The organism is Nonomuraea sp. NPDC050547 (assembly GCF_044457345.1).
In the GTDB taxonomy this organism is placed as follows: domain Bacteria; phylum Actinomycetota; class Actinomycetes; order Streptosporangiales; family Streptosporangiaceae; genus Nonomuraea.
In genome coordinates this window covers 57,032-112,376 of the sequence record NZ_JBITGW010000009.1, presented here as the reverse complement: position 1 = coordinate 112,376, position 55,345 = coordinate 57,032, and the positions used below count along the sequence as shown (strand labels likewise).

General features: G+C 70.0%; 54 protein-coding genes and 1 tRNA gene (2 of these 55 cut by a window edge). 28 read left to right on the top strand and 27 right to left on the bottom strand.

Annotation, left to right across the window (positions count from 1 at the left end; translation table 11 throughout):
- The 6 genes from ACIBHY_RS23135 to ACIBHY_RS23110 all read right to left on the bottom strand — a co-directional run.
- A protein-coding gene (locus ACIBHY_RS23135) for a DUF4244 domain-containing protein (protein WP_397247484.1) crosses the window boundary here: on the bottom strand, positions 1 to 322 show its 5' portion. 11 nt of this gene lie to the left of the window's left edge; only the first 322 of its 333 coding nucleotides appear in the window; its start codon is at positions 320 to 322; its stop codon lies off the left edge, out of view.
- A gap of 147 nt (positions 323 to 469) precedes the next feature.
- On the bottom strand, positions 470 to 1,234 hold the full coding sequence (locus tag ACIBHY_RS23130; protein ID WP_397307679.1) for a type II secretion system F family protein: 765 nt from the start codon (positions 1,232 to 1,234) through the stop codon (positions 470 to 472).
- 11 nt (positions 1,235 to 1,245) lie between these two features.
- The gene (locus ACIBHY_RS23125) at positions 1,246 to 1,953 is read right to left on the bottom strand and encodes a type II secretion system F family protein (protein WP_397307678.1); all 708 of its coding nucleotides are present in this window, start codon (positions 1,951 to 1,953) and stop codon (positions 1,246 to 1,248) included.
- Complete coding sequence (locus tag ACIBHY_RS23120; protein WP_397247478.1) at positions 1,950 to 3,101, bottom strand: TadA family conjugal transfer-associated ATPase; 1,152 nt, start codon at positions 3,099 to 3,101, stop codon at positions 1,950 to 1,952. The genes ACIBHY_RS23125 and ACIBHY_RS23120 overlap by 4 nt, the downstream gene beginning before the upstream one ends.
- Positions 3,101 to 4,144: a septum site-determining protein Ssd gene (gene ssd / locus ACIBHY_RS23115; protein WP_397247476.1), complete on the bottom strand. Its 1,044-nt coding sequence runs from the start codon at positions 4,142 to 4,144 to the stop codon at positions 3,101 to 3,103. Before ssd ends, ACIBHY_RS23120 begins: the two co-directional genes overlap by 1 nt.
- A gap of 674 nt (positions 4,145 to 4,818) precedes the next feature.
- Complete coding sequence (locus tag ACIBHY_RS23110; RefSeq protein ID WP_397307677.1) at positions 4,819 to 5,535, bottom strand: oxidoreductase; 717 nt, start codon at positions 5,533 to 5,535, stop codon at positions 4,819 to 4,821.
- Positions 5,536 to 5,774: 239 nt separating this feature from the next.
- On the opposite strand from ACIBHY_RS23110, the gene acs reads away from it, so the two are divergent.
- The 6 genes from acs to ACIBHY_RS23080 all read left to right on the top strand — a co-directional run bounded on the left by acs (position 5,775) and on the right by ACIBHY_RS23080 (position 11,582).
- A complete protein-coding gene (acs, locus tag ACIBHY_RS23105) occupies positions 5,775 to 7,748 on the top strand; it encodes an acetate--CoA ligase (RefSeq protein WP_397247472.1) in 1,974 nt (657 codons plus the stop codon).
- A gap of 144 nt (positions 7,749 to 7,892) precedes the next feature.
- A complete protein-coding gene (nhaA, locus tag ACIBHY_RS23100) occupies positions 7,893 to 9,119 on the top strand; it encodes a Na+/H+ antiporter NhaA (protein WP_397247470.1) in 1,227 nt (408 codons plus the stop codon).
- 31 nt (positions 9,120 to 9,150) lie between these two features.
- Complete coding sequence (locus tag ACIBHY_RS23095; RefSeq protein ID WP_397247468.1) at positions 9,151 to 9,600, top strand: phage holin family protein; 450 nt, start codon at positions 9,151 to 9,153, stop codon at positions 9,598 to 9,600.
- Complete coding sequence (locus ACIBHY_RS23090; RefSeq protein WP_397307676.1) at positions 9,590 to 10,504, top strand: alpha/beta fold hydrolase; 915 nt, start codon at positions 9,590 to 9,592, stop codon at positions 10,502 to 10,504. Before ACIBHY_RS23095 ends, ACIBHY_RS23090 begins: the two co-directional genes overlap by 11 nt.
- Positions 10,501 to 10,947, top strand: a complete 447-nt coding sequence (locus ACIBHY_RS23085) for a DUF309 domain-containing protein (RefSeq protein WP_397247464.1) — start codon at positions 10,501 to 10,503, stop codon at positions 10,945 to 10,947. The genes ACIBHY_RS23090 and ACIBHY_RS23085 overlap by 4 nt, the downstream gene beginning before the upstream one ends.
- Before the next feature lie 20 nt (positions 10,948 to 10,967).
- Positions 10,968 to 11,582, top strand: coding sequence for a pentapeptide repeat-containing protein (locus ACIBHY_RS23080; RefSeq protein ID WP_397247462.1), 615 nt, complete (start codon positions 10,968 to 10,970; stop codon positions 11,580 to 11,582).
- A gap of 18 nt (positions 11,583 to 11,600) precedes the next feature.
- Here the strand turns inward: ACIBHY_RS23080 and ACIBHY_RS23075 are convergent, their stop codons facing one another.
- Complete coding sequence (locus tag ACIBHY_RS23075) at positions 11,601 to 12,791, bottom strand: MarP family serine protease (RefSeq protein ID WP_397247460.1); 1,191 nt, start codon at positions 12,789 to 12,791, stop codon at positions 11,601 to 11,603.
- A gap of 81 nt (positions 12,792 to 12,872) precedes the next feature.
- Here ACIBHY_RS23075 and ACIBHY_RS23070 point away from each other — a divergent pair, with 81 nt between their 5' ends.
- On the top strand, positions 12,873 to 13,193 hold the full coding sequence (locus ACIBHY_RS23070; protein WP_397307675.1) for a hypothetical protein: 321 nt from the start codon (positions 12,873 to 12,875) through the stop codon (positions 13,191 to 13,193).
- On the opposite strand, the gene ACIBHY_RS23065 is transcribed toward ACIBHY_RS23070, so the two are convergent.
- Positions 13,140 to 13,790, bottom strand: coding sequence for an NUDIX hydrolase (locus tag ACIBHY_RS23065; RefSeq protein WP_397307674.1), 651 nt, complete (start codon positions 13,788 to 13,790; stop codon positions 13,140 to 13,142). The two genes, ACIBHY_RS23070 and ACIBHY_RS23065, sit on opposite strands and share 54 nt — an antisense overlap.
- Before the next feature lie 54 nt (positions 13,791 to 13,844).
- Positions 13,845 to 14,501, bottom strand: coding sequence for an endonuclease III (gene nth, locus ACIBHY_RS23060; RefSeq protein WP_397247454.1), 657 nt, complete (start codon positions 14,499 to 14,501; stop codon positions 13,845 to 13,847).
- Between the two features lie 107 nt (positions 14,502 to 14,608).
- Between nth and ACIBHY_RS23055 the strand changes: the two genes are divergently transcribed.
- The 3 genes from ACIBHY_RS23055 to ACIBHY_RS23045 all read left to right on the top strand — a co-directional run bounded on the left by ACIBHY_RS23055 (position 14,609) and on the right by ACIBHY_RS23045 (position 16,587).
- Positions 14,609 to 15,289 carry a Crp/Fnr family transcriptional regulator gene (locus ACIBHY_RS23055; protein ID WP_184958766.1) on the top strand — a complete coding sequence of 227 codons (681 nt, stop codon included), beginning with the start codon at positions 14,609 to 14,611 and terminating at the stop codon, positions 15,287 to 15,289.
- 100 nt (positions 15,290 to 15,389) lie between these two features.
- On the top strand, positions 15,390 to 15,962 hold the full coding sequence (locus ACIBHY_RS23050) for an MFS transporter (protein WP_397247452.1): 573 nt from the start codon (positions 15,390 to 15,392) through the stop codon (positions 15,960 to 15,962).
- Positions 15,963 to 16,062: 100 nt separating this feature from the next.
- Positions 16,063 to 16,587: a hypothetical protein gene (locus tag ACIBHY_RS23045; RefSeq protein WP_397307673.1), complete on the top strand. Its 525-nt coding sequence runs from the start codon at positions 16,063 to 16,065 to the stop codon at positions 16,585 to 16,587.
- A gap of 4 nt (positions 16,588 to 16,591) precedes the next feature.
- Here the strand turns inward: ACIBHY_RS23045 and ACIBHY_RS23040 are convergent, their stop codons facing one another.
- The 4 genes from ACIBHY_RS23040 to ACIBHY_RS23025 are packed head-to-tail and all read right to left on the bottom strand — an operon-like array spanning position 16,592 to position 18,853.
- On the bottom strand, positions 16,592 to 17,380 hold the full coding sequence (locus ACIBHY_RS23040; RefSeq protein WP_397247448.1) for an MBL fold metallo-hydrolase: 789 nt from the start codon (positions 17,378 to 17,380) through the stop codon (positions 16,592 to 16,594).
- The gene (locus ACIBHY_RS23035) at positions 17,377 to 18,183 is read right to left on the bottom strand and encodes an NUDIX hydrolase (protein WP_397248028.1); all 807 of its coding nucleotides are present in this window, start codon (positions 18,181 to 18,183) and stop codon (positions 17,377 to 17,379) included. The genes ACIBHY_RS23040 and ACIBHY_RS23035 overlap by 4 nt, the downstream gene beginning before the upstream one ends.
- A 59-nt stretch (positions 18,184 to 18,242) precedes the next feature.
- Complete coding sequence (locus ACIBHY_RS23030; RefSeq protein ID WP_397247446.1) at positions 18,243 to 18,701, bottom strand: RidA family protein; 459 nt, start codon at positions 18,699 to 18,701, stop codon at positions 18,243 to 18,245.
- The gene (locus tag ACIBHY_RS23025) at positions 18,698 to 18,853 is read right to left on the bottom strand and encodes a DUF4177 domain-containing protein (RefSeq protein WP_181019660.1); all 156 of its coding nucleotides are present in this window, start codon (positions 18,851 to 18,853) and stop codon (positions 18,698 to 18,700) included. Before ACIBHY_RS23025 ends, ACIBHY_RS23030 begins: the two co-directional genes overlap by 4 nt.
- Before the next feature lie 77 nt (positions 18,854 to 18,930).
- On the opposite strand from ACIBHY_RS23025, the gene ACIBHY_RS23020 reads away from it, so the two are divergent.
- Both ACIBHY_RS23020 and ACIBHY_RS23015 read left to right on the top strand, forming a co-directional pair.
- Complete coding sequence (locus ACIBHY_RS23020) at positions 18,931 to 19,932, top strand: ArsA-related P-loop ATPase (protein ID WP_397247444.1); 1,002 nt, start codon at positions 18,931 to 18,933, stop codon at positions 19,930 to 19,932.
- The gene (locus ACIBHY_RS23015) at positions 19,929 to 21,062 is read left to right on the top strand and encodes an ArsA family ATPase (RefSeq protein WP_397103762.1); all 1,134 of its coding nucleotides are present in this window, start codon (positions 19,929 to 19,931) and stop codon (positions 21,060 to 21,062) included. Before ACIBHY_RS23020 ends, ACIBHY_RS23015 begins: the two co-directional genes overlap by 4 nt.
- Positions 21,063 to 21,103: 41 nt before the next feature.
- Here ACIBHY_RS23015 and ACIBHY_RS23010 read toward each other — a convergent pair whose 3' ends face one another.
- A complete protein-coding gene (locus tag ACIBHY_RS23010) occupies positions 21,104 to 21,400 on the bottom strand; it encodes a WhiB family transcriptional regulator (RefSeq protein ID WP_148036282.1) in 297 nt (98 codons plus the stop codon).
- A 241-nt stretch (positions 21,401 to 21,641) separates the two neighbouring features.
- Between ACIBHY_RS23010 and ACIBHY_RS23005 the strand changes: the two genes are divergently transcribed.
- Complete coding sequence (locus ACIBHY_RS23005; protein WP_397247442.1) at positions 21,642 to 23,858, top strand: transglycosylase domain-containing protein; 2,217 nt, start codon at positions 21,642 to 21,644, stop codon at positions 23,856 to 23,858.
- Between the two features lie 271 nt (positions 23,859 to 24,129).
- Here ACIBHY_RS23005 and ACIBHY_RS23000 read toward each other — a convergent pair whose 3' ends face one another.
- Entirely contained in the window at positions 24,130 to 24,585 is a 456-nt protein-coding gene (locus tag ACIBHY_RS23000; RefSeq protein ID WP_397247440.1) for a GatB/YqeY domain-containing protein, read from the bottom strand.
- Positions 24,586 to 24,645: 60 nt separating this feature from the next.
- Between ACIBHY_RS23000 and ACIBHY_RS22995 the strand changes: the two genes are divergently transcribed.
- Together ACIBHY_RS22995 and ACIBHY_RS22990 are read left to right on the top strand one after the other, a co-directional pair.
- Complete coding sequence (locus tag ACIBHY_RS22995; protein WP_379611303.1) at positions 24,646 to 25,539, top strand: metallophosphoesterase; 894 nt, start codon at positions 24,646 to 24,648, stop codon at positions 25,537 to 25,539.
- A gap of 73 nt (positions 25,540 to 25,612) precedes the next feature.
- Positions 25,613 to 25,686: transfer RNA gene (locus tag ACIBHY_RS22990), tRNA-Pro, on the top strand.
- Between the two features lie 334 nt (positions 25,687 to 26,020).
- On the opposite strand, the gene ACIBHY_RS22985 is transcribed toward ACIBHY_RS22990, so the two are convergent.
- Both ACIBHY_RS22985 and ACIBHY_RS22980 read right to left on the bottom strand, forming a co-directional pair.
- Complete coding sequence (locus tag ACIBHY_RS22985; protein ID WP_397247436.1) at positions 26,021 to 26,938, bottom strand: HNH endonuclease; 918 nt, start codon at positions 26,936 to 26,938, stop codon at positions 26,021 to 26,023.
- Positions 26,939 to 27,318: 380 nt separating this feature from the next.
- Positions 27,319 to 27,594, bottom strand: a complete 276-nt coding sequence (locus ACIBHY_RS22980) for a hypothetical protein (RefSeq protein ID WP_397247434.1) — start codon at positions 27,592 to 27,594, stop codon at positions 27,319 to 27,321.
- Between the two features lie 549 nt (positions 27,595 to 28,143).
- Here ACIBHY_RS22980 and ACIBHY_RS22975 point away from each other — a divergent pair.
- Positions 28,144 to 28,530, top strand: a complete 387-nt coding sequence (locus ACIBHY_RS22975) for a RidA family protein (protein WP_397307672.1) — start codon at positions 28,144 to 28,146, stop codon at positions 28,528 to 28,530.
- Positions 28,531 to 28,668: 138 nt separating this feature from the next.
- Here the strand turns inward: ACIBHY_RS22975 and ACIBHY_RS22970 are convergent, their stop codons facing one another.
- Positions 28,669 to 31,632 carry a BTAD domain-containing putative transcriptional regulator gene (locus ACIBHY_RS22970; RefSeq protein WP_397307671.1) on the bottom strand — a complete coding sequence of 988 codons (2,964 nt, stop codon included), beginning with the start codon at positions 31,630 to 31,632 and terminating at the stop codon, positions 28,669 to 28,671.
- Between the two features lie 128 nt (positions 31,633 to 31,760).
- On the opposite strand from ACIBHY_RS22970, the gene ACIBHY_RS22965 reads away from it, so the two are divergent.
- Together ACIBHY_RS22965 and ACIBHY_RS22960 are read left to right on the top strand one after the other, a co-directional pair.
- Positions 31,761 to 32,135 (top strand): NADPH-dependent FMN reductase, encoded by a 375-nt coding sequence (locus tag ACIBHY_RS22965; RefSeq protein ID WP_397307670.1) that lies wholly within the window; start codon positions 31,761 to 31,763, stop codon positions 32,133 to 32,135.
- Complete coding sequence (locus ACIBHY_RS22960) at positions 32,132 to 33,658, top strand: MFS transporter (RefSeq protein ID WP_397307669.1); 1,527 nt, start codon at positions 32,132 to 32,134, stop codon at positions 33,656 to 33,658. Before ACIBHY_RS22965 ends, ACIBHY_RS22960 begins: the two co-directional genes overlap by 4 nt.
- 22 nt (positions 33,659 to 33,680) lie before the next feature.
- Here the strand turns inward: ACIBHY_RS22960 and ACIBHY_RS22955 are convergent, their stop codons facing one another.
- The 4 genes from ACIBHY_RS22955 to ACIBHY_RS22940 are packed head-to-tail and all read right to left on the bottom strand — an operon-like array spanning position 33,681 to position 37,563.
- Positions 33,681 to 34,211, bottom strand: a complete 531-nt coding sequence (locus ACIBHY_RS22955; protein ID WP_397247424.1) for an AAA family ATPase — start codon at positions 34,209 to 34,211, stop codon at positions 33,681 to 33,683.
- Positions 34,208 to 35,800, bottom strand: a complete 1,593-nt coding sequence (gene lysS, locus ACIBHY_RS22950) for a lysine--tRNA ligase (RefSeq protein WP_397247422.1) — start codon at positions 35,798 to 35,800, stop codon at positions 34,208 to 34,210. The genes ACIBHY_RS22955 and lysS overlap by 4 nt, the downstream gene beginning before the upstream one ends.
- The gene (locus tag ACIBHY_RS22945; RefSeq protein ID WP_397307668.1) at positions 35,797 to 37,203 is read right to left on the bottom strand and encodes a purine-cytosine permease family protein; all 1,407 of its coding nucleotides are present in this window, start codon (positions 37,201 to 37,203) and stop codon (positions 35,797 to 35,799) included. The genes lysS and ACIBHY_RS22945 overlap by 4 nt, the downstream gene beginning before the upstream one ends.
- Positions 37,204 to 37,212: 9 nt before the next feature.
- Entirely contained in the window at positions 37,213 to 37,563 is a 351-nt protein-coding gene (locus tag ACIBHY_RS22940) for a YybH family protein (protein ID WP_397247418.1), read from the bottom strand.
- A gap of 77 nt (positions 37,564 to 37,640) precedes the next feature.
- Between ACIBHY_RS22940 and ACIBHY_RS22935 the strand changes: the two genes are divergently transcribed.
- Positions 37,641 to 38,369, top strand: coding sequence for a glycosyltransferase family 2 protein (locus ACIBHY_RS22935; RefSeq protein ID WP_397247416.1), 729 nt, complete (start codon positions 37,641 to 37,643; stop codon positions 38,367 to 38,369).
- A complete protein-coding gene (locus tag ACIBHY_RS22930) occupies positions 38,354 to 39,322 on the top strand; it encodes a ketopantoate reductase family protein (RefSeq protein WP_397307667.1) in 969 nt (322 codons plus the stop codon). Before ACIBHY_RS22935 ends, ACIBHY_RS22930 begins: the two co-directional genes overlap by 16 nt.
- On the opposite strand, the gene ACIBHY_RS22925 is transcribed toward ACIBHY_RS22930, so the two are convergent.
- Positions 39,288 to 39,815 (bottom strand): DUF6886 family protein, encoded by a 528-nt coding sequence (locus ACIBHY_RS22925; RefSeq protein WP_397247412.1) that lies wholly within the window; start codon positions 39,813 to 39,815, stop codon positions 39,288 to 39,290. The genes ACIBHY_RS22930 and ACIBHY_RS22925 overlap by 35 nt on opposite strands.
- 103 nt (positions 39,816 to 39,918) lie before the next feature.
- Here ACIBHY_RS22925 and ACIBHY_RS22920 point away from each other — a divergent pair, with 103 nt between their 5' ends.
- Positions 39,919 to 40,293 (top strand): hypothetical protein, encoded by a 375-nt coding sequence (locus tag ACIBHY_RS22920; RefSeq protein WP_397247410.1) that lies wholly within the window; start codon positions 39,919 to 39,921, stop codon positions 40,291 to 40,293.
- 63 nt (positions 40,294 to 40,356) lie between these two features.
- On the top strand, positions 40,357 to 42,261 hold the full coding sequence (locus ACIBHY_RS22915; RefSeq protein ID WP_397247408.1) for a nitrate- and nitrite sensing domain-containing protein: 1,905 nt from the start codon (positions 40,357 to 40,359) through the stop codon (positions 42,259 to 42,261).
- Positions 42,262 to 42,279: 18 nt separating this feature from the next.
- On the opposite strand, the gene ACIBHY_RS22910 is transcribed toward ACIBHY_RS22915, so the two are convergent.
- From ACIBHY_RS22910 to ACIBHY_RS22900, 3 genes are read right to left on the bottom strand one after another with little or no spacing between them, the layout of a single operon-like run.
- Positions 42,280 to 43,128 (bottom strand): TolB family protein, encoded by an 849-nt coding sequence (locus ACIBHY_RS22910; protein ID WP_397307666.1) that lies wholly within the window; start codon positions 43,126 to 43,128, stop codon positions 42,280 to 42,282.
- A gap of 39 nt (positions 43,129 to 43,167) precedes the next feature.
- Positions 43,168 to 43,908: an MBL fold metallo-hydrolase gene (locus ACIBHY_RS22905; RefSeq protein ID WP_397307665.1), complete on the bottom strand. Its 741-nt coding sequence runs from the start codon at positions 43,906 to 43,908 to the stop codon at positions 43,168 to 43,170.
- Between the two features lie 15 nt (positions 43,909 to 43,923).
- Positions 43,924 to 44,064 (bottom strand): hypothetical protein, encoded by a 141-nt coding sequence (locus ACIBHY_RS22900; protein WP_379611272.1) that lies wholly within the window; start codon positions 44,062 to 44,064, stop codon positions 43,924 to 43,926.
- Positions 44,065 to 44,379: 315 nt separating this feature from the next.
- Here ACIBHY_RS22900 and rho point away from each other — a divergent pair, with 315 nt between their 5' ends.
- The 3 genes from rho to ACIBHY_RS22885 all read left to right on the top strand — a co-directional run bounded on the left by rho (position 44,380) and on the right by ACIBHY_RS22885 (position 48,238).
- On the top strand, positions 44,380 to 45,462 hold the full coding sequence (gene rho / locus ACIBHY_RS22895; protein WP_397247402.1) for a transcription termination factor Rho: 1,083 nt from the start codon (positions 44,380 to 44,382) through the stop codon (positions 45,460 to 45,462).
- A 16-nt stretch (positions 45,463 to 45,478) separates the two neighbouring features.
- Positions 45,479 to 46,330 carry a putative RNA methyltransferase gene (locus ACIBHY_RS22890; protein WP_397247400.1) on the top strand — a complete coding sequence of 284 codons (852 nt, stop codon included), beginning with the start codon at positions 45,479 to 45,481 and terminating at the stop codon, positions 46,328 to 46,330.
- A 144-nt stretch (positions 46,331 to 46,474) separates the two neighbouring features.
- Positions 46,475 to 48,238, top strand: a complete 1,764-nt coding sequence (locus ACIBHY_RS22885; protein WP_397247398.1) for a prolyl oligopeptidase family serine peptidase — start codon at positions 46,475 to 46,477, stop codon at positions 48,236 to 48,238.
- A 17-nt stretch (positions 48,239 to 48,255) separates the two neighbouring features.
- On the opposite strand, the gene ACIBHY_RS22880 is transcribed toward ACIBHY_RS22885, so the two are convergent.
- Positions 48,256 to 49,797, bottom strand: coding sequence for a PP2C family protein-serine/threonine phosphatase (locus ACIBHY_RS22880; protein WP_397247396.1), 1,542 nt, complete (start codon positions 49,795 to 49,797; stop codon positions 48,256 to 48,258).
- A gap of 120 nt (positions 49,798 to 49,917) precedes the next feature.
- On the opposite strand from ACIBHY_RS22880, the gene ACIBHY_RS22875 reads away from it, so the two are divergent.
- The 3 genes from ACIBHY_RS22875 to ACIBHY_RS22865 all read left to right on the top strand — a co-directional run.
- Complete coding sequence (locus tag ACIBHY_RS22875; RefSeq protein ID WP_397247394.1) at positions 49,918 to 54,084, top strand: HAMP domain-containing protein; 4,167 nt, start codon at positions 49,918 to 49,920, stop codon at positions 54,082 to 54,084.
- Positions 54,085 to 54,088: 4 nt separating this feature from the next.
- Positions 54,089 to 54,718, top strand: a complete 630-nt coding sequence (locus tag ACIBHY_RS22870) for a two-component system response regulator (RefSeq protein ID WP_397247392.1) — start codon at positions 54,089 to 54,091, stop codon at positions 54,716 to 54,718.
- Between the two features lie 343 nt (positions 54,719 to 55,061).
- On the top strand, positions 55,062 to 55,345 hold the start of the coding sequence (locus ACIBHY_RS22865) for a VLRF1 family aeRF1-type release factor (protein ID WP_397307664.1). Its footprint extends 865 nt past the window's final position; 284 of the gene's 1,149 nt are visible here — the first part of the coding sequence; the start codon lies at positions 55,062 to 55,064; its stop codon lies off the right edge, out of view.

The window sequence follows — 55,345 nt, the reverse complement described above, 5'->3', positions numbered from 1 at the left end:
AGTTGAGCGCCCGGTCGACCAGGGCGGTGAGGGCGTCGAGGATCTCGGGGCTGTTGATGACCTTGATGAGCAGCAGTGCGAAGGCCACGGCGGCGAGGGTGCCCACCGCGTACTCGGCGGTGGACATACCGGCGTCGGACCTGACGGCCGTGCGGTGGGACGTGAGCTCTGCGGGGGGTGACTGCTCGGGGATCGCCCGTGTGGTGGGGTCGGCATCGGGTTCTGGAGTGTCGGGAGCGCTGCGATCTGGATCCGGGGGTTCGGGGTGGGGTGGGGCGGGGGGCTTGGCTGCGATGTCTCGCTGGATGGTCGTGGTGCTCATCGGGCCTCCTGGTGTTGGGCGCTGGGGCTTGACCGGCGCGGGAGTCCAAGAGTCGCCGAGAGGGGGTGGGTGGCGATCGGCTGAACGAGGTTCTGTGGATTGACGCCCGCGGGATGTGCGCAGCTGTGGATAGCGCCTGCGGCACGATCAGGGCAGGACGATCGTGGACGCCAGGCCCGCGATGATCGGGATGACGCCCAGCAGCACGAACGCGGGCAGGAAGCACAGCCCCAGCGGCGCCACCGCCTTCACCGCCACCCTGCGCGCGGCGGCCAGCGACGTTGCACGAGCCGCCTCCCGGGCATCGTCAGCCAGACGGGTGAGTACGTCGGCCACCGGCGCCCCGCTGAGAGCGGCCCGGGTCATGGCACGGGCCAGGTGAGCGGTGGCAGGATCGCGGGCCAGGTGGGCCCAGGTGGGCTCCGCGTCCGCCCCCAGGCGCAGCTGAGTGCTCACCCACAGCAGGCGATCCGCCAACGGCCCGGGCACGGCCCCGGCCGCGGTCTCCGTGGCGGTGCTGACCGGCCGGCCCGCCAGCAGGCAGGCGACCATCAGATCCACGGCGAAGGGAAGGTCGGCCGCGATCCGCCGGCGTTCCAGGCGGACAGCCGGAGGCTCCTGCCGATGCAGCGCCCAGCCGGCCCCCGAAGCCGCGAGAACCCCGGCGACGACACCCACCACACCCCCGACCGCCAGCCCGGTCATAAGCCCGGCGCAGGCGGCGGACACGAGCGTGCGCCGGTCGGGAGGCCACGTGGGCGTGGATCCGAGCCAGCGAGGCACCTCCTCAGCGGGGTCGCGCGCCGCGCCGTCGCCGGGAGGGCGCAGGCGCGACAACCGGCGAGCGGCCGTGTCCGGAGGCAGCCAGACCCAGACGGCCACGGCAGCGCACAGAGCAGCCAGAAGGTACATGGATCAGCTCCTCACGAGTCGAGCGCGGCCTTGGCCATGCGGCCGGTCCACCACAGGCCGCCGATGTCGAGCAGGACGCCCGCCCCCAGGCAGGCGAGCCCAGGCACCCCGCCGAACAGGAAGTCGAGCGGACGCATCCCCATCGCGGCCGCCATCCCCACCCCCAGCAAGGGCAGCCCGGCCAGCAACCGGGCGGTGGTACGCGGCCCGGCCAGCTGGGCGGCCACATCCTGCCGATGCGCCTGAGCGGCGCGTAGCGCGTGAGCCACCCGCTCCACCAGCGCCGCCATCCCGGCGCCCACGCCGACCCCGACGCTCCAGCAGGCCGCCAGCCGCCGCAGCCCCTCACCACCCTGTTCGGGGGCGGCGGCGACCAGGGCCGCGGCGACGTCACCTCCGTCCCGTGCCGCTGCCGTCACCTCGCGCAGGTCGCCGGGGACGTCCACCGAGGCGATGGCCCGCGCCAGCGCCTCCCCCGCCGTACGGCCCGCCACCAACTCGGCCGACAAGGCGTGGCAAAGCTCGATGGAGGCCCGATGCCACTCGTCGGCCACCGGCCGCCGCCGCCGGACCAGCCGGGTGATCCACGCCCACCGGAGCCCGGCCGCGGGCCCCCGCCCCAGGACCCGCGCCAGCCGGACCTCGGCGGCGTGCCGGAACCCGCTCCACAGCCAGACGAACCCGCCGACCGCCATGGCGGCCACGACAAGGGTGTTCACAACGCCTCCTCAAGACGCCCGTAAGCGGGCCCGAGCCGCACGGCCCCGGCCTCGTGGAACGTCATGGCCGTCCGTGCCTCCACCAGCCCTGACGGCGTCCGGTCCAGCAGGCAGATCTCCGCGACCCGCCGCCGCCCGTCGGCGCGGCTCCTGGCCAGGTGCACGACCACGTCGAGCGCGGCCGCGAGCTGGCTGTGGACGGCCTCCCTGCTGAGTCCGGCCGCGCACCCCAGCGCCTCCAGCCGCGCGGGCACGTCGGCCGCCGCGTTCGCGTGGAGCGTGCCGCAGCCGCCCTCGTGCCCCGTGTTGAGCGCCGCCAGCAGATCGACGACCTCGGCGCCCCTGACCTCGCCCACCACCACGCGATCCGGCCGCATGCGCAGCGCCTGCCGTACGAGATCGCGCAGGCCTATGCCGCCCGCGCCCTCCAGGTTGGCCGGGCGCGACTCCAGCCGCACCACGTGCGGGTGTTCCGGACGTAGTTCGGCGGAGTCTTCGACCAGCAGCAGGCGTTCGCCGGGATCGGCGAGGGACAGCAGCGCGGACAGGAGCGTGGTCTTGCCGGTGCCGGTGCCGCCGGTGACCAGGAAGGCCAGCCGGGACGCGACCGTGCGGCGCAGGATCGCGGCCGCCTCCGGGGCCAGCGTGCCCGCGCGGACCAGGGCGTCCATCGTGTACGTCTGCCGCGGCGGCAGGCGCAGTGAGACACACGTGCCGCCGGAGGCGATGGGCGGCAGCACGGCATGCAGGCGTACGCCGCCCGCCAGCCGGGCGTCCACGTAAGGGCAGGCGTCGTCCAGCCGGCGGCCCGCGGCGGCGGCCAGGCGCTGGGCCAGCCTGCGCACGGCGGCGTCGTCGGCGAAGGCCACCCGGGTACGGCGCAGCCCCCGGCCGTCGTCGACCCAGACCTCGCGGGGCCCGTTGACCAGGACGTCGGTGACGTCGGGCGCGGCCAGCAGGGGCTCCAGCGGCCCCGCGCCGATCAGGTCGGCGCACAGGGCGCGGGCGACGGCCAGGATCTCGGCGTCGCCGTACACGGACTTCTCGGCGCGCAGCGCGAGCGCGACCTGGGCGGCGCTCGGCTCGACACCCGTGCGCGCCAGCCTGGCGCGCACGGCCTCGACGAGGTCGGCGGGCGGGGACTCCATCAGCGGTCCTGGGCGAGCGTTTGGACGAGCGTGGCGCACAGACCGCCCAGGGCGGTGCGCGGGCCCAGGCGCGGGAGTTCGCCGCGGTTGAGTGTGGCCGAGAGCCTCGGATGGTCGGGGAGGGTGCCGGCGAGCGGGAGGTCGAGGCTGTGGGCCACGGCCCGCTCGTCGAGGGCGCCCGGCCGGACCACGGCCCTGATGTCGGCGGTGTGCTCGGCCACGTCGTGCACGACCTGGGCGGTGGCCAGGACGCCGCGCACGTCGGCCGTGGCGACGGCGAACGTGGTGTCGGCCCTGGCCAGGGCTTCCGCGGCGGCGGGGTCGAGGTGGCGTGGCAGGTCGACCACGACGAGGTCGAAGCCGCGCCGCCCCGCTTCGAGCACCGCGCGCATGGCGGCCGGCGGGACCGGGGCGGCCCGTCCTCTGCCGAAGCTCAGCAGGGCCAGGTCGCCGAAGGCGGGCAGGGCGGCGGACAGGGCGCCCGCGTTGATGCGGCCCTCTCTGGCCAGCAGGTCGCTCCAGCGGGCGCCCGGGGCCTCCTCGCGGCCCAGCAGCGCGTCGATGCCGCCGCCGAGCCGGTCGGCGTCGACGAGGAGGGTGGCGAGGCGGTCGGCGGAGGCCTTCAGGGCCAGGCAGGCGGCCAGGACGCTGGCGCCCGCGCCACCGCGGCCGCCGACCACGCAGGCCACCACGCCCGCGCGGGAGGCGGGCTCCAGGGCCTCGGCGAACTCCTCCACCAGGCGGCGTTCGTCGCCCGGAAGGTCCATGACGGCTTGGGCGCCCACTTCCACGCAGCGCCGCCAGGCTCCGGGGTCGGCGGGTTCGCGGGCGGCCAGGAAGACGCGTTCGCGCGCGGGCGGGGCGGTTTCCGCCACCTTCCCCGCCAGGTCGTCGCCGACCACGACCACCGGGGCGATGCCCCAGTACGGCCGGGCGACGGCGGGGTTGTGGGCGACGTCGAGCTGTGTTCCGGCCGCGGCGGCCACGCGGACGAGGTCGTCGAGGAGGTCTTGGTCCTCGGTGATGACCAGGGGACGGTGCATCGGATGCCTCCCGGGGCGGGTTGGGAGGACAACCATGCGGGGAGGCGCGGGCGGCGCGAGGAGCCGAGCGGGGTTCTGTGGATGGAGCCGCCGACTGTGGAAAAGGGGCGACCCCCGCCGGGGGGGAGAGCGGGGGTCGCCTGATCGGTCCGGCTCCGGGGGGGTAGAGCCGGTCCCGTTTCAGAAGAAAGCTTTCAACACTTAACCAGAGCATGGCAAGGGACTTGCAATGCAAACCCATGCACAGTCGCTCCAGTTTCGGGAGATACCACCGTATGCTGCCCGATCGACTCGAGTTTCGTCGAGGAGCAATCTCGCATTTTCGCTAAGTTTTTTCCTCGGAAGCTAACGATCACATAAAGGAGATCACTCAGCGTGATCATCACGGGAAGGTCACCCCGCGACCCCGCCCGTACGGCCGGCAAAGATCGGACCGGTGCCCCACGCCGCAGTAAAGGTCTTGGTCCCAGGGGTTCCCATCAGGGCGAATCCGACGTAGAAAGGGGACACGGACCACTTGTCCGGGTGCGTCAGCCGGGTACCCACGCGCGACCAGCCGCGGGAGGCGCGTCGAGACGGGCTTGACCCGATCCGACGAATTGAGGTGCACGCTTGGTAACCCGGTGTGATGCACGGCAGACGGCGTCTCACAAGCGAGGCGCCGTCAGCTATGTTCAGCCGCGTTGCATGGCCTCGCAGATGGCCGTCGTCTCCCGGACACCAAGGCTTACCGCGGCGGCACACTGGCGTACCCATTCGGCCACCCCGCCGTCCACGTACGCCTTCAGGCCGGCCTCGTAGTCCTGCTCAAGGTGCCCCACCTCGACCGCGACGATCGACTTCGGGTCCAGGCCGAACTCCACCAGCGTGAGCCGTTCCGCGGCGCGCGCCACGACCCCGTCCGCGCTGCCGAAGGGACGCAGGACCGCCAGTTCCGCGTGCACGATCGCGGCCAGGACCAGGGCCGGAGCCTTGGTGGGCGTCTCCAGCAGGCTGAAGAGGGCGTCCAGCCGCGGTCCTCCCGCCGACGGCCGCCCGAGCGCGTCCTGGCCGACGAGACCGGCCGCCGCCACCGAGTGGAGGCGGGCCATGACCTGCCGGGGAGCCTTGCGCCAGGTCGGGCCCAGCCTGCCGACCTCCGCCGAGGCCCGCAGCGCGCCCTGCACGACCGGATCGGACACCTCGTCGCGGCGCAGCGCGTCCAGTGTGACGTCCGCGCCCTCCAGCGCCGCCGAAGCCCGCGCGCCACGCAGGGACGACTCGGTGGACACCGCGGGACGGGCCCGGCGCAGCACTCGATGCCGGTAAAGCCGGTCGACGGCTTCACGGGCCTCGTCGACGGCCTCGGGAACGCCGGGAAGCTTCGCGACTGCGGCCAGAGGGTCACTCACGCGTCCGACCTTACCTGTGGGTAACTCGTGGGGCCGCTGAGGGGGCCCATAAACCCCGACAAATTGGCTCGTTCCATCATTCTCTGCTTTCGCGATGACATCGGGTCAATAGCGAAGGTAATGACGAGGGATAAGCGCCACGGCCGGTACGGACCTGTCTAGACCTCTTGCTTGAGCCGCCCGCCACCTGGTGAAGTGGGACACGACCTAACCAATCTGGCCATAGAAGGAGCACTCAGGTGGCCCCGGAAACCCCTGGCACCGAGCCCCAGGCGCTGTCGAACCTGCTGCAGGAGAACCGCAGGTTCGCACCACCCGCCGACCTGGCCGCGGCCGCGAACGTGACCGCCGACGCATACGACGAGGCGGCGGCCGACCGTCTCGGGTTTTGGGAGCGCGCCGCAGACCGCCTGACCTGGGCCAAGCGCTGGGACACCACGTTGGAGTGGAACCCGCCGTTCGCGAAGTGGTTCACCGGCGGCAGGCTGAACATCGCCTACAACTGCGTCGACCGCCACGTGGAGGCCGGGCGGGGTGACAAGGTCGCCTACCACTGGGAGGGCGAGCCTGAGGGCGACAGCCGTACCCTCACCTATGCGGACCTGCAGCGGGAGGTCAACAAGACCGCCAACGCGCTCCAGGAGCTGGGTGTCGCCAAGGGCGACCGCGTGGCGATCTACATGCCGATGATCCCCGAGCTGCCGATCGCGATGCTGGCCTGCGCCCGCATCGGCGCGATCCACTCGGTGGTCTTCGGCGGCTTCTCGGCCAGCGCGCTCAAGAGCCGCATCGACGACGCCGACGCCAAGCTCGTGATCACCGCCGACGGCGGCTACCGCAGGGGCGCGCCGTCCGCGCTCAAGCCGACCGTGGACGAGGCCGTGGCCCAGTGTCCGCAGATCGAGCACGTGCTCGTCGTCCGCCGGACAAATCAGGAAATTTCCACGTACGACCGGGATGTCTTCTGGGCCGACATCGTCGAGCGCCAGAGCGACCAGCACACCCCCGAGCCGCACGACGCCGAGGACCCGCTGTTCATCCTCTACACCAGCGGCACCACCGGGAAGCCGAAGGGCATCCTGCACACCACCGGCGGCTACCTCACCCAGACGTCCTGGACCCACAACGCGGTCTTCGACCTCAAGCCCGAGACCGACATCTACTGGTGCACCGCCGACATCGGCTGGGTGACCGGGCACTCCTACATCGTGTACGGCCCGCTGGCCAACGGCGCCACCAGCGTCATCTACGAGGGCACCCCAGACACCCCGCACCGCGGCAGGTTCTGGGAGATCGTACAGAAGTACAAGATCACGATCCTCTACACCGCGCCCACCGCGATCCGGACGTTCATGAAGTGGGGCGACGACATCCCCGCGAAGTTCGACATGTCGTCCTTGCGCGTCCTCGGCTCCGTGGGCGAGCCCATCAACCCCGAGGCCTACGTCTGGTACCGCGAGCACATCGGTGCCGGCCGTACCCCCGTCGTGGACACGTGGTGGCAGACGGAGACCGGCGCGATCATGATCAGCCCGCTCCCCGGCGTGACCAGCGCGAAGCCGGGCGCGGCGATGCGCCCGCTGCCGGGAATCGTCGCCGACGTGGTCGACGACCAGGGCCAGAGCGTGCCCAACGGAGGCGGCGGCTACCTGGCCGTCCGCGAGCCGTGGCCGTCGATGCTGCGCACCATCTGGGGCGACGACGAGCGCTACATCGACACCTACTGGTCGCGCTTCCCCGGCATGTACTTCGCCGGCGACGGCGCCAAGCGCGACGAGGACGGCGACATCTGGCTGCTCGGCCGGGTCGACGACGTCATGCTCGTGTCCGGCCACAACATCTCCACCACGGAGGTGGAGTCGGCCCTGGTCAGCCACCCGAAGGTCGCCGAGGCGGCGGTCGTGGGCGCCACCGACCCGGTCACCGGCCAGGCGATCGTCTCGTTCGTCATCCTGCGCGGCACCGCGGAGGAGGGCGCGGACATCGCCACCGAGCTGCGCAACCACGTGGCCAAGACCCTCGGCCCGATCGCTAAGCCGCGCCAGATCCTGGTCGTGCCCGAGCTGCCCAAGACCCGCTCCGGCAAGATCATGCGCCGCCTGCTGCGCGACGTGGCGGAGAACCGCAGCGTCGGCGACGTCACCACGCTGGCCGACAGCACGGTGATGAACCTCATCTCGGAGAAGCTGCCCTCCGCCAAGAGCGAGGACTGAGCACCGAGGTAGAAGAAGGCCCTCATAGCCCCTATGGGGGCCTTCCTCATGCTTACGGGTACATTAATCACGGGTGTGCCGGGAAGTCTGGTCGGCGACAGGGGGTACCGACCCCAAAACCGCCACTCCCGAGGGGGAACCACCTTGCGCCGCGCCGCCGAGGTCTGGCCGTTCCGGCCCACCGTCCGCTACGCCCGCACGCTCGCCGAAGCGCTGCGCGCCGAGACGATCGGCGGCATCATCATGCTGGCGGCCACCGTGGCCGCGCTGATCTGGGCCAACGTGTCCTACGAGAGCTACGCCGCCCTCCGCGACACCAAGATCGGACCGGCGGCGCTCCACCTCGATCTCGAACTCGTCACCTGGGCCCAGAACGGCCTGCTGACCATCTTCTTCTTCGTGGCGGGGCTGGAGGTCAAGGAGGAGTTCGTCCACGGCGAGCTCAGCAACCTGCGCAAGGCGGCCCTGCCGATCATCGCGGCCATCGCCGGCATGATCGTCCCGGCGGCCATCTTCCTGCTGGTCAGCTGGGGTGCGCCCGAGGCCGGACGCGGGTGGGCGATCCCCACGGCGACCGACATCGCCTTCGCCCTGGCCGTCCTCGCCGTCACCGCCAGCGCGATGCCCGCGGCCCTGCGGGCGTTCCTGCTGACCAGCGCCGTCGTCGACGACCTCGGCGCGATCTCCATCATCGCGATCTTCTACACGGAGAACCTCGACCTGATCATGCTGGCGGCCGGGGCCGCGCTGATCTGCCTGTACGGGTTCCTGCAGTACAAGCGGGTCAAGGGGGTATGGATCTATCTGCCGCTCGCCGTACTGGCGTGGTACTTCGTCGAGGTCAGCGGCGTGCACGCGACCGTCGCCGGTGTGGCGCTCGGACTGCTCACGCGCGTGTGGGCGGACGACACCGAGGAACGCTCTCCGTCGGAGGCCGCCGACCACCACATCCGCCCGCTTTCGGCGGGCTTCGCCGTTCCGGTCTTTGCCTTTCTGTCGGCGGGGGTGCAACTCAACGCGTCAAGCATGAGCGGTATCTTCTCCGATCGGGTAGTTCTGGGGGTGGTGGCGGGTCTCGTGCTCGGCAAGTTCCTCGGGGTCTTCGGCGGCGCCTGGCTGTCGGTAAGGCTCGGCCTGGCGAGACTGTCGGAAGAGCTGCACTGGCGGGACATGGCGGCGGTGTCACTGCTGGCCGGGATCGGGTTCACGGTGTCGCTGCTCATCGGCGGCCTCGCCTACGGACACGATCCGCAGCGCGCCGACGCCGTCACCACGGGGATCCTCGCGGCCAGCCTGATCGCCTCGGTTCTGGCCGCGGTGCTCCTCAACCTCCGGGTACGCAATCGCCGCAGGGCGCTGGATGATGTTTGACATGGCCACCAGGCCCCGATAGGAGACGTTCATGCAGCAGACCACGGAAGAGGAATCCCTGGGCTCTCTCGTCGCCCAGGCGAGCCAGCAGATCTCCACGCTGGTCCGCTCGGAGATCGAGCTGGCCAAGGCCGAGCTGAGGTTCGACGCCAAACGCGTCGGCACGGCCGCGGGCCTGTTCGCCGCCGCGGCGTTCATGGCCCACCTGTGCCTGATCCTGATCTCTTTCACGATCGCGTACGTGCTGGACCAATGGCTGCCGACGTGGGCCGCCTTCCTCATCGTGACCGTCTTCTACCTGCTGGCCGCGGGACTGCTGGTGTTCATCGGCATGCGCAGGCTCAAGGGGCTCGCCGGCATGAAGCGCACCGCGCGCTCGATCAAGGGACTCAAGGAGATCGCCGACCCCGACGACGGCCTGGTGCCGACCGCGGGCCTGGCGGGCACACATCGCGAGCCGGTGAAGCCAGATGGCACCTGACGAGGCGTTCGTCCAGATCGAGGGGCCCTGGACACACCGCGGCGTACACGCCGGCGGCACCCGCTTCCACGTCGTGGAGGCCGGCGAGGGGCCGCTCGTCCTGCTGCTGCACGGCTTCCCGCAGTTCTGGTGGACCTGGCGGCGCCAGCTCGTCTCCCTGGCCGAGGCGGGCTACCGGGCGGTCGCGGTCGACCTGCGCGGCTACGGCGGCAGCGACAAGCCGCCGCGCGGCTACGACCTGCCCACCCTGGCCGGCGACGCCACCGGCCTGATCAGGGCCCTCGGCGAGACCCGCGCGATCGTCGTCGGCCACGACTGGGGCGGCCTGATGGCCTGGACCATGGCCGTCATGGACCCCAAGAGCGTCAGCAGGCTGGTCACCGTGGGCGCGCCGCACCCGCGCCGCCTGCGCCGCACGCTGCTCAGCCCCGGCCAGTTCAGGGCCAACCGCCACGCCCTGCGCTTCCAGCTGCCGATCCTGCCCGAGCGGCGGCTCGTCGCCCACGAGGGCGCGCTCGTGGGCAGCCTGCTGGAGGCCTGGTCGCGGCCCGGCTGGCCCGACGCCGAGACCGGCCGCACCTACCGCGAGGCCTTCCGCATCCCCGCGGTGGCCCACCTCGCCCTGGAGTACCACCGCTGGTTCGGCCGCTCCCAGCTGCGGCCCGACGGCCTGCGCTACGCCAGGGCCATGCGCACCGCGGTCGAGTCGCCGACCCTGCAACTGCACGGCCTGCTCGACACCTGCGTCCTGCCGCGCACCGCGCAGGGCTCCGGCCGATACGTCGCCGCGCCGTACCGCTGGAGGCTGATCGAGGGAGCGGGGCATTTCCCCCACGAGGAGACCCCCGAGAAGTTCGACGCAGAGCTGCTCGGGTGGCTAGCCGACCCGGAGCCTGATCGATGAGAGACCGCGACAGCGAGGGCAGGCCGCGCAACGCGCGCCCCCGCGACGAGTTCGGCCGTCCCCTGCCGTACGGCACGGCCGGGGTCCCACGCGTCCCCGACGACTACGCCCCCACCACCGAGCAGGCGCTCGACGACGGCCGCCGGTTCCTGTCCGAGCACAAGCCCTTCCACGCGCACGAGGTGTTCGAGGGCCGCTGGAAATGCGCCCCCGACGAGGAGCGCGAGCTGTGGCAGGGCCTGGCGCAGATCTGCGTCGGCCTCACCCACCTGCAACGGGGCAACGGGCGCGGGGCCCTGACCCTCTTCAGCCGCGGCGCCGCCCGCATCCAGGGGTACGGCCCGCCGTACGACCAGGTGGGCAGGGCGGCGACGGGCTTCGGCGAGGACAGCGACGCGAGCGCGGCCATCGCCCTGATCCTGCGCGAGCTCGAACTGTCGTAGCCCGCGGCTAGCCTGACGGCATGGCCGAACGCAAGCACGGGGCGCCCGCTCCGCCCACCGAGTCCGCGATCAGGTCAGGCGAGTGGGACGGCCGCGACCTCGACCATGAGACGTTCCGCCGCGTGCTGTTCGTCGACGTCGACATGACCGAGATGATCAACCGCGGCTCGGCGTTCGAGGAGTGCACGTTCTCGCAGGTGCGCTTCAACGTCTCCGAGCACGACGACTCCAGCTTCGTCAACTGCACGTTCAGGCGGTGCTCGTTCTTCGACGCCACGTTCCGGGCGTGCAAGTTCACCGGCAGCATGTTCGACGGCTGCAGCTACGGGCTGCTCAAGGTCGAGGGCGGCGACTGGTCGTTCGTCGGCCTGCCCGGCGCCGACCTGCGCGGCAGCGCCTTCCACGGGGTGCGGCTGCGCGAGGCCGACCTGACGGGGGCGCGGCTGGAGAAGGCCGAGATCCTGCGCAGCGACCTGTCGGGCGCCTGGCTGCACAGCGCCGACCTGACCGCCTGCGACCTGCGCGGCAGCGACCTGGCCGCGCTCGACCCGCAGGTCACCACGGTCAAGAAGGCGATCATCGACTCCTTCCAGGCGACGGTCGTGGCCGCCGCGCTGGGCTTCGACGTGCGCTGATGGCGTGCGCGGGTGTGGCTAGTCGCAGCGCTGGGTGCTGGCCGGGCTGACGTCGGCGCGTCCGGCCGACGCGTCGGGGCGGACCTCGTCGGCGGTCAGGACGTACCCGGTCTCCTCCTGGCTGATGGCCGCGGCGAAGATCACGCCGAAGACCTTGCCGTCGACGGTGAGCAGCGGTCCGCCGGAGTTGCCGGGCAGCACCTTGCCGCGGATCTGGTAGACCTGCCGGGTGACGTTCATGCTGCGGTAGATGTCGGGGCCCTTGGCGGGGATCTTGCTGCGGATGCGGGCCGGCTCGGCGGTGAAGCCCTTGCCCTTGGGGTAGCCGGCGATGATCGCGCTGTCGCCGCTCCTGGCCTGGCCGTCGAACTCCAGGTCGGGCAGGTTGAGGCCGGGAACGTGCAGGATCGCGATGTCGCGCTGCGGGTTGTAGCGGACCACGGTCGCCGCGTGCTTGTTGCCGCCCTGGTCGATGACCTCCAGGTCGCGGGTGACGCCGGCGACCACGTGCGCGTTGGTCATGATCCGGTCGGGTTCGTAGACGAAGCCGGTGCCCTCGATGTGCTTGTTGCAGCTCTCGGCGTTGCCCTGGACCTTGACGATCGACGCGCGGGCCTTCTTGAGCTTCCCGCCCTGCAGCACGCTGACGTCGGGCGGCGCGACGTTGACCAGCTGGTCGCCGCCGATCGCGTCGAACACCGGCGGGAACTCGGAGTTGTCGATGAACTGCTTGAACGGCTGCTGCCAGTTGCGCGCGGCCTGCGGGATCGCGTCGTCGACCGTGGTCAGCAGCAGCGAGTCCTTCACCTGGGTGACCAAAGGCGTGAACGAGGTCGAGACGATCAGCGAGCCGATCAGCCACGCGATGACCAGCACCGACAGCGCGCTGGCGAACGTGCCGCCCACCGCGTCGGCCAGCTTCGCCGGCTCCCAGGTGACGTGCGAGCGGACGACGGCGCCGATCGTCGAGGAGGCGAACTGGCCGATCGTCGCCGTCAGGAAGACGATCACGATGGCGAGCAGCGCCTGCTCGGTCGGGCCGCTGACCACGGCCTTGGAGATCGGCGGCGCGATGAACACCCCGAGCACCGCCCCGCCCACGAACCCCACGAAGCTCATGACGCCGATGATGAAGCCCTGCCGGTAACCCGAGATCCCGAAGGCGATCACGAGGCCGATCAAGATGAGGTCAAGCAGATCACCGCGCACGCTTCAAAGGTAACCAGCAACCGGGTCAAGTGTGCACGCCTTCGGCCAGGATGGGCTTACCCTCCGGGCTAGCGTGACGGCGTGAGCGTGCGCGAGATCGTCGAGACGGCCCTGACCGACCCCGACCCTGCCGGACCCGTCAGAAAGAGCGCGATCAGCGCGCTGCGAGCGCGTGGGGACTCAGAGTCCTTCACCCTGGCCAGACGCCTGTGCGCGGCGGAGAGCGCGGCTGAGCGGCTGCTGGGGGTGCACATCATGGCCGACCTGAGCGCGTTCAGGCTCCGGTCGCTGCCGATCCTGCGCTACCTGGCCGTCGGCGACGACGATGCGGGCGTACGGCACGCCGCCCTAGCCTCGGCGGGCCAGCTTGACGGCCTCGGGCGGCAGATCCTCGGTCACTGACGGATCCCACGGCCGCTCGAACCCGCTCATCCCCAGCACCCCGTCCAGCAGGCTCGCGGTGAAGCCCCACACCAGCATCCCCCGCACCCTGAACGCCGGGCCCGCGTAACCGCCGGGGTGGCGCAACGTCATCCGGTTGCCCGGATCCACCAGCTCGGCGACCGGCACCCGCTCCACCGACTCCACCTCGTCGGGGGCCGCCGCGTGCACCGCCGACGGCGCGTGCCACCAGCCCAGCACGGGGGTGACGCGGTTGTCGCTGCGCCAGATGTACACCTCGGGCATCGTGCACACGACCGTCACCCCTTGGGGCATCAGTCCCGTCTCCTCCTCGGCCTCCCTGAGCGCCGCCCGCACCGGGCCGCCGTCCTCCGGGTCCACGCCGCCGCCGGGGAAGGCGGGCTGACCGGCGTGCCTGCGTCCGCGCGAGCTGCGCTGGATCAGCAGCACGTCGGGCCCCAGGGGGCCCTCGCCGAACAGCATCAGCACCGCCGCCCGCCTGCCCGCGCCGTCGGCGGGCGGGTGCATGTCTCGGGGAGGTTGCGTGCGTACGGCTTTCGCCGCCAGTTGGTCCAGCCAGTCGGGCACCTGCGTCACGAACACCTCCAACGCGATCGAGCCCTCGCAGCTTCCCACCAAGGTTGTTCGAGATCAGGAGAACGGGCCGGGTCTGACGAGTTTCTGGGCGGCCTTCTCCTCCGTGGGGCCGGTGCCGTACGCGGGACAGAGGGCGGCCAGCGGGCACACGCCGCAGGCGGGCCTGCGGGCGTGGCAGATGCGGCGGCCGTGCCAGATGACCCGGTGGGAGAAGATGGTCCATTCCCGCTTGGGTATGAGCTCCCCGACCACGTGCTCGATCTTGACCGGGTCGGTCTCCTCGGTCCAGCCGAAGCGGCGTACCAGGCGCTGGAAGTGGGTGTCGACGGTCAGGCCCGGCACGCCGAACGCGTTTCCGAGGACCACGTTGGCGGTCTTGCGGCCCACGCCGGGCAGGGTGACGAGATCTTTGAGCTTGCCGGGGACCTCGCCGTGGTAGCGGTCGCAGACGGCCTGGGCCATGCCGATGATCGAGTTGGTCTTGGCACGGAAGAAGCCGGTCGACTTGATGATCGTTTCCATCTCGGCGCGGTCGGCGGCGGCGTAATCCTGGACTGTCGGATATTTCGCGAAAAGGGTTGGAGTAACCATGTTGACCCTTTTGTCCGTACACTGCGCCGAGAGGATCGTCGCGACCAGCAGCTCTAGCGGGTTACCGAAGTCGAGCTCGCAGTGGGCGTCGGGGTAGGTTTCCGCCAGTATGCGATTCATCCGGCGCGCCCTGCGCACCAGGGCGAGTCTCGACTCAGAGGGCATCTCCCTAGCCTAAGTGCGTGGCGGGAAGTGGGGTGCGTCACAATGGCAGCAGAGGAGGCAGAGTGAACACCGAAGACGTGCTGGGCAAGGCCCCCCTGTTCGCCGCGCTCGACCGTGAGAGCGCAGCGGCGCTGCGCACGAGCATCACCGAAGTCCAGCTGTCCAAGGGACAGACGCTCTTCCATGAGAACGAGACGGGCGACCGTCTCTACGTCGTGCTCGAAGGCAAGATCAAACTTTCCCGCCAGTCCCCGGACGGCCGCGAGAACCTGCTGAGCGTGCTCGGCCCGAGCGAGATGTTCGGCGAACTGTCGCTGTTCGATCCCCGGCCGCGCACCGCGACCGCCACGGCTCTGACGGATGTACGGCTGGCCGGGCTGGGCCACGACGACCTGCGCCCCTGGCTGACCGGCCGCCCCGAGGTGGCCCTGCACCTGTTGCGCGCCCTGGCCCAGCGGTTGCGGCGCACCAACGACGTGCTGGCCGACCTGGTCTTCACCGACGTACCGGGACGCGTGGCCAAGCAGTTGCTGGACCTGGCGGAACGTTTCGGCGCGAAGACCGACGACGGGCTGCGCGTCCACCACGACCTGACCCAGGAAGAGCTCGCCCAGCTGGTGGGCGCCTCCAGGGAGACGGTGAACAAGGCACTGGCCGACTTCGCCCAGCGAGGCTGGCTGCGCATCGAGGCCAAGGCGGTCGTGATCCTCGACATGGACCGCCTCCACAACCGCTCTCGCTGACCGCCCAAGGGCCCGTGCGGGCAGTTCTCCGTGGGCCCTACAGGCAGCAGGGGCCGGTTGTTGCAAGTGGTTGTCAACCTCTTCTGGGTATGGTCCGGCGATGACTGGACGATGGCAGATGGTCGCGGCCCTGACCTTATGTGTGGCGATCTTCTCGGTGAACTGGACCGTGTTGAACGCCGCCGGATCGATCATCACCTCCGAGCTCGGCCTCACCCCGGCGACCGAGGTCATGCTGGCCTACGCCTTCCCCGTGGCGCTCCTGGGGGTGCTGATCCCCGTGAAGGGCCGTCTGAGCGTGCTCCTGTGGGGTCTGGCCGGCTTCGGCCTGATGTCGGCCGCGGGCGCGTTCGCGGTGAACGGCGGCATGCTCGTCGCCTGCCGGTTCGGGCAGGGGCTGGCGTCCGCGATCGTGCTGCGGGCCGGGTTCGAGCTCGCCAGGACGCACCTGCGTGGCGCCACCTGGTGGCCGGCGGTCGCGATCCCGGCGGTGGTGGCCCTGGTGGGGCTGAACGCCGGGCCCGTGATCGGCGGCGTCATCTCCCAGTACCTCTCCTTCCGATGGAACCTCCTGGTCTGCGTGCCGCTGACCGTCGTCGCCGTGGTGGCGGTGGCGCTCTTCACGCCGCGTACCCGCCCCGCTCCTGAGACCCGTACGGACTTGTCCGGATAATTCAGGGACGGCTTCACCAGCCACAACGTTCTTGTCAGCGTGATTCCAGAAACGACCGGTCGCGGAGCGCACGGCTCCGCGACGGCAGAGAGGAATCCCGTTGTCCAGACTCATCAAGTCCGCGTTCACCACGGTGGCGCTGTCCGGCGCGCTCGCACTGGCGGCCACGTCCGCCGGCGCCGTACCCAGCTCCCAGAACGGCACGCAGACCAGCGCGCAGTCCTTCACCGGCGAGAACAGCCCCTGGACCGCCCAGACGATCGGAGCCTGGGGGAACATCCCGACCGCGTCGGTCAGCGTCACCGTGCCCGCGGGGACGACACGATTCGTCGACGCCCGCTTCACCGCCGAGTCCATCTGCGTCGGCGCGGCCAGCGCGTGGTGCTCCGTGCGCGTCGTCGTGGTCAACTCCGCCGGCACGACCACCGAACTGCACCCGGTCGCGAGCACGGACTACAAGTTCGACAGCCCCGGTGACGCCGAGGAGGCGCACGCCCTGGAGCGCTTCTCCGCTCCCCTGGGCCCGGGGGCCTACACCGTCCGGGTGCAGGCCCTGCGCATGAACGGCATCACCCAGTTCACCCTGGACGACTACGCGTTCGCCGTGGGCCTCGTCCAGCCCTGAGCGCTCATTCGCCGGCCAGGTAGTCCAGCTGGGCCCGGACGGAGATCTCGGCCACCGGCCACAGCGAGCGGTCCACGTCCGCGTACACCACTTCGACGACCTCGCGCGGGGTCCTGGCGCCGTTCTTCCTGGCCTGGCGGATCTGGTCGAGGCGTTCGCGGCGGTGCGCGATGTAGCCGTCGAGCGCCGCCGGCGGGTTCGCCAGGACGGGGCCGTGGCCGGGCAGGAGGGCGTCGGCCTCCAGGTCTTCAGCGGTCTTCCTGAGGCGGTCCAGGCTGTGGAGGTAGTCGGTCAGGCCGCCGTCCTGGGCGATGACGGTGGTGCCGCGGCCCAGAACGGTGTCGCCGGTCAGCATCGCGCGGTCCTCCGGCAGCCAGAAGCACAGGGAGTCGAAGGAGTGCCCGGGCGTGGCGTACACGTGGAGCTCCACGCCTCCGGCCCGAACCACGTCGCCGTCGCTCAGGCCCTCCGAGCCCAGGCGGTGCAGCGGGTCCAGGGCGTGGACGGGGGCGCCGACGAGTTCGGCGAAGCGCTTGGCGCCCCCGCTGTGGTCGTGGTGGCCGTGGGTGAGCAGGATGTGGCGGACCCGCCGTTCGCCCAGGTGTGCGACCACGCGGAGGAGGTGGGCCTCGTCCGAGGGGCCGGGGTCGACGACGATCACCTCGTTGGTGCCGATGACCCACGTGTTGGTGCCGTCGAGCGTCATCATGCCCGGGTTGGGGGCGAGGAGGTTCTCGGCGTGAGCCGTACGGGATCCGTCGGGGGTGCCGATCGGGATGTAGAGACCGCTCATGACACCATCAACCGCATCTCTCCCTCGATTTCTACCGCTCGCGGGAGAATCGTGATGATTTTTCGCTGTACGGCCAGCGCATCGCCCACCGACGCGAAGGCGGCCAGCTCGTTGAGCGTGTGGTAGGTCGGCGGCATGAGGAAGATCTCGCCGCCGGCCGCCAGTTCGAGCGCCTCGGACGGGCGTTTCCATGCGACCTGGTCGGCCTCGCCGCCCACGTCGCGGGTGCGCTGGCCCGGGGGCAGCACGGCGGCGAAGAAGCGGGTGTCGAACCTGCGCTCCTCCATCTCGGGGGTGATCCAGTGCGCCCACGGCTTCAGCAGGTCGGAGCGGAGCACCAGCCCGCGCTTGGCCAGGAAGTCGGCGAAGGCCAGGCTCCTGTCGATCAGCGCCAGGCGGTCGGCTTCCCAGTCGGCGCCGGTGGTGTCGGCGACCACGGAATCGGTGCCGGGCCCGGCCAGCAGTACCCCTGACTCCTCGAACGTCTCGCGGACCGCCGCGCAGACCAGTCCGCGGGCGGTGCGCTCGTCGGCGTTGAAGACCTCACCCCACTCCCGGGGGGACGGCCCCGCCCAGGCGACCGCGTGGTCGGTGTCACGCGGGTCCACGGAGCCTCCGGGGAAGACGTAGGCGCCCGCGGCGAAGGCCATGGTGGTCTTGCGCCGCAGCAGATACACCTCCGGCCCCCTGAGCGGCCCCTCCCTGAGGATCACCACGGTGGCGGCGTCCCGGGCGGGGACCGGTTCGATGCGTCCCGCGTTGATGTCGCGAGCGCGGCCGGCCAGATCCTTCGGCAGGGGGATACCAGTCACGATGACCTCCAACTAGAACATCACTCGGTCATGGTGACATATCCGGTCCGTCAGGAAACCTCGGCGATCAGCTCCACCTCGACCGATGCCCCCAGCGGGAGCGCGGCCACACCCACGGCGCTGCGGGCGTGCACCCCGGCGTCGCCGAAGACGTCGCGCAGCAGGTCGCTGGCGCCGTTGCCGACGCTCGGCTGGCCGGTGAAGTCGGGGGCGCTGGCCACGAAGACCACGACCTTGACGATCCGCACGACCTTCGCCAGATCGCCCACCTGCGACTTCAGGGCGGCGATCGCGTTCAGCGCGCAGATGCGGGCGTGGCCGGCGGCCTCCTCGGCCGTGAGGTCGGCGCCGACCCTGCCGGAGCCGACCAGCTTGCCCTCCACCATGGGCACCTGGCCCGAGGTGTAGACGAGGTCGCCGGTGCGTACGGCGGGGATGTAGGCGGCCAGCGGAGGTACGACCTCGGGCAGCGTCAGGCCGAGATCGGCGATCTTCTCCTCGGGGGTCATGCCTTCTCCCGCTTGAAGTAGGCGACCAGGTTCTCGGCGTTGGGGCCCGGCACGATCTGGACCAGTTCCCAGCCGTCGGAGCCGAAGTTGTCCAGGATCATCTTGGTGTTGTGGATCAGCAGCGGGGCTGTGAGGTACTCCCATTTCTTCATGCGGCTCAGCGTAGTGTGACGGAGCTCAATGCCCCCGCAGGAGGCTTCGGTAAGTGACCGCCAGGTAGCCTCGAATCGTGGACTCTCGGGACACCGATTGGGACGGCGTGCGACTGCACGTCGTCACCGGCAAGGGCGGCACCGGCAAGACGACGGTGGCCGCGGCGCTGGCACTCGCGCTGGCCGCGGGCGGGCGCAAGGTGCTGCTCGTGGAGGTGGAGGGCAGGCAGGGCATCGCGCAGATCTTCGACCTGCCACCGCTCCCCTACGAGGAGCGCAAGATCGCGGTGGCCCCCGACGGCGGCGACGTGTACGCGCTGGCCATCGACCCGGAAGAGGCCATGCTCGACTACATGGAGATGTTCTACGGCATGCGCCGCGCCGGCCGCGCGCTGACCCGGATGGGCATCGTCGACTTCGCCACCACGGTGGCGCCGGGCTTCCGCGACGTCCTGGTCACGGGCAAGACCACCGAGGCCGTGCGCAGGCGGGCCAAGAACGGCAGGCGCGTCTACGACGCCGTGGTCCTCGACGCGCCGCCGACCGGCCGGATCACCCGCTTCCTCAACGTCACGCAGGAGGTGGCGGGACTGGCCAAGGTCGGGCCGATCAAGAACCACTCCGACCTGGTGAGCGGGGTGGTGAAGTCCCCCGAGACGGCTGTGCACTTTGTCACGCTTCTGGAGGAGATGCCGGTTCAGGAGACGCTGGACGGCCTCGCCGAATTGCGTTCTGCCGGTCTTCCGCCTGGCGGAATTTTCATCAATATGGTCCGTGAATCACTGCTTCCGCGGGCCGTACTTGACTCGGCTGTCAAGGGCCGATTCGACGTGGGGGAACTCACACTGGGGCTCAAGGCGGCCGGTCTCGCCGACGGGACCGACGCGGTGGCGGTGGCCGAATCCCTCGTGGGTGAGGTGGTCGAGCACGCCCGCCGTACCGCGATCGAGCGCGCCGAGCGGGCCTCTCTCGACCAGGCCGAGCTGCCCCGATACGAGCTTCCCCTGCTGGCCGACGGTGTAGATCTGGCCGGCCTTTATGAGCTGGCAGCAAGCATCCGAAACCAGGGAGCCGCGTGAAGAAGCCCGCCCCCCTCGACGTCGACGCCATCCTCGACGACCGCGGGACCCGCATCATCGTCTGCTGCGGCGCCGGCGGTGTGGGCAAGACCACGACCGCCGCCGCGCTGGGCCTGCGGGCCGCGGAGCGCGGCCGGGGCGCGGTCGTGCTGACCGTGGACCCGGCCAGGCGGCTGGCGCAGTCGATGGGCCTCTCGGAGCTGGACAACACCCCCAGACTGGTGCACACCGCCGAGGAGGGCGGTGGCCAGCTGTTCGCGATGATGCTCGACATGAAGCGGACCTTCGACGAGATCATCGAGGCCCACGCCGACCCCGAGCGGGCCAGGCAGATCCTGTCGAACCCCTTCTACCAGTCGCTGTCGTCCAGCTTCTCCGGCACGCAGGAGTACATGGCGATGGAGAAGCTCGGGCAGCTGCGCCGCTCGGACGAGTGGGACCTGATCATCGTCGACACCCCGCCCTCGCGCTCCGCGCTGGACTTCCTCGACGCCCCCGAACGGCTCGGCCGCTTCCTTGACGGGCGCTTCATCAAGCTGCTCACCGCGCCCGCCAAGGCCGGGGGCCGCAGCGCCTTCCGGCTGCTCAACGCCGGGTTCGGGCTCGTGGCCGGAGCGATGACCAAGCTGCTGGGCGCGCAGGTGCTCAAGGACCTGCAGACGTTCGTCTCCGCGCTTGACGCCGTCTTCGGCGGGTTCAGGCAGCGGGCGGAGATGACCTACCGGCTCCTGCAGGCGCCCGGCACCGCCTTCGTGGTGGTGGCCGCGCCCGAGCGCGACGCGATGCGGGAGGCCTCGTACTTCGTCGAACGGCTCGCGGAGGAACGCATGCCGCTGGCCGGGCTCGTGGTCAACCGGGTGCACTTCTCGCCCGCGGCGGGCATCTCGGCGGCCCGCAGCGCGGCCGCGGCGGAGGACCTGGAGTCCAAGGGCGAGCACGAGCTGACCGCCGCCGTGTTGCGGCTCCACACCGGGCGGATGCAGCTCGCGGCCCGTGAGCACCGGGAGCAGGAGCACTTCGTCTCCGCGCACCCCACGGTGCCTGTCGTCCAGGTCCGCGCCATGTCGGAGGACGTCCACGACCTGGCGGGTCTGCACCAGATCGGGGAACTCCTGGCTTCGGGAGCATGAAAGCACGGCCGACGCTCGCCGGCCGTGCTTTCCACGCGGGGTTAGCCCGCTATCAGCTCGTTTGTCCGTTCGTACTCTTCTTTCGCAGACTCGAGCAGCTCCCGCCACGAGTCCACGTCTGGCCGTCGCCTCAGCAGCGCCCGCCGTTCCCGCTCCGTCATACCGCCCCACACCCCGAACTCGATGCGGTTGTCGAGCGCATCGGCGAGGCACTCGGTACGGACCGGGCATCCTCGGCAGATCAGCTTAGCCCTGTTCTGCGCGGCTCCCTGGACGAACAACGCGTCCGGATCCGCACCTCGACAGGCGGCACGGGAGGTCCAATCCGTGATCCACATTTCGACCCCACTCCCCTTAGGTGGTCAGTCGTCACTTGGGGCCGACGGGCGCGGGCGCCGAGCCTCCGTATTCAGTTGCCGCAGAGGAGAACGTATGCAACGAGACGTTCGGGCCGACAGACCCCAGAGGACCAATTTCTCGCCCGAGTGTTGACCGGGAATGACTAGTCACCCCTTCCAGTCAAGGCGAAATGGGGTTCGGTTACCGATAACGACACTCTTTCGACGTACTCTTGGTCCTGTGCAAGCTCAGGGCAAAGATCGTTCATCACCAGTCACGAACGTCATCCGGCTCATCGCCGCGGGGGCGGCCGCGGGTGTGCTGACGGCCGCCATCGCGCTGCCCGCCGTAGGCGGCGCCGGGGTGACGGCCAAGTCAGCCATGGAGGATCTCAACCTCAAGCCGGAGGAACTGGACGAACCTCCGCTGCCCGAGCGCACCGTTCTCAGGGACGCCAAGGGCAAGCAGATCGCCCAGTTCTTCTTCGAGAACCGGCAGTCGGTGACGCTCGACAAGGTCTCTCCGATCATGAAGACGGCGCTGATCTCCATCGAGGACTTCCGCTTCTACGAGCACGGGCCGATCGACATCGAGGGCACCATCCGCGCCCTGCTCAAGAACATGACCTCCGGCGGCGTGACCCAGGGCGGCTCCTCGATCACGCAGCAGTACGTCAAGCAGGTGCTGTTCAACGCCGCCGAGACCGACGCCGAGCGGGCCGCCGCCATCGCCCCCACGGTCTCGCGCAAGCTCAACGAGCTGCGCTACGCGCTGGCGATCGAGAAGAAGTACACGAAGGACGAGGTCCTGGAGAAGTACTTCAACATCGCCTACTTCGGTGCAGGAGCCTACGGCGTCCAGGCCGCCTCCAAGCGCTTTTTCGGCAAGTCGGCCGGCGAGCTCAACCTCTCCGAGGCGGCCACGCTGGCGGGAGCCGTACAGAACCCGAACAGGACCGACCCCAACGTCAGCAAGGAGTCGCGCGCCGCGCTCCTGGAGCGGCGCAACATCGTCCTGGACCGGATGGCGCAGCTCGGCAAGATCACTCCCGCCGAGCGCGACGCGGCCAAGGCCACCAAGCTCGGCTACAAGGACACGAAGTTCCCGGGTGGCTGTGAGACCAGCCCGTATCCGTACTTCTGCCTCTACGTGCAGTACGAGATCCTCAACAACGAGGACTTCGGCAAGACCCCCGAGGAACGCAAGAAGCTCCTGCAGCGCGGCGGGCTGGAGATCAAGACCACGATCGACCCGCAGATGCAGAAGGCCGCCGAGAAGGCGATCAAGAACTGGGTCAGCACCAAGGACAAGCCGGTCGCCTCGCAGGCCATGATCGTCCCGGGCACGGGTGAGATCAAGGCGATGGCCGCCAGCCGCAAGTTCGGCAACAACAAGAAGAAGAACGAGATCAGCTACAACGTCGTGGCCGACGCCAAGCACGGCGGCGGCGGCGGGTTCCAGCAGGGATCGACGGCGAAGCCGTACACACTGGCGGCGGCCCTCGAAGAGGGCTACAAGTACGGCGACGGCTTCCCCTCCCCGGCCGGCTACAACGCGCCCAGCTACGGCGCCTTCCGCGACTGCAAGGGCAACCGCGTCGGCGAGCCGTCCCACCAGGTGCGCAACTCCAGCGAGGGCGGCGGCGGCTTCAAGACGCTGCAGTCCGGCACGTGGGGCTCGGTCAACACGTTCTTCATGAAGCTCGAAGAGCGCGTCGGCCTGTGCAAGACCGTCAAGATGGCCAAGAAGCTCGGGCTCAAGCGCGCCGACGGGCAGCCACTGCGCGAGTTCGAGACCTTCACGCTCGGCATCAACGAGACCGACCCGGTCACCGTCGCCAGCACCTACGCCGTCTTCGCCTCGCGCGGCCAGTCCTGCAAGCCGCTGGCCATCACCGAGATCGTCGACCGCTACGGCAAGGCCAAGCGGTTCAAGCCCAAGTGCACGCGGGTCATGGACGAGGAGGTCGCCGACGCCGTCAGCGGCATCCTGTCCGGCGTGTTCACCAAGGGCACCATGAGCGGCGTAGGCGGCATCGGCAGGGACGCGGCGGGCAAGACGGGCACCACCGACGGCTACACGGCCGCCTGGTTCGCCGGTTACACCCCGAACCTCTCCTCCGCCGTCAGCATCGGCGACCCGCGCGGCGCCTTCGACAACCGCCTCATGGGCGTCACCATCGGCGGCCGCGGCTACAGCTACGTCTACGGCGCCTCCATCTCCGGCCCCATCTGGAAGCAGTCGATGCTGCAGGCGCTGAAGGGGATCGAGCCGGCGGAGTTCACGCCGGTGAACATGGAGCGCTTCGGCGGCTGCGGCGACATCTGCGCGCCCAAGCCGGTCAAGAAGGACAAGGACCGGGGCGGGGACGGCGAACCCGACGACCGGGGCGGCGATCCGTTCGACATGTTCGACATGGACGACGGCGACCTCGGGCCCATCACCCCGGGCAACTAGTCCTCCGAACCGTTGAGAGGCCTCTGGGAGGCCTCTCAACGCGTTTCAGAGGCCTTTTCCGGTACGGCCTTGCCTTTCCATACGGCCTTGCCTTTCCGGTACGGCCTTGCCGCGCGTTTTCCGGTTTCCGGGGTGGCTGGTCATGGATGCGACGTCACGGCGGCCCGCCCGTCAGACTGCCGGGCGTGGAAGCGCGGCCCCGCGGGGCGGCGGCGGGTGGTGGGTGGCGGCGGCTTCGCCGTAACGGATGGCCCCGATCACAAGACGTTGATCACCCGGACAGTCGCGCGCGCACGGCGGCGGCGACTCGCCCGCCCTCGGCGCGGCCGGCGACCATCGGGTTGAGCACCTTCATGACCGCGCCCATCGCCTTGGGGTCGGTCGCGCCGCTCTCCGCGATCGCGGTGTCGACCAGCGCGTTCAGCTCCTCGTCCGAGAGCTGCGCCGGCAGGTACTCCTCCAGCACCGCCTGCTCGTCCAGCTCCGCCTGGGCCTGCGCGGCGCGCCCGGCGTTGCCGAACGCCTCGGCCGCCTCGCGGCGCTTCTTGGCCTCCTTGGTCAGCACCTTGACGATCTCGTCGTCGCTGAGCTCCCTGGCCTGCTTGCCCGAAACCTCCTCGACGTTGACGGCCGACAGGACCATCCTGATCGTGCGGAGGCGGACCTCGTCCTTGGCCTTCATGGAGGCCGTCAGATCGGCCTTCAGCTTGTCCTTCAATGCGCTCATGCGGTCCATCTTGCCGCTTGAGCGGCACCTCTCGTGCCGGATGTCGGGCATCATGAGTACGTGAGGAAAGCCGCCGCCATACCACTGTCCCTGCTGGGTCTCGGCATCGCCGGGCTCGGGTACGCCTCGGTCGTCGAGCGCAACTGGTTCCGGCTGCGCCGATTCGACGTTCCGGTCCTGGCCCGGGGGCAGCGCCCGGTGCGCATCCTCCACCTGTCCGACCTGCACCTGACGCCCGGCCGCAAGAAGCTCATCAACTGGGTACGCTCGCTCGGCTCACTCGAACCCGACCTGGTGGTCAACACCGGCGACTCGATCGCCCACCCGGACGCCGTCCCGTCGCTGCTCCACGCCCTGGAGCCGCTCATGTCCCGCCCCGGCCTGTTCGTGTACGGCTCCAACGACCTGTACGCGCCCGTGTTCAAGAACCCCGCCCGCTACCTGTGGCGCACCTCCCGCAACGAGCGTCGCCAGCATGTCCCGTCGCTCCCGTGGCGAGAGCTGGGCGAAGGCATGGCCGCCGAAGGCTGGCTGGACATGAACAACACGACAGCCCGCCTGAAGGTCGCCGACCTGGACGTGGCCGTGGCCGGCATCCACGACTCCCACATCGACCGCGACCGCTACGACCTGGTAGCCGGCCCCGCCCCCGCGGACGCCGACCTGCGCCTGGGCGTCATGCACTCCCCCGAGCCCCGCAACATGACCCGCTTCGCCGCCGACGGCTACCAGCTCCTGCTCGCCGGCCACACCCACGGCGGCCAGCTCTGCATCCCCTTCTACGGCGCCCTGGTCACCAACTGCGGCATCGATCGGGCCCGCGTCAAGGGCCTGAGCACCCACGACTCCGCCTGGCTCCACGTCTCCGCCGGCCTGGGCACCTCCCCGTACGCCCCGGTCCGCTTCGCCTGCTTCCCCGAGGCGACCCTGCTCACCTTGGTACCGCGCCGCTGACGGATTATCCGGTCACAAGCACCCGCGAAGTCCGCTAGACTTTCCCAAGCACGCGCAAGACCGGGCGTGCGACCGGGGTGTAGCGCAGCTTGGCAGCGCGCTTCGTTCGGGACGAAGAGGCCGTGGGTTCAAATCCCGCCACCCCGACCCAGCAGTACCAGGTAGAAGGCCGTTTCCGAAGATCGGAAGCGGCCTTTCTCGTCTCCTGAGAGGCTGCGCCACAGGGACAACATGCCATCACGCGTCCGCCTCTGCGCCCAGCCTCCTCTGCCAACTGTTCGACTTCAATTCAAAGAGATCGGCGTCCGGTTCAAGCGTGTCGCACCCCTGATCTTGCCGATACAGGTTCTGAACATGGAAGCATTCGCAGCGCAGGTCGTCTCCGAGCCTCTTGAAGCTCTTGGTTAGATTCGGGCTGCGAATCCTGAACCGAGATCAACGTCCAAGCAATACGCGGCAACGCTCCGCCTGTACATCACAATCATCCAGCAGCGCGGAACCGTTCATATCGTTCCTCGATCAGCTCCGACTTCGGCCGATCCGCTCTACGTCGAGGCAGCACCAGGCCCAATCCGTGCATCTCCTGCAACCCGTGCTTCAGCATCGGCCCATCGATCTCTTGCAAGATGTCCGACCGTACTTCGATCACCAGATCGGGGCGGACGCCCAGGATGTGCTGGTCATAGGCGGCATGGTGAATCTTGCACAGCGCCATCCCGTTAGAGATCGCTGGGACACCGCGTTCCTCACGGTCAGGGATGATGTGAGCGGCGTCCAGCAACGACAGGTGCCTAAGACGACACATCGCGCAACTGGTCTCGTAGGCGTGGATCACCCGCTGCCGGAAGACCGGCTGGTGCAGCCGCCGCTTGGTCATGCTTACGGAGTAGCGCCGCTCGATCTCGCTCACCGGCCCATGAATGGCGATGTGTCGCTGCGCCTCTTCCAGAGCGACCGCCACTTGCAATTGGTCGACTTCCATAGCCCGGATCCACACCGGGAAGAACGGCAGATACAGGCCCTGCTTCACGCCAAAGAACCAGATGAGGGGCACGTCGCGCTCGTAAGCGCGACGGAGTCCGACATTGGTGTAGAGATTGGGGTTATCGCCCTGGAACTTGTAGCGGAGCAGGCCATCCCCGCCCACCTCGTCTTCGTACGGCGCGCGCGTGCCATCAGAGGTATAGGTAGTGAGTATGGACAGCGCGGCGGTTAGTTCCTTCGGCTTGCGGATGCCCAACTGATTATCGACCAGCGGAAACGAGCGCCCCTCGAACATGAAGCCCAGGAGTTCCGCGCGCGACACCACCGGGTTCTCCGGTGTGCAGCGCTGACGGAGCCAAGCCATGGCAGCCGCTCGTATCCGACTGTCCAAGTCATCATTCAGGGGCGTGATCACACCGAAGTTTTATACCCGGGGGCGGCCCTGTCGCTACTGACGGTCCAAGGATTGGCTCGCTCCAACGCCTCAGCCTGTCCTCCAGTGCTCAACGTCCTCAGCCGGCTGCACCTTCTCGACAGAGAAGGCCAGGAAGCCGTGGGCAGTGGCGTCGTCACGGACCCGAGCATCACCCCTGTTCACCTGCTTCTCGATGACACCACCAGAGACACCGGTCCGGCGGCGTTGCTAGGCCGGGTCGGCGGGCTCTCAAGCCTGGCCGAACCCGGCGCGGTCGTTGGTGTTAGCGACGAGGTAGCTACGGAAGACGATCATTTGCAACGCCCGCGTGACGGAGGACAGGAGAGATTCTCCCCCACCACTCGGCGCTGGAGTCCACCTCAATAGGTGCCGGGATGGTAGCGGGCATGGATCTCCGCCCGTACTGCTTCCTCAGGTGTCAGCCACCGCAGGACGATGTCGTCGAACAGGTCGGCGTCGATGCTTTCGGCTCTGTCGTCTGGTGTGGCGCCGAGACGTCGGTAGTGGATCTGAGGGAGAGCCGTGGGGCCTGGGTCAGCGATCTGAGTGATCACGTACAGTGCCGGGCGGTCGTTCTGGGAGTTCAAGGCATGCTCGAACCACATGCCCGGCTGGGGGATCACGCTCTGGGTCACACCCATCATTCTCCGCTGTCGGAGGGTGTTGTGGGAGGGGAACATGCCAGGTCATGGGGTGGTACGCCAAGTTTCCGCGGGTAACAGTTCTCCCTCAGAGCATCGGACTTCTAATCCGCGGGTGGCGAGGGCGGCTATCGCATGGTTTGTCGCGCGGCGCGAGTGTGGCTATGAGCAAATGCGGCTCACGTCATGAAATCCAGGCCTTGTCCTGAACGGCGGCGCCTGCCCGGTCACTGTGGGCCAAATTCGGGACGCTTGCGGCTATCCGGGCAAGCTCCAGGGGCCAGGCCCCTTCTCGCGGTTCGGGGTTTGGCTCTGGGTGCCTCGCCAGGTGCTCGGTAGAGCGCCTGGCGAGGCTACTTCTGGTTGCGGCAACCGCGGATGGTAGCGCCTGTCCCCCGACTTGGGCGCTGCCTCGCATGACAGAGACTACTCTCCGTATAAATTTCGTCGCAACCGGTTATGGAAATCTCCACCTGGCCATGGCCAATTAAGCGGCCAATCGGCGGGGGTCAATGTGGGGGTTGTGCAGGTAGCGTGCGGGTTATGGAGATCAGGACGCTTAATCCGGACCGTGGGGTGTACTCGGCCACTGGGGACTATGTGCATGCGATCGAGGTTCGTGGGGCTGAGCGGTTGCTGTTTGTGGCGGGGACGATGGGGTTGGATGCCGATGGGCGGCCTGGGGCCACGTTGGAGGAACAGCTGGGGCTTATATGGGCGAATATTCGGGCCATTCTCGCCAGCGCCGGCATGACGGTGGACAACATTGTTCGGCTCACCAGTTATCTGCGCGATCCGGCCTACGCGGCGGCCAATGCGGCGGCTCGGGTGACGGCGCTCAGCGGGCGGGCTGTGCCGACGACGGCGATCGTCGCGCAGACGCTGGTCGACGAATGGCTGGTGGAGATCGAGGTCGTCGCGGCGGGTTGACGCGCCGAACGACTGCGTGGGGGCCGCCGCCGAACGACTGCGTGGGGGCCGCCGCCGAACGACTGCGTGGGGGCCGCCGCCGAACGGCTGCGTGGGGGCCGCCGCCGAACGACACGACTGCGGGGGTACCGCAGAGCGTTACCGCGGTGGGTTGTTGAGGCCTTCGTTGTAGGCGGCGGTGAACTTGGGGCCCAGCGATGCGTGCAGGCGTGCGGTGATCCGGTCGACGTCGAAACGTTCGCCCTCCGGCAACGGAGCGTCGACGGACAGCCGCAGGGCGGCTGCCTGGCCGAGGAGGTAGGCACCGTTCGCCTCCGAGGTGGCGGCTCCGGCCAGGCCCTCCAGGGACAGAGCTCCGGCCAGGCCCTCAAGGGCGAGGGCTATGGCTCTGGGGTCGCCTACTGCTCGGGCTCGGGTCAGGCTCTCCTGATGGTGGGCTTCGGCGGCCGGGTACGAGCCGCGCATCTCCTCTATGAAGCCCAGTTCGGCGAAGATCAGGGCCAATGCGGCGTCGGAGTCGAGGGCGTGGTCCCAGTCGATCCAGGCCAGCAGGTGCGCCTCCGCCTCATCCAGGCGGCCCTGGCGGCGGGCGCTCAGGGCCAGGCCCAGGGCGGCGAACTCCTCCCCCACCGTGTAGCCCTGTTCGGCGGACAGTGCCATGGCTCGCGTGTGGAGCGAGTCGGCCTGGTCGAAGGCGCCGGCCAGAAGGGCCAGGCGTCCCAGCTGGGACATTTTGTCGGCTACCTCGGTCCATAGGCCGAGTTCTTCGGACATGCGGAGGCCATCGCGGTGTACGCGGGCCGACTCGGCGTAGTCGCCCGCGATTTCGGCGTGCCAGGCGACCGCGAACCCGGCGTGGGACTGGCCCCAGCGGTCACCCAGCTGGGCGAACAGGTCCAGGCTTTCCCGGCCGTAGGCTCGGGCACGGTCCAGGTCGCTGCGGAGCAACGCCTGGCGGGCCTGGACTGAGCGGGCGAAAGCCGTACCCCATTCGTCGCCTATGGCGGCGAAGGAGGTCAGGGCGCGGTCGGCGAGTTCTTCGGCGGGCTCAGAGTCGCCGATGCCCAGCTGGGCTGAGGCCAGGAAGGCCTGAGCTCGCGCGAGGCCGGTGAGCGCGGCGACGTCGGTGGTGGGGGCCGCGACGGGGACCGAGGTGATCGCCTCGCCGGTACGCAGTGTGAAGGCGGCCAGCCACATCCGCGTGATGTCGCCGGGATCGGCGATCTGGGCCAGCCATCTGCGGCCCTCGCCGAGCCGTCCGCGCAGCACCCAGTACCAGGCCAGCGCGTTGGCCAGCCGTTCGGACGTCCCGCTGTCGTCCGCCGTCAGAGCGGCGCGGAAGTTGGCCGCCTCGGCGTCCAGCCGCAGCAGCCACTGCCGCTGCTCGGGCCCGCGCAGATACGGCTCTGCCCGCTCGGCCAGCGCGAGATAGTGGTCGCGGTGCCGCGACCGCGTCTCCTCGCCCTCCCCGGCCTCCGCCAGCCGCTCCTGGCAGTAGGCGGCCACGGACTCCAGCAGCCGGTACCGGGGCCCGTCGCCCACCACGACCAGCGACCGGTCCACGAGCCTGGGCAGCACGGACAGAGCGTCGTCGCCGCAGACAGCCTCGGCCGCCTCCAACGTGCACCCGTCAGCGTGTACGGCCAGCCGCCGCAACACCACCCGCTCATCAGGACCGAGCAGCTCCCAGCTCCAGTCGATCATGGCCCGGAGCGTCCGCTGCCTGGCGGGCACGTCGTTCCGTGAGCCCCCCAGCACCCGAAACCGATCGTCCAGCCGCGCCGCCAGCTCCCGCACGCCGAGGGCCCGCACCCGGGTGGCGGCCAGCTCCAACGCCAGCGGAATCCCGTCCAGCCGCCGGCATATGGCCGCGACGGCCTCAGCGTCCAGCTCCGCGCCGGGCGCCGCCGCGGCGGCCCGGGAGACGAACAACCGCTCAGCGTCCTTCTGCGGCAACGTGGGGACGCTGAACAGCCGTTCCCCGGCGACCCCGAGCGGCTCCTGGCTGGTGGCGAGGACGCGCAGTCCGGGCGCGGCCCGGAGCAGGAGCGCCACGAGCCGGGCGACCGGCTCGGTCACGTGCTCGCAGTTGTCCAGAACGAGCAGCATGCTCTTGCCGCGCAACGCCTCGGCCAGCCGCCCGGCCAGGTCCGGCCCCTCGTCACGCACGCCGAGCGTGGCCGCGACGACCTCGATCACCTCGGGGGCGCCGGCCGGGGTACCGGACAGTTCGACGAGCCAGACCCCGTCAGGCGCGGAGGCGGTCAACCGGCCCGCCGTCTCCATCGCCAGCCGCGTCTTGCCGACGCCACCCGGCCCGGTCAGCGTCACCAGCCTGGCCACCCGCAGCAGGTCGACGACGGCGGCCACCGCGTCGTCGCGGCCGATGAGGTCGGTCAGGGCGGCGGGCAGGTTCGTACGGCGGGCCTCACGCACCGGCGCGTCCAGCGAAGGATCCTGCCGCAGAATGGCCTGGTGCAGCCCGGCCAGCTCGGGCCCAGGCTCCAGCCCGAGCTCCTCGTCCAGCAGTTCCCGCAACGTCCCGTAGCTGTCCAGCGCCTCCTTCTGCCGCCCGGCCCGGTAGAGGGCCCGCATGTGGGCCGCGCGCAGCCGTTCCCGTAGAGGATGCCGGCCGACCAGGTCACCGAGCTCGTCGGCGAGCAGGGCGTGCTCGCCCAGCTCCAGCCGCGTCTCGGCGTGGTCTTCCAGCGCGGTCAGCCGCAGTTCCTCCAGCCGGGCGATCTCGGGCCTGGCGAACTCCTCGTCGGCGAAGTCGATCAGCGCGGGCCCGCGCCACAGCGCCAGCGCGTCGGCCAGCAGGGCCGCCCTGGCCTCGGGCGCGCCGGTGCGGGCCTCGGACAGCAGCGCCTGGAAACGTCCGGTGTCGACGTCGCCGGGCTCCACTTGGAGCCGGTAACCGGAGGCGCCGGACACCACGCTCTCCTTGCCGACGATCCTGCGTAGCTGGGAGACGCGGGTCTGCAGGGCGCCGGCGGGGTTGGCGGGCAGCGCGCCGCTCCAGAGCGAGTCGATGAGGCGGTCGGCGGGCACCACCTTCCCCGGGTCGACGAGCAGGTGGGCCAGCAGGGCACGGACCTTCACCTCAGGCACTCTGACCTGCGCACCTTCCGGCCCCCACACCGCAAGCGGACCAAGTACCCCGAAACGCATGAGCCTCACGGTAGTGGAGCTGGAGAAAACCTGGAGCGCCGGCAGGCACTGTCCAGGACATGAACGACGGACACCCGCGGCTGGCGGTGGTCACGGGCTCTGACCACTCGGCGGCCATGTTGATCGCCGAGCGAGCCTGTGCGCACCACGGCCTGGAGGTCGACGTGATCGATCTCGAGGCCGCGTGCCTGCCGGATCCGGCGCCCGGCCGGGCGTTGGTGCCGCCGGCCGTACACGATCTGATGCCTTGGCTCGCCGCGGCGGAGGGATTCGTGGTGGTCGCGGTCCGGACCCGGTCGTTGCGCAAGGCGGTGTTCTGGTGCGCCGAGGCGTGGCGGGGCAAGCCGGTCGCGCTCGTGAGCGATCCGGCGCTGCTGATCCCGTCGGCCGTCGATCGCATGCTCCTCAAACTTCTCAGACAGGAATTCTCATGAACAAGGCTGGACCCCGGCAGTGGTTCGGGCTCTCGATACTTCTGCTGCCCACCGTGCTGCTGTTCCTGGCGATGACGGTGCTCTTCCTGGCCACGCCGCAGATCGCGGCGGACCTGGACCCGAGCGGCGCGCAGCTGTTGTGGATCAACGACATCTATGGCTTCATGATGGCGGGCCTGCTCGTGGCGATGGGCACCGTGGGCGACCGCATAGGACGCAGGAAGGTGCTGTTGTTCGGCGCCGCGGCCTTCGGCGTGGCCTCGTTGCTGGCGGCGCTGGCGCCGAACGCGGAGCTGCTGATCGCGGCCCGCGCGGTGATGGGCGTGGGCGCGGCGGCGGTGATGCCCTCGACGTTGTCGCTGATCAGCAACATGTTCAAGGACGACAGGCAGCGCGGCACCGCCATCGGGCTGTGGGCGGCCTCGATCTCCGTCGGCGTGGCGATCGGCCCGCTGGTGGGCGGGCTGCTGCTGGAGGCGTTCTGGTGGGGCGCGGCCCTGCTCGCGGGCGTGCCGGTGATGGTGCTCGTGCTGGTGGGCGCGCCGTTCCTGATCCCCGAGTACCGCGCGCCGAAGACCGGCGGACTGGACCCGCTGAGCGTGGTGCTGTCGATGGCGACGCTGCTGCCGATCGTGTACGGGGTGAAGGAACTGGCCAAGGCCGGTCCCGGCGTGGTCTCGCTGGGCACGCTCGCGGCCGGCCTGCTGTTCGGCGTGATCTTCGTGCGCAGGCAGCTGCGGCTGGAGAACCCGCTTCTGGACGTGCGGCTGTTCGCCGACAAGGTCTTCAGCGGCGCCCTGGGCGTGTTCATGCTGAGCGCGGTCGCGCTGGGCGGCGTGTATCTGCTGTTCACGCAGTACCTGCAGCTCGTGGCGGAGCTCTCGCCGCTGGAGGCGGGCCTGTGGATCCTGCCCGCGGCGCTCGCGCTGGTGGCCGTCTCGACGTTGTCGCCGGTCATCGCCCGCCGGGTACGGCCGGCGTACGTGATCAGCGGCGGCGCGTTCCTGTCGGTGATCGGCTACCTGCTGATGACCCAGGTCGGCAGCGTCGCCGGCCTGCCGATGCTGCTCACCGGCTTCTTCGTGCTCTACCCGGGCATCGCTCCGGCGATGGCGCTGAACACCGCTCTGGTGATCGGCTCGGCTCCGCCGGAGAAGGCCGGCGCCGCCTCCGCTGTGAACACCACCGCCAGCGACCTGGGCACCTCCCTGGGCGTCGCGGTGCTCGGCAGCGTGGGCACGGCCGTCTACCGTGCGGCGATGCCCGCCGGGGCGCCTGACACCCTCTCAGGGGCGCTGACGGCGGCCGAGAGCCTGCCGGGCCAGACCGGCGAGGCCCTGGTGGCCGCGGCGCGGGCCGCCTACACCGACGGGCTCAACGTGGCGGGCGGCATCGCGGCCGCTTTGGTGGCCGTGGCGATCGTCCTGTCGCTGACGATGCTCAGGAAGGTTCCGGCGACGAACACCCCGGCCGCCGACGCCGAGCCCGCGCCCGCCGAGCGCGAGGAGGCACTGGCTGTCTGAACCGCCGTGAAGCCCGGAGCCGTCAGCTCCGGGCTTCACCGCTGTCCAGCGCCGCCAGGATCTCCCGCACGGTCTCGTCCACGCTCAGGCCGCTGGAGTCGATCCAGTGCCCGATGCGCGGCGTCCGCGTCCTCAGCACCTGGTCGAGCTGGGCGACCGTCCAGTCGCCGTAGCCGGTCTTGGACCGTTCGCGCTCGCGCCGCTCGACGGACTCCGCCGAGGGCGCGAGCACCACGACGTGCAGCGGGCGGCTGCGGATCAGCTTGGTGACGGTCTCCAGCTCCGGACCCAGCACGACGTCCTGCAGGACCGGTGTGAACCCCGCCTCGAAGTAGCGGTCGGCCACCTCGGCGGCGATCGCGTAGCGCAGGCGGAGCTGGCGCCGCGCCTCCTCGGACGGCTCCGCCGACATCTCGGCGCGGCCGTTGACCACCATCGTGCGGAAGGCGTCGCCGCGTACGTGCGCCGACTTCGGCAGCCGCTCGGCCAGCGCCTGGGCGACCGTGGACTTGCCCGAAGCGGAGATACCGGTGATCAGGATGACCGCTCTCATGGGGACAAGAGGGTACGCACCCGGTCGGCCCCCACGGCCAGCAGGAGGGTCGGCAGCCGCGGACCCGTGTCCCGCCCGATCAGCAGGTGGTACAGCAGCGCGAAGAAGGCCCGCTGCGCCTGCTTCAGCTCGGGAGTCGGCTTGGCGTCCACCGGGAGGCCGGCCACGAGCTTCGGCACGCCGTACACCAGCGTGGTGAGCCCCTCGACCGACCAGTGCTCGTCGAGGCCGTCGAGCAGCAGGCGCACCGACGCGGCGCTGTCGCCGTCGAGCGCGCCGAGGCGTTCGGCGTCGGCGCTGTCGCGTACGCGGGTGCGCTGCTCGGCAGGCACCTGCGTGTCCACCCAGCGCTGGGCGCGGTCCAGCCGCGGGCGTACCTCCTCAAGGGCGGCGACGCCGTCGACGTCGGCCAGGATGCGCAGGGTCTGGCGCTCGTCGCCGGTGGTGATGTCGGCGATCGAGGCCAGCGTGCGGTAGGCGACCGGGTGGGGCGTGGCGGGCAGCGGCGCGACGGCGGTGGAGGTGGCGCGGGTGTGGGCGGCCTTCTCGGCGGGCAGGCCGCCGCCACCCGTGATCTTGCGGCCGAGCGCGTCCCACTCGTCGTAGAGGCGCTGGATCTCCTGGTCAAAGGCGATCTTGAAGGACTGCTCGGGCTTACGGCGGGCGTACAGCCAGCGCAGGACCGGGGCTTCCATGATCTCCAGGGCGTCGGCGGGGGTGGGCACGCCGCCCTTGGAGCTGCTCATCTTGGCCATGCCGGTGATGCCGACGAAGGCGTACATGGGGCCGATGGGCTGCGCGCCGCCGAAGACCTCGCCGACGATCTGCTCGCCCACGATCCACGCCGATCCGGGCGAGTGGTGGTCGACGCCCGAAGGCTCGAAGACCACTCCCTCGTACGCCCAGCGCATCGGCCAGTCGACCTTCCACACCAGCTTGCCCCGGTCGTGCTCGGCCAGCCGTACACTCTCGCCGAATCCGCACGCACACGTGTAGGCCAGCTCGGTGCTCTCGTCGTCGTAGGCCGTGACGGTGGTGAGGTCGCGCTCACAGAGCGCGCAGTAGGGCTTGTACGGCGAGTAGCGCTCGACGGCCTTGGTGCGGTACTGCTCCAGGATCGCGTCGATCTTGACCCGGTGTTCCATCGCGCGCAGGATCTGCTTGCGGTAGGCGCCGGCGGTGTAGCGCTCGGTCTGGCTGATGGCCTCGACCTCGATGCCGAGCTCGGCCAGCGCGGCGGTCAGCGGCGCCTTGAAGTGCTCGGCCCAGTTGGCGTGCTCGCTGCCGGGCGGCGCGGGCACGGAGGTCAGCGGCTTGCCGACGTGCTCGGCCCAGGACGGGTCGACACCGGCCGGTACGCGGCGGAAACGGTCGTAGTCGTCCCAGGACAGCAGGTGCACGCAGTCCCGCCCGCGGCGCCGGATCTCGTCGGCGACCAGGTGCGGGGTCATGACCTCGCGCAGGTTGCCCAGGTGGATCGGACCGGACGGGCTCAGGCCCGAGGCGCAGACGATCGGTTTGCCCGGTGCGCGACGATCCGCCTCGGCGATGACATCGTCTGCGAACTTGGCGACCCAGTCTGCGATCATCGGCCCATTCTGGCAGCCGGGGGCCGCCACACGAGCGTGATCAGGAAGTACAGCAGGCCGCCGAGCACGAGCGCCACGACGACGCCCACGTTGGCCGCGCCGAACGTGCCGGCCCGCATCGACTCGCTCATGAGGAAGCCGACGACGTTGGCGATGTTCGGGTCGGCGGAGGTGATCAGGCCGAGCCCGGTGAGCGAGGCGGCCACGAGCGCGATCAGGCCCGGCCAGTTGAAGGCCGGTCCGCCGGCGCGCAGCAGCCCCTCGTCGTACCGGCTGCCGCGACGCCACATGTCGACCAGGAAGACCGCGACCCAGGCGGCCATGACCACCCCGATGATCGACAGGAACGCCTGGAAGGTGGCCAGGAAGTTGCCCGAGACGAACAGCAGGTAGTAGCCGCCGAGGATCATCAGCACCCCGTCGAACAACACGGCCAGGTGCCGCTTCACCGGTACGCCCAGCGCCAGCATGGACAGCCCTGACGAGTAGATGTCCATGATCGCCCCGGCCAGGAACCCGCCGATCGCGGCCAGCAGGTACGGCAGCAGGAACCACGTCGGCAGCGCGGCGGCCAGCGCTCCGACGGGGTCGGCGGCGGCCGACTCGGCCAGCTTGGGGTCGCCGCCCGCCAGCAGCACGCCGAACACCAGCAGGACCATCGGCGGCAGCGCGCCTCCCAGCGTGGTCCAGAGCGTGATCGCCGAGCCTTTGGAGCGGGCGGGCAGGTACCGGGAGTAGTCGGCGCCGCAGTTGACCCAGCCGAGGCCCAGCAGGGTCATCGCGAAGATCACGCCGCCCGCCCAGGCTCCGGGGCCGCCGGTCGAGGGCAGGGAGAGGCCCAGCTTGGGCAGCATGAGCGCCATGTAGACGACCGTCAGGACGATGAAGGCATAGGTCAGGTACCGCTGGACGGTCATGATCATGGCGTGGCCGTACACGCCGACGGCGATCGTGACCAGGGCGGCGACCGCGAAACAGATCGCCAGCGCGCTCGTCTGGCCGAGGCCCGGCGCGAGCCGGGTCAGGATGGCGGCGCCGCCCTGCGCGGAGAGCGTGACCAGGACGGTCTCCCAGCCGACGTTCGAGACGTAGGACAGCAGCGCGGGCAGTTTGTTGCCCTGCACGCCGAACGCGGCGCGGCCGAGCGTCATCGTCGGCACGCCGGACCGGGCTCCGCCGATGGCCACGAGGCCGACCAGCCCGAACGAGAGAAGGTAGCCGAGCGCCCCGGCGGCGATCGCGGGCACCACGCCGAGCCCGAGCCCGACGATGTAGACGCCGAAGGCGATGCCGAGCAGGGACAGGTTCGCGGCCGCCCAGGGCCAGACCAGGTCGAAGGGTTTGCCGTGACGCTCTTCCGGCGGCACCGCGTTGATGCCGTTCCGCTCGACGGTCATCGTCATAGGCGGAGATTACAACCGCGTGTTCTGGTCGTGCAGGAGGAGCCACGTGTCGCCGACACGGGTGAAGACGAGGCTGACGAGGTTGCGCGCGTGGTAGTCGCCCTCGTGGTAGTCGGCCTCGTAGACCGAGACCAGGGTGCCCTCGGTCTCCTTTTCCCAAATCCGGCACATTTTCTGTGTCCAGTCAAGCTCGGAGAACCACTCGCGGTGGAACTCCAGGACGGCCTCGCGGCCTTCGAGCGTCTTGCCGTTCGGGAGGACCACGATCACGTCGTCGTGCAGGGTCTCCGCGTAGGCCTCCAGATCACGGCCGGCGATGGCGGCGAGGTGCGCTTCTATCGTTTTCTGGGCAGAAATCATGATCTAAGGTTATAGATCCTTTGCACGTGCAAGGCAATGTCAAGCCGCCTGCAGGCACCTGGGGAGACCTTGCTCACATGAAGCTCTCCGCCAGCGTCACCGTCGTGGTCCCGGCAATGAACGAAGCCGAGAACCTGCCCCACGTCTTCGCAACGCTGCCCTCCTGGATCGACGAGGTCATCCTGGTGGACGGCAACTCGACCGACGACACCGTCGCGGTCGCCCGCAGGCTCCGTCCGGACCTTCACGTCGTCACGCAGACCGGCAGAGGCAAGGGCAACGCCCTCATCGCCGGTTTCGCCGCCGCCAAGGGCGACATCATCGTCATGATCGACGCGGACGGCTCGACCGACGGCCGCGAGATCGGCCTGTTCGTCGAGGCCCTGATCGAGGGCGCCGACTTCGCCAAGGGCTCGCGCTACGCGCCCGGCGGCGGCTCCAGCGACATCAGCGTGCTGCGCTCGTTCGGCAACCGTGTCCTGACCGGCCTGACCAACATGCTCTACGGAACGCGCTACACCGACCTCTGCTACGGCTACAACGCGTTCTGGGCCAGGCACCTCGACGCGATGGCGCTCGACTGCGACGGCTTCGAGATCGAGACGCTGATGAACGTGCGGGCCGCCCAGGCCGGGCTGCTCATCCAGGAAGTGCCGAGCCACGAGCACTGCCGCATCCACGGCGAGAGCAACCTGCACGCCGTACGCGACGGCTGGCGCGTGCTGAAGACGATCCTGCGCGAGCGCAACCGGGGACTGGTCGCCGCTCCGGCGCCTAGTAGCCTCGGATCATGCGCTATATCGTGATCGGCGCCGGCGCCGTTGGCGGCACCATCGGGGCCAAGCTCTTTCAGGGCGGCCATGATGTGCTGCTGATCGCCCGCGGCGCCCACTACGAGTCCCTCCGCGCGAGCGGCATGAAACTGATCTCCCCGTCCGGCGTGGAGACGCTGGACATCCCAGTGGCCGACGGCCCCGTCCCCACCGGCGACGACGACGTGATCGTCCTGGCGACCAAGTCGCAGGACACCGTCGCCGCCCTGGACCCGTGGTCGCGTGACCTGCCGGTCGTGCTGGCCCAGAACGGCGTCTGCAACGAACCCGTCGCCCTGCGAAGGTTCGAGCGGGTCTATGGCATGTGCGTCTGGCTGCCCGCCCTGCACCTGGAGCCGGGCGTGGTCATCTCGTACGGCGCGCCGCACCCCGGCATGCTGCACGTCGGATGCTATCCACAGGGTGTGGACGAGTTGGCGGCCGAGGTGACCGACGATCTCACCCGGAGCGGGTTCGTGGCGCGGGCCGTACCGGATGTGATGCGGTGGAAGCACGGCAAACTGCTCGGCAACCTCGGCAACGCGGCCGAGGCCCTGTGCGAGCCCGGCGGCTTCGGCGACATCCACCAGCAGGCCAGAACCGAGGCGATGGGCCTGCTCGATGCGGCCGGGATCGCCTTCACCACCCAGGACGACGAACGGCGCGTGCGCGGCCACCTCGTGGACCTCGCCCCGATCGACGGCGTCGCCAGAGGCGGCGGCTCGTCCTGGCAGAGCCTGGCCAGAGGCGCGGGCAGCATCGAGGCCGACTACCTCAACGGCGAGATCGTGCTGCTGGCGCGCGAGCTCGGCCGGCCGGCGCCGGTGAACGAGGTGCTGCAGCGCGAGGCCAACCGGGCGGCCCGCGAGAAGCTGCCGCCCGGCTCGATGCCCGTGGCCAAGCTTCAGGCGCTCATCGACGAGCGTTCCGCAGCCGTATCCCGCTGAACTCCAGCGTGCTGGCGGTGACCTCGTTCCAGAACGGCCAGAGGTTGTCCAGCACGCGAAGCTGGATCCCCGCCTCCTCGTGCAGGTCGATGAGGTCGGTGACCGGCTCGGGCGGGCCGAGCGGCAGCACGGGGACCTGGGCCACGACCGCGTGCGGCGGGTCGCCGATGGGCTCGAAGGGGCCGGCGGGCAGGCGGTAGGCGAACAGCCGGACTTCCATGATCGCCTTGAGCCAGCCGTACTCGATCGCGTGCACGCGCTCGCCGGAGCCCGCGCCGATGATCCGCTCGGCGTCGCGCTCGGTCGTGCGCGCGCCCTTCCACGCCATCGCCCTCGGGCAGGCGCGCGGGAACCAGTAGTCGGGGCAGCGTTCCGGGCCGACGGCCCAGACGTACGACTCGCGCTGTACCGAGGTCTTCGCGACATGCGGCACGAACTGCTTGATTGTCGGGTCTTCCGAGAAGTGCAGCACCTGTCCTGGTCCGGGTCTCATGTAACCATCCTGATGGTCTGACCGGCCGAAAGCCGAGCGACACGGCAGAGGTCCCGCATATCGCGGCCCTGCCGGGGCAGTGCGACGGTCGAGGTGAGTTCAGATGATCGTTTTGGGTCTTGTCCTAGTCCTGATCGCCACGGGCGCGATCGTGGTCGCGTCGATGGAACCGAGCGCCACCGCCACCGACGCCTCCTTCACCGTGTTCGGCTACGGCTTCGCGCCGAACCATCTGGAGATGTTCGTCGCGGGCGCCGTCGTCGCGGCGGTGCTGCTGCTGGGCATCGCGATGGTCAACTCCGGCTCCCGCCGCGCGGCCAAGCGCCGCAGGGCGCTGCGGCACAACCGCTCCGAGGCCGTCCGGCTGGAGGAGGAGAAGCGCGAGCTCGAACGCAAACTGGAGCGCGAGCGCCACTCCGAGGACCAGTTGGTCGCCGGAGCACCGGCCCAGCGACGGCCGGAGGATCGCCCGGCATAACCCCATTTATCCGGGTGTTCGGTGTATCGTGCGAGGCGCTCTCATCGTGCACCCGGAGGTCGGATGCCCCCCCAGCGTGGCCGCCCCATTGCGCTCAAGCTCCTCGTCCTGCTCTTCGTCCCGCTCATCTCGCTGGTGGGCCTGTGGGCGTTCGCCGCAGGGCTGACCGGTGGCGACGGACTGCGCCTCCTGGAGATCAACAAACTGGTCACCAATCTGTCCGACCCGGCCGAGCAGGTCGTCGTCCAGCTCCAGCAGGAGCGGCACCTCTCCGTCGAGCACGTCTCGGGAAAGCGGCAGAGCGCGCAGGTGGCCAAGCAGCGGGGGCTGACCGACCGGGCGCTGACCCGCTTCCACCGGCTCGCCGCCGAGCAGCGGGACATCTCCCCCGAGATGGACACCCAGCTGCGCGGCCTCAACACCGCCCTCGAGCAACTGCCCGACATCCGGCGCATCACCTCCGGCGGCGCCCCGCGCGCCCTCGACGTGATCATCGGCTACAACCGGATCGTCGACGCCGTCTACCGTCTGCACGACGCCATGGTCCTGGTCCCCGACACCTCGCTCTACCGGCAGGCGCACGCCGTCACCATGCTCGGCGAGGCCAAGGAACTGCTCGCCCGCGAACGAGCCGTCGTCGTGGTCGTGCTGGCCGCGGGCAAGGTCGGCAAGGCCGAGCGCGAGGCGTTCACCGGGATGGTGGCCACCCGGCGGCTGCTCTACACCCAGGCGCTGGCCCAGCTCGATCCCGGGTTGCGGCTGCCGTACGAGAGCCTGACCCAGGGGCCCGCCTACCGCGAGTTCCTCGAACTCGAGGACCTCCTGCGCGGCCCGGCCACCGTCAACGGCCTGCCCGCGGGCGCGGCCACCTGGCCCACCGACGCCGACAACCTGTGGGCCGCCGTCGAGCGCAACCAGACCTTCGCCGTCCAGGGCATCGTGGCCCGGGTCAACCCGGCGGCCAACGCCATCCTGATCAAGATCGGCATCGCGGGCGGCGTCGGGCTGCTCGCCGTCATCGCCTCCGTCGCGCTGTCCCTGCGTTTCCGCCGCCGTCTCGTCCGCGAGCTCGCCGCCCTCCGCGCCGCCGCCGCCGAGCTGGCAGAGGTACGGCTGCGCGGCCTCGTCCAGCGGTTGAAGGCCACCACGACCCAGGCACCCGAGCCGGTCCAGGTCATCCCGCTGGAGGTCGCTGCCAACACCTCCGAGGTGCGCGACATCATGCAGGCGTTCAACAGCGTGCAGTCCACCGCGGTGGAGGCCGCCGTCGGCCAGGCCAGGCTCCGCCACGGCGTCAACCAGGTCTTCGTCAACCTCGCCCGGCGCAACCAGTCGCTGCTGCACCGCCAGCTCCTTCAGCTCGACAGCATGGAGCGGGGCGCCGAGGACCCCGAGGCGCTGGCCGACCTGTTCAAGCTCGACCACCTGACCACGCGCATGCGCAGGCACGCGGAAAGCCTCATCATCCTGTCGGGACAGGCGCCGGGACGCGGCTGGCGCAACCCGGTCCCGATCCTCGACGTGCTGCGCGCCGCCGTCGCCGAAGTGGAGGAGTACCAGCGGGTGGAGATCCTCCAGCCGCCCCCGCTCGCGCTGTCCGGCGCCGCGGTCACCGACGTCGCCCACCTCGTCGCCGAACTGGTGGAGAACGCCACGCTGTTCTCACCGCCGCAGACCCGCGTGGACCTGCGCAGCACGACCACGCCGCACGGGCTGACCATCGAGATCGAGGACCGCGGCCTCGGCCTGCAACGCGCCGAGATCGACGAGCTCAACGCGCGGCTGGAGGAGACGCCCGAGTTCGACCTGGCGCAGAGCGACCGGCTCGGGCTGTTCGTGGTGGCGCGGCTGGCGGCCAGGCATGACATCAGGGTCCGGCTCGGACCCTCACCGTACGGTGGCCTGACCGCCCTCGTCGCGCTGCCCTCCGGACTGCTGCACGAGCACGCGCCGCTGGTCAGCCGGTGAGGCCGCTGACCTGAAGCGTCAGCCCGTGACCTGGAGCAGGGCCGCGTCCTTGGTGCCCGCGGGCTCGGCCAGGCGGCGTACCTCCTTGCCGTTCCGGTCGAGGATGACGATCTTGCCGGCCGTCCTGACCACCATGCTGCCGTCGGGCCGGTAGAACGCGCCGGTCAGCTTGCCCTTCACCGGGATGGCCCGCTTCTTGCCCGAGGCCGTGTCCAGGAGCACCGGCGTGAACGCCGACGGCCAGGTGCCGTCGCCCGGCGTCTCCGGGTCGGACGGGACCTGCACGACCGCCCTGCTCCCGTCGGGCGACAGGCTCTGCACGTGGGTGATCGACTTGACGCCCTTGACCCTGTCGTCCTTGCCGGTCTCCGTGTCGAGCAGGTAGAGGGCGTCGGCCTCGCCGGTGTACCCGGCCAGGTAGCGGCCGTCGGCCGACCAGGCCAGGTGGCAGACGCCCTTGGTCGAGCCGAGCTTGCGCGCGCCGGTGCCGTCGGCCCCGACCGCCATGGCCGTCTCGCCCTTGACGTAGGCGACCTGCTTGGAGTCGGCCGACCAGGTCGGCGTCAGGCAGGGCGTGCCGCCCTGGAGCTTCGTCGCGACCGTGGTGAGCGTGCGGCCCGCCTTCACGACCAGCTTGCCGTTGCCGGTGATCCAGGCCGCCTTGCGGCCGTCGGGCGCCGCCGCCATCTGCGGCATCACGCCCGTGCCGGCCAGCGTGCGCCAGCCCTCGCCCTTCTCGTACGCCCGGACCTTGCCGTTCTTGTCGTAGGAGAAGTAGACCAGCTTCTCCTGTGCCGCCGTGGCCGCCTGGGCCGTCACCGGCACGACCAGCGCGGCGCTCAGCACGGCACCCGCCAAGACCTTCATGGAATTCCCCCGCTCAATGGAACTGTCCCCTCCTTGATGTCACAGCTGGACGAAGGGTTCGGGGAAATGTGACGTGGCGAGCAGCGTGTGTCGCGCGCGCACCCGGGCGACCTGCTCCAGACGGGTCTTGGCCGCCAGGTCGGAATCGTCGTCGTAGACGTAGCGGATCGACGGGTCGGCCAGCTGCGCCGGGTGGTGGAGGATGTCGCCGAACACGGTGACGCCTTCGGTCTCGACGATCTGGTGGCCGGCGGTGTGGCCGGGCGTGAGCCGTACCCACAGGCCGGGGGAGATCTGCGTGTCGCCGTCGACGACGTGCAGTCCGTCGCCGAGAGGGTCGAGCACGGCGGTCCTGATCGTGTCGGAGACGGCCTCGACCTCGGCGCGCTGGACCACGTGGCGGGCGTTGGCGAAGACGGGCGTGCCCCCGGTCACCGAGCCGCCGCAGTGGTCGCTGTGCAGGTGCGTGATGACGACCGTGTCCACGTCCTCGGGCGCGGCGCCGGCTGCGGCCAGTTCGGCGAGCAGGCGGCCGGGCACCGGCGCCCAGGCCGCGGCGGGCGAGTCGGCCGCTCCGACGCCCGTGTCCACGAGCGTGAGCCGGCCGTCCCGCCCGCGCAGCAGGTAGCAGTGGAAGTGCAGGATCCACGGGCCCTCGTCGGCGTGCGCGCCGGGGAAGGTCTCCAGGAACGGCAGGCGGAGAGCCGGGCCCATGGGGCCGACGGCGTCGCACAGTGGTGTGATCTCGACGCCTGCCACGGTCGTCGATGGGTGGGGCATCCGCCCAGATTAGGGCTAAGCGGCCACCGAGTGCCTGGCGACGTAGTCGTTCTCCAGGTCCGCGGCGTAGACGGCGCGGCGGCACGTGGAGCAGCGGTACATGATCGGGCCCTCGTCGAGCTCGGTCTGACACCTCGGGCACTGGGTGCTGGTCATGATGGCGGTCCCCCTAGGACGTTCTCTCACATCTATGAAAGCCTCAGCGGATTGCAGCGGCCCTGCAGCCCGCTTGACACGTTGTACGCCGTTGTGCTTCACACCTGGGGGGCGAACAAGCGAAGACCCCCCGGGAATAGCACCGAAGGGCTAGACGTTCTGGGGAATCGGAACGTGTGATACGTTTCGAGCAGCGTCGAGCTCATGGCTCCGCTGCACTCCCCTTTCGGTGGCCCCGCCCGTGTTGAGGGTCCGGCCCACCGTCTATCAACACCTTAGCCGACCTGCGTCGGCATGCCCTCAAGGAGGGTCATCATGTCTGTCCAAACCATTCCCCGGCAGCGGTCACAAGCCCCCGCCCGGCAGGTCACCGGCCTGCTGGACATCCGCGGGAAGACCGCCCACCTCGGCGATCTGCGCATCGCCGCCGACCGGGCTCAGCAGCTCGGGCTGCGACACGGCGACCAGGTCGTCGCCGTCGCGTCCGGCGCCAAGCTGACCTCGGTCGAGAGCGTCAACGGCCGCGCCGGCTGGCGCGAGCGTCCGCACTTCGCCGACCTCACCCCCATCTTTCCCACGGAACGGCTCGCCATCGAGACCGACTCCCTGACCACCCGCGTCATCGACCTGTTCGCGCCCATCGGCAAGGGCCAGCGCGGGCTCATCGTGGCGCCGCCCAAGGCCGGCAAGACCATGGTCCTGCAGGCGCTGGCCGCGGCCGTCACCGCCAACCACCCCGAGATCCACCTCATCGTGCTGCTCGTCGGCGAGCGTCCCGAAGAGGTGACCGAGATGCGTACCACGATCGCGGGCGAGGTCTACTCCTCCACCTTCGACCATCCCGACCAGGAACACACCGCGGTCGCCGAACTCGCCATCGAGCGCGCCAAGCGCCTGGTGGAGCAGGGCGAGGACGTGGTCGTGCTGCTCGACTCGCTGACGCGGCTCGGGCGGGCGTACAACAACCTCTCGCCCGGCACCGGGCGCGTGCTGACCGGCGGGCTGGCCGCCGCCGCCCTCTACCCGCCCAAGCGCTTCTTCGGCGCCGCGCGCAACGTGCTCGACGGCGGCTCGCTCACCATCCTCGCCACCGCCCTGGTCGGCACCGGTTCCAGGCTGGACGACAGCCTGTACGAGGAGTTCAAGGGCACCGGCAACAGCGAGATCCACCTGACCAGGGACCTGGCCGAGAAGCGCCTGTTCCCCGCCGTCGACCTCGACGCCTCCGGCACGCGCCGCGAGGAGATCCTGCTCGACGGCCAGGAGCGGCGGATCGTGTGGAAGCTGCGCCGCATGCTCACCTCGCTCGACCGGGGCAAGGGCACGGAACTGCTCATCGACAAGCTCCGCGAGACTCCCTCCAACGCGGCCTTCCTCCTGCAGGCCGCCGCCTCCTGAGGTCCACAATGGACGGATGCTCGCCGACGCCGTCCCGTACCTCGTCTGCCCCGTCTGCAGGGGCGCGCTCGAACTGCTGCCGGGCACGGTGCGGTGCGCCTCCGGTCACGCCTTCGACATCGCACGCCAGGGGTACGTGAGCCTGCTGACCGGCTCGAAGCCGCCGGGCACCGCCGACACGCCCCAGATGGTCGCCTCCCGGGAGGCGTTCCTGGGCTCCGGCCACTACGCGCCGCTCGCCGGCGAACTGGCCTCGATCTGCTCCGGCGCCTCGGTCGTCGTGGACGCGGGGGCCGGGACCGGCTATTACCTCGCACGAGCGCTGGACCCCTCCGCCGTCGGGATCGCCTTCGACATCTCCAAGCACGCGGTGAAGCGGGCCGCTCGCGCGCACGAGCGGGCCGGGGCGTTCGTCGGTGACGTGTGGCAGCCGCTGCCGATCGCCGACGGCGTCGCCGACGTGGTGCTCGACGTCTTCGCACCGCGCAACGGGCCGGAGTTCGCCCGCATCCTGCGTGCGGGCGGCCGGCTGGTCGTGGTGACGCCCGCGAGCGGGCACCTGCGGCCGCTGGTCGAGGAGCTCGGGCTGCTCACGGTCGACGAGGACAAGCGTGAGCGGGTGGCGCGCGGTCTGCCGGACTTCACCCTGGCCGGACAGAGCCTGCTCGCCTACGATCTTGAGCTGGGCCCGGACGAGGTCGCGGAAGTCGTCCGCATGGGCCCGAGCGCCTGGCATCTGGAGGATGATGTTCTCCGGGCCAGGATTTCCCGGCTCTTCGCTGAGAAAAACCTGGGGAAAGTGTCAACCCAAGTGGCATTTGAACTGTCTATCTTCGTGACAGGACCACGATCAAGGCCCGTTCCTTGACGGACATATGCGACCCGTGTTACTGATGGGGTATTTAGTCCGAAATTCCCCCACATTCCTCAAGTATTTCCGCGACACAGGCGCAATACTGGACGCCAACCGCGCCCGGGAAGCGCGCGGTGCCAGAGGGAGGGGACGCGCCGGATGAAGGCGGAGGAACGCTGGCAGGCCAGGTTCCGGGCGCCGAGAATGACGTTGCCCACGTGGGCACGCCAGGCCCCGAACCGCTCGATCTACAGGAGCAACGCCACCGGAACCTGGGAGCTCTACGCCTGGGACCGCACCGCCGGAGTCACCCGCCAGGTCACCGAGCAGCCCAAAGGCACCGCCCACGCCGCCATCGACCCCACCGGCCAGTGGATCTACTGGTTCGCCGACCCCGAGGGCGACGAGCTCGGCGGGTGGATGCGGCAGCCGTTCAACGGCGGGCCGGACGAGCCCGTCGACCCGTCCATCCGCGCGGGCCACCCCGGCGGCATCATGCTCTCGGCCACCGGCGCCGCCGCCATCAGCCTCGCCGGCGAGGGCTCCTTCCGCATCCACCTGGTCCAGCCCGGCGAACCCACCACGCTCCTCTACGAGCACACCGAGGCCGGCTGGGTCGCCGACATCTCCCTCGACGGTTCCCTCATCGCCATCAACCACGGCGAGTACGGCGACTTCCGCCGCCCCGCGCTGCGCGTCGTGCGCCCCGGCGGCGACACCGTCGCCGAGCTCTACGACGGCCCCGACAAGGGCGTGGTCGGCCTCAGATTCGCCCCCATCATGGGCGATCGCCGCCTGCTCACGCTCCACGAGCGCCGCAGCCGCCACGAACCGCTGGTCTGGGACCCGGCCTCCGGCGAACAGCGCGAGATCTGGCTCAAGGACCCGGGCGACCTCAACGCCGAGTGGTACGCCGACGGCCGCGCCCTGCTCATCACCCGCGAGGACCGCGCCCGCAGCTACCTCCACCGCTACGATCTGGGCGGCGGCGGCCTCACCCCGATCGAGACCCCGCACGGCGTGATCGACGAGGCGTCGCCGCGCCCCGGCGGCCACGTGGAGTACTCCTGGTCGAGCGGCTCGCGTCCGCCCGTGGTGCGTTCCAGCAACGGGCAGGTCGTGATGAACCCGGCCGGTCCTCCCGCCCCGCCCAGCGTCCCGGTCGAGGACATCGACGTCGAGGGCCCCGGCGGCCGCATCCACGCGCTCATCTCCCGCCCGGAGAACGGCGCCGCGCCGTACCCGACCGTGTTCCTGCTGCACGGCGGCCCGACCGCGCAGGACCGCGACTCCTACTCACCCGAGGTCGCCGCGTGGGTGGACTCGGGCTACGCGGTGGTGCGGGTCAACTTCCGCGGCTCCACCGGCTACGGCACCGCCTGGCGCGACGCCCTGCACGCCGACGTCGGGCACATCGAACTGGCCGACGTCGCGGCCGTGCGCGAGTGGGTGGTGGCGCGCGGCGTCGCCGACCCGGAGCGGCTGGTGCTCTCCGGCACCGCGTGGGGCGGCTTCCTGGCGCTGCTCGGCATGGGCGTCCAGCCCGACCACTGGCGGGCCGGCATCGCCGCGGTCCCGATCGCCTGCCACCAGACCTGCTACGAGGACGAGACGGAGAGCCTGCGCGCCTACCAGCGCTCGCTGTTCGGCGGCTCCCCGGACGAGCAGCCGGAACGCTACACGGCCAGTTCGCCCATCACCTATGTCGACCGGGTGAAGGGACCCGTGCTGATTCTCGCGGGCGAGAACGACACACGCTGTCCTTTGCGGCAGATCGAGAAGTACGTGGCGAAACTCGCCGAGCATGGGCGCGAGCATGAGATCTACACCTATGACGCGGTGCGGGGCTCACTCGTGGTGTCGGAGCGCATTGCGCAAATGGCACTCCAGTTGGATTTCGCCCGGAAACATACTCGCCATTAGGTCTGGCATAAAGAGAGTCAGCGCGCACGCAGAACGAGGATGGCCAGGTCGTCGGCGCTGGGCTCGGGAGCGTAGTCCTCGGCCGCGCGGCGGATGCGCTCGGCCACGGCGCGCGCCGACAGTCCCACGCACTCGGCCAGCAGCTTGGCCAGCCCGCCGCCGTCATCCAGCAGCCGTCCCCCGCTGCGACGCTCCGTCACCCCGTCCGTGACCGCCAGCAGCACGTCGCCGTGGTCGAGATGGATGGTGTCGGCCTCGAACTGCACCTCGGAGAAGACGCCGAGCAGCGACTGCGGCGTGGTGACCGCCTCCACGACCCCGCTCGGCTTGAGGCGCAGCGCCTCGGGGTGACCGGCCGACACCAGGCGTACCTCCAGGCCGCTCGGCATCGGCGTGATGTCGCCGTGGAGCAACGTGAGGAAGCGGGCCCGCTCCCCCTCCTCCAGGATGGCCTGGTTGAGGCGGCCCAGGACGGCGGCCACGCCGTAGCCCTCGCGGGCCAGCAGGCGCAGCGTGTGACGGGCCAGGCCGGTCACGGCGGCGGCCTCGGGGCCGGTGCCACAGACGTCGCCGATGGCGAAGCGCCAGGAGTCCTCGGCCGCGAACAGGTCGTAGAAGTCGCCACCGACCTCGTTGGCCTCGCCCGCGGGCTCGTAGACGACGCCGTAGTCGAGGCCCGGGACCTCGGGCTCGTTGGGCGGCAGGAGGCTGCGCTGCAAAGCCCGGTTGGCGGCGGCCTGCTGGGCGTACAGGCGGGCGTTGTCCATCGCGAGCGCGGCGCGGCGGGCGATGTCGTCGGCGAACTGCACGACCTCGTCGGGGAAGCGGTCGGTACGGCCGAGGCACATCATGCCGAGCTGACGGCCACGCGCGGTGAGCGGAACGGCGAGGACCTGCGAGCCGTCGAGATGGACGATGGAGGTGGCGCGCGTGTCGGCCTCGTCGATGCCGATCCCGGCGAGCTCCTCGCGCAGCCCGTCGATGCGGGCCTCGTCGGCGTGCCACAGGTACGCCAGCCGCAGCGGCCCGACCGCGCCGTCGGTGGTGTAGACGCCGCACCAGCTCGACAGCCTGGGCACGACGATCTGGGCGATGATCGCGGGCACCATGTCGGGGTCGAGCGTGCCGGCGAGAAGGTCGCTGGCATCGGCCAGGAAGCCCAGCCAGTGGGGTCCCCTGGAGGTGTCCTCCGACCATTCGGCCGCGACTCTCTCCGACGAACCCGGTAGCGTGAGCCTTGCCCAATGGACACGGGAATCGCCCGCGAAGGTGATCCCCCACTCCTCCACCTCGACCGAAGGACCCTTCGGGTCGGCCTGGGGAGCCGTACGCTGCCGCAGCTCGACCTGCACCGCGTCGCCGAAATGTTTCCAGATCACCTCGAACGGCTCGTCAGCGACCTGAGCTGCCAGCTCACCGGCGATCTGCTCCGCGTCCGGCAGCACGGCGGCGACCGCCCAGGCGGTCATCACCTCGAGAGTGAACCTCCTGGCCGCGGGCACGGCTGACTCACCCGGCGCGAACGTCGCGGCGAGCAGCGCGTGGGGAGATGCAGTCATCCCACCGTGCCTACCACAATTACCGCTGACATGGGGTAAATCCAAGGACAGGACTACGAGCTACTCATCGTGACAGACTTGAATCACTCGCGGCGGCACCCCGGGAGTGAAGGAGGCCCCATGACCACGGCCAAGATCGCGCCGAATCCGGAGGAGAGGACCTACACCGAGGCGGACCTAGTACCGATCTTGGAGACCCTCTTCTCCTGGCGCGACGGCGACTTCCGACGTCGTGTCCCGCATGCTCCCGCGGGCATACTCAGCGAGGTGCGGCTGCTGCTCAACGAGGTGGCCGACCGGCGCGAGCATCTGGCGAACGAGCTGGTGCGCGTCCGCAAGGAAGTGGTCAAGGAGGGCCGGTTCGGGGAACGGCTGACGCCGGGCCCCGGCGTCGGGGCCTGGGCCGAGAGCGTCGAGTCCGTGAACATGCTGATCGACGCGCTGGTGAGCCCGGTCAGCGGCGCCGCCGACGTGATCGACGCCGTCGCCAAGGGTGACCTGTCACGGCGCATCGACCTCGACCGCTCGGCCAGAGGCGAGGTACGCAGGCTGGGCAAGGCCATCAACGGCATGGTCGACCAGCTGGCGCTGTTCAACTCCGAGGTGACCAGGGTGGCCCGCGAGGCGGGCACGGAGGGGCGGCTGGGCGGCAGCGCGAACCTGCGCGGCATGTCGGGAAGCTGGCGCGACCTCACCGAGGCCGTGAACACGATGTCCTCGCGCGTGGCCGCGCAGGTGCGCGACATCGCGGTCGTGACCACCGCGGTGGCCAAGGGCGACCTGAGCCGCAAGGTGACGGTCGACGCGGTCGGCGAGATGTTCGAGCTCAAGAACACCGTGAACACGATGGTCGACCAGCTCTCGGCGTTCGCGGAAGAGGTGACCCGAGTCGCCCGCGAGGTCGGCACCGAGGGTCAGCTGGGCGGCCAGGCGCAGGTGAGCGGCGTGTCCGGGGTCTGGAAGGACCTCACGGACAACGTGAACTTCATGGCCAACAACCTCACCTCCCAGGTCCGCAGCATCGCGACCGTGGCGACGGCGGTGGCGCAGGGCAACCTGTCCAAGAAGATCACCGTCGACGCCGAGGGCGAGATCCTGGAGCTCAAGGAGACCATGAACACCATGGTCGACCAGCTCTCGTCCTTCGCCGACGAGGTGACCCGAGTCGCCCGCGAGGTCGGCACCGAGGGCAAGCTGGGCGGCCGTGCCGAGGTGAAGGGCGTCTCCGGCGTCTGGAAGGACCTCACCGACAACGTCAACTCGATGGCCAACAACCTGACCTACCAGGTACGCAACATCGCCCAGGTCACCACGGCCGTCGCCAACGGCGACCTCACCCGCAAGATCGACGTGGACGCCCAGGGCGAGATCCTGGAGCTGAAGTCGACCATGAACACGATGGTCGACCAGCTCTCGTCCTTCGCCTCCGAGGTCACCCGAGTCGCCCGCGAGGTCGGCACCGAGGGCCAGCTGGGCGGCCAGGCCCAGGTACGCGGCGTGTCCGGGGTCTGGAAGGACCTCACCGAGAACGTGAACTTCATGGCCAACAACCTCACCTCCCAGGTGCGGCAGATCGCGGCCGTCTCCTCAGCGGTGGCCCAGGGCAACCTGTCCAAGAAGATCACCGTCGACGCGCAGGGCGAGATCCTCCAGCTCAAGGACACCCTCAACACGATGGTCGACCAGCTGTCGTCCTTCGCCGACGAGGTGACGCGAGTCGCCCGCGAGGTCGGCACGCAGGGCCAGCTGGGCGGCCAGGCACGGGTGCAGGGCGTGTCCGGTGTGTGGAAGGACCTCACCGACAACGTCAACTTCATGGCCAACAACCTGACCTACCAGGTGCGCAACATCGCCGAGGTCACCACGGCCGTCGCCAACGGCGACCTCACCCGCAAGATCGACGTGGACGCCCAGGGCGAGATCCTCGCACTCAAGACCACCATCAACCGGATGGTCGACCAGCTGTCGTCCTTCGCCTCCGAGGTCACCCGAGTCGCCCGCGAGGTCGGCTCGGAAGGCCGCCTCGGCGGCCAGGCTCGCGTCGAAGGCGTCGAAGGCACCTGGAAGCGGCTGACCGAGTCCGTGAACGAGCTGGCCGGCAACCTCACCACACAGGTACGCGCCATCGCCACCGTGACCAGCGCCGTGGCCCAGGGCGACCTGACCCGCTCCATCGCCGTCGAGGCGCAGGGCGAGCTGGCGGAGCTCAAGGACAACGTCAACTACATGGTGGCCAACCTCCGCGAGACCACCCAGGCCAACCAGGAGCAGGACTGGCTCAAGTCCAACCTGGCCCGCATCTCCCGGCTCATGCAGGGCCACCGCGACCTGTTCGAGGTGGCCAAGCTGATCATGAGCGAGCTGACGCCGCTCGTCTCCGCCCGCTACGGCGCCTTCTACGGCCGCGCCCCCGAGGGCGAGCACGACCTCGTCCTCATCGGCGGCTACGGCGTCCGCCCCGACCGCGGCCCGCGGCAGATGTTCGCCATCGGCGAGGGCATGGTCGGCCAGGCGGCGGCCGAGGGCAGGCACATCATCCTCGACAACGTGCCGGCCGCCTTCATCACCATCGACAGCGGCCTGAGCTCCTCCACGCCGGCGCAGATCGTGGTGCTGCCGATCCTGTTCGAGAGCCGGGTGCTGGGCGTGCTGGAGCTGGCCTCCTTCACGCCGTTCGGCGAGGTCCACCTCGACTTCCTCACCCAGCTCGTCGAGACCATCGGCGTCACGATGAACACCATCATCGCCAACTCCCGCACCGAGGACCTGCTCACCGACTCCCAGCGCCTCACCCGTGAGCTGCAGGAACGCTCGGACGAGCTGCAGCGCCAGCAGGAGGAGCTGCGCCGTTCCAACTCCGAGCTGGAGGACAAGGCCGGGCTGCTGGCCAAGCAGAACCGCGCCATCGAGATCCAGAACTTCCAGATCGAGCAGGCCAGGCGGACGCTGGAGGAGCGGGCCGAGCAGCTCGCGGTCTCCAACCGCTACCGGTCGGAGTTCCTGGCCAACATGTCGCACGAGCTGCGTACCCCGCTCAACAGCCTGCTCGTGCTGGCCAAGCTGCTCACCGAGAACGCCGAGGGCAACCTGACCTCGCAGCAGGTGGAGTTCGCCCGCACGATCCACGGCGCCGGATCGGCCCTGCTGCAGCTGATCAACGACATGCTCGACCTGTCCAAGGTGGAGGCGGGCCGGATGGACATCCACCCGGCCACGCTCTCGACGCCGAAGCTGGTCGACTACGTCGACGCGGCGTTCGCGCCGCTGGCTCAGGACAAGGGCCTGGCCTTCAGCGTCGAGGTCGACGAGGGCGTACCGCAGGAGCTGCACACCGACGAGCAGCGGCTGCAGCAGGTGCTGCGCAACCTGCTGTCCAACGCGGTGAAGTTCACGCCGAAGGGCGAGGTCAAGATGCGCGTGGTACGCGCGCCGTCCGGCATCGAGTACGACGACGCGATCCTGCGCGAGGCCGACGACCTGCTCGCCTTCGAGGTGGTCGACACCGGCATCGGCATCGCGCCGGACAAGCGCGAGGTCATCTTCGAGGCGTTCCGCCAGGCCGACGGCACCACCAGCCGCAAGTACGGCGGCACCGGCCTCGGCCTGTCGATCTGCCGCGAGATCGCCCGCCTGCTCGGCGGCGAGATCCACGTCGACAGCGAACTCGGCAAGGGCAGCACGTTCACCCTCTACCTGCCCGCCTCCTACAACGGCCCGCTCCCGGCCGGCGACGGCGGCACGGCCCGGCGCCAGGTGCTGGCGATGCCGGTGGAGGAGCCCACGGTGACGATGCCCGAACCTCCGCTGCCCATGGACCTCCAGCTGCCCGAGCTGTCGGAGCAGGTCGAGACCAGCAAGTGGAAGGGCGACGACCCGCTGTCCGGCGCCAAGATCCTCATCGTGGACGACGACATCCGCAACGTCTTCGCCCTGACCAGCGTCCTCGAACGCCACGGCTCCGCCGTCGTCTACGCCGAGAACGGCCGCGAGGGCATCGAGCAGCTGGAGCGCAACGAGGATGTGGCTCTCGTCCTGATGGACATCATGATGCCCGAGATGGACGGTTGGGCCACGACCTCGGCCATCCGCCGCATGCCACAGTTCGCCGACCTGCCGATCATCGCGTTGACCGCTAAGGTCATGCGGGGCGATCGTGAGAAGAGCATCGCCTCAGGTGCCTCTGACTACGTGCCCAAGCCAGTCGACGTGGACCGCCTGCTCGAACGGCTGCGCGGTTGGCTCAGCCGTGGGCGGGTGAGCACGACCGACTCAGCAGAAGGATCGTGATCGAGTGCCGGAACGAGCGAAGATCCTCCTGGTCGACGACCGGGAGGAGAACCTCATCGCCCTGGAGGCCATCCTCAGCTCCCTCGACCTGGTGCCCGTACGGGCCAAGTCGGGCGAAGAGGCCCTCAAGGCGCTGCTCAACACCGAGTTCGCGCTCATCCTGCTGGACGTGCGGATGCCGGGCATGGACGGCTTCGAAACGGCCGCCCACATCAAGCGGCGCGAGCGTACCCGGAACATCCCGATCATCTTCCTGACCGTGGTCGACAGCGCCCCCGACTACGCCTTCCGCGGTTACGCGGCCGGCGCGGTCGACTACCTCACCAAGCCGTTCGACCCGTGGGTGCTGCGGGCGAAGGTGTCGGTGTTCGCCGAGCTCTACAACATGAACAAGCGCCTGGCCGAGCAGGCGTCGCTGCTGCGCGACCGCATGGCCGCCGAACTTCCGCCCGGCGCCTCCGTCCAGGGCTCGGTCCTCCCCGAACTCTCCCGCCGGCTGGCCGCGGTGGAGGACGAACTGGCGAGGGTGCGCGAACTGGCCCGCAAGTCCCAGGACCCGCTGCTCACCGCCCCCCTCACCGACCTCACCGAACGCCTCGCCAACCTGCGCGCGGGCTTCGACGCCCTCTCGTAACGTTACGGCCGGCCCCCGCCCACGCCACCCACGGCAGCATCCCCGGGGGTCCCTACGCGCTGCCGGGCGAGGGCTTGGAGGCGCCGCCTGACGGTAGTGGCTGTGGAGGCGTTCACGGGACCGACTGCCCGAGGGAGCGGGTGGGGATCGGGCGCGGCGCAGGAGACGGGCCTGGGATGCGGGGAGCAGCGCGTGCGACGTGGAATGCCGAGGTGCGAGGGCGGGGTGAGGGGAACCGGGGTGGGGGTAAAACGCGGGGAAATATCCGGTAGAGGCGGGGTTTGTGGTGGGTTGGGGTTTTTAGAGTCGGTAGTGATTCGATGCCGGAGAACGGAGAACTGCCGTGTTCGATCAGACCTTCCTCCGCGAGCTCGCCGCCATGAAGGACGAGGCGGGTGTGGTGTCGCTGTACACCACCGCCGATCCTCGCGAGGAGGCCTCCACCCGGCCCGCCCGTGGGATCCGGCTCAGGAATGAGCTGTCCGCGATTCGGGATCACGTCAACACCTGGCCGGATCGCGAACGCCGGGAGGCCGTGTTCCGCCGGCTCGAAGCGCTGGAGCCGGACATCCTCGAACTTCTCGACGCCGCCGAATCCGGGATCGGACGGGCGCTGTTCGCCTCGGT

Coding starts and splice junctions, on each gene's coding strand:
- ACIBHY_RS23130 (WP_397307679.1), bottom strand. CDS start 1,234: ATGTACCTTCTGGCTGCTCTGTGCGCTGCCGTGGCCGTCTGGGTCTGG.
- ACIBHY_RS23120 (WP_397247478.1), bottom strand. CDS start 3,101: ATGGAGTCCCCGCCCGCCGACCTCGTCGAGGCCGTGCGCGCCAGGCTG.
- ssd (WP_397247476.1), bottom strand. CDS start 4,144: ATGCACCGTCCCCTGGTCATCACCGAGGACCAAGACCTCCTCGACGAC.
- ACIBHY_RS23095 (WP_397247468.1), top strand. CDS start 9,151: ATGCAGCAGACCACGGAAGAGGAATCCCTGGGCTCTCTCGTCGCCCAG.
- ACIBHY_RS23090 (WP_397307676.1), top strand. CDS start 9,590: ATGGCACCTGACGAGGCGTTCGTCCAGATCGAGGGGCCCTGGACACAC.
- ACIBHY_RS23085 (WP_397247464.1), top strand. CDS start 10,501: ATGAGAGACCGCGACAGCGAGGGCAGGCCGCGCAACGCGCGCCCCCGC.
- ACIBHY_RS23080 (WP_397247462.1), top strand. CDS start 10,968: ATGGCCGAACGCAAGCACGGGGCGCCCGCTCCGCCCACCGAGTCCGCG.
- nth (WP_397247454.1), bottom strand. CDS start 14,501: ATGAATCGCATACTGGCGGAAACCTACCCCGACGCCCACTGCGAGCTC.
- ACIBHY_RS23050 (WP_397247452.1), top strand. CDS start 15,390: ATGACTGGACGATGGCAGATGGTCGCGGCCCTGACCTTATGTGTGGCG.
- ACIBHY_RS23040 (WP_397247448.1), bottom strand. CDS start 17,380: ATGAGCGGTCTCTACATCCCGATCGGCACCCCCGACGGATCCCGTACG.
- ACIBHY_RS23030 (WP_397247446.1), bottom strand. CDS start 18,701: ATGACCCCCGAGGAGAAGATCGCCGATCTCGGCCTGACGCTGCCCGAG.
- ACIBHY_RS23025 (WP_181019660.1), bottom strand. CDS start 18,853: ATGAAGAAATGGGAGTACCTCACAGCCCCGCTGCTGATCCACAACACC.
- ACIBHY_RS23010 (WP_148036282.1), bottom strand. CDS start 21,400: ATGTGGATCACGGATTGGACCTCCCGTGCCGCCTGTCGAGGTGCGGAT.
- ACIBHY_RS23000 (WP_397247440.1), bottom strand. CDS start 24,585: ATGAGCGCATTGAAGGACAAGCTGAAGGCCGATCTGACGGCCTCCATG.
- ACIBHY_RS22975 (WP_397307672.1), top strand. CDS start 28,144: ATGGAGATCAGGACGCTTAATCCGGACCGTGGGGTGTACTCGGCCACT.
- ACIBHY_RS22965 (WP_397307670.1), top strand. CDS start 31,761: ATGAACGACGGACACCCGCGGCTGGCGGTGGTCACGGGCTCTGACCAC.
- ACIBHY_RS22960 (WP_397307669.1), top strand. CDS start 32,132: ATGAACAAGGCTGGACCCCGGCAGTGGTTCGGGCTCTCGATACTTCTG.
- ACIBHY_RS22955 (WP_397247424.1), bottom strand. CDS start 34,211: ATGAGAGCGGTCATCCTGATCACCGGTATCTCCGCTTCGGGCAAGTCC.
- lysS (WP_397247422.1), bottom strand. CDS start 35,800: ATGATCGCAGACTGGGTCGCCAAGTTCGCAGACGATGTCATCGCCGAG.
- ACIBHY_RS22945 (WP_397307668.1), bottom strand. CDS start 37,203: ATGACGATGACCGTCGAGCGGAACGGCATCAACGCGGTGCCGCCGGAA.
- ACIBHY_RS22940 (WP_397247418.1), bottom strand. CDS start 37,563: ATGATTTCTGCCCAGAAAACGATAGAAGCGCACCTCGCCGCCATCGCC.
- ACIBHY_RS22935 (WP_397247416.1), top strand. CDS start 37,641: ATGAAGCTCTCCGCCAGCGTCACCGTCGTGGTCCCGGCAATGAACGAA.
- ACIBHY_RS22930 (WP_397307667.1), top strand. CDS start 38,354: ATGCGCTATATCGTGATCGGCGCCGGCGCCGTTGGCGGCACCATCGGG.
- ACIBHY_RS22925 (WP_397247412.1), bottom strand. CDS start 39,815: ATGAGACCCGGACCAGGACAGGTGCTGCACTTCTCGGAAGACCCGACA.
- ACIBHY_RS22920 (WP_397247410.1), top strand. CDS start 39,919: ATGATCGTTTTGGGTCTTGTCCTAGTCCTGATCGCCACGGGCGCGATC.
- ACIBHY_RS22915 (WP_397247408.1), top strand. CDS start 40,357: ATGCCCCCCCAGCGTGGCCGCCCCATTGCGCTCAAGCTCCTCGTCCTG.
- ACIBHY_RS22910 (WP_397307666.1), bottom strand. CDS start 43,128: ATGAAGGTCTTGGCGGGTGCCGTGCTGAGCGCCGCGCTGGTCGTGCCG.
- ACIBHY_RS22905 (WP_397307665.1), bottom strand. CDS start 43,908: ATGCCCCACCCATCGACGACCGTGGCAGGCGTCGAGATCACACCACTG.
- ACIBHY_RS22900 (WP_379611272.1), bottom strand. CDS start 44,064: ATGACCAGCACCCAGTGCCCGAGGTGTCAGACCGAGCTCGACGAGGGC.
- rho (WP_397247402.1), top strand. CDS start 44,380: ATGTCTGTCCAAACCATTCCCCGGCAGCGGTCACAAGCCCCCGCCCGG.
- ACIBHY_RS22890 (WP_397247400.1), top strand. CDS start 45,479: ATGCTCGCCGACGCCGTCCCGTACCTCGTCTGCCCCGTCTGCAGGGGC.
- ACIBHY_RS22885 (WP_397247398.1), top strand. CDS start 46,475: ATGAAGGCGGAGGAACGCTGGCAGGCCAGGTTCCGGGCGCCGAGAATG.
- ACIBHY_RS22880 (WP_397247396.1), bottom strand. CDS start 49,797: ATGACTGCATCTCCCCACGCGCTGCTCGCCGCGACGTTCGCGCCGGGT.
- ACIBHY_RS22875 (WP_397247394.1), top strand. CDS start 49,918: ATGACCACGGCCAAGATCGCGCCGAATCCGGAGGAGAGGACCTACACC.